Raw genomic sequence first — 46,590 nt, 5'->3', positions numbered from 1 at the left:
GCGGGCTCGGCCTGGCGATCGCCCGGCAGATCGCCGAGGCGTGCGGAGGTACGCTTCGGATCGAAGACAGCGACCGCGGCGCCCGCTTCGTCTTGCGCCTCCCGCGCTACCGGGAGACCGACCCGCACATACAGGATCCAGGCCAGATCTCCATGACGTGGTCGGCGCGGGGTCGGGGAGCCAGTGACTCACGGTCACTCGACACATCCGGTCCAGAGTCAACCCCTGGCCTGCACCCCCCATTTCCGAGTCAGGACGGTAAGATCAGCAACCTATTCTCAAAGCTCACAGCGTGGGTTCACATGAACGGCGCACTGGCCATGCGAGAACTCTCCGGAGGGTCGCAGATGGCGTGCTCGTCACCGCGGCGCGCCGGGAAGGTGCCAGGGCGGCGCGCTGGCCCGTGACGACCACAGGAGAGGGCGGCGGCTGACAGTTCATCGAGTTGTCCAGGAGCGAGGTACAGGTGTACCGGATGTCGTGGACGCGGATGCGCGGGACAGCAGCCCTATGGCAGTGGCCCTCGACGGGCGCGGTTGAAGTTGCGCGGCTCGATGGGCGTGCCCGTCACCTACAACAGCTGTGTGACCATCTGGGCGAACTCCTCAGGTGAAGCGATCCTCACGCCCAGGGCTTCGGCCTTCGCCCGCTTCGACCCGGCCTTCTCGCCCGCCACTAGCAGCGACGTCTTCGCCGACACGTTCGACGACGCCCGACCTCCCGCCCGTTCGATCAACTCGTTCATCTGCGTGCGGGACAGCGTCTCCAGTGGCCCGCTCATCGCGCCCGTGACCACGACCGTCATCCCGGCCAGCGGCAAAGCAACCGGCTCGCCGCTGCCCGACGGCCTCGTACTCGTACCGCCCTCGTCGCCGACCAGCGTTACTCCGGGCTCGACCATGTTCACTCCGGCCTTGATCAGCTTGTCGATGAGGTCGCCCAGCTCGACCAGCTCCGCGACCACCACTGGCGCCTTCTCCGAGCCGATGCCATCCACCTGCTGGAACGCCTCGGCGTCGGCCGCGCGAATGGCCTCCATCGTGCCGAAATGCCTGGCGATGCGACGGCTCATCGACCGGCCGGTCCCACGCACTCCCAGCGCACAGAACACCCGGCTCAGCGGCCTGGTCTTGGCCCGCTCGATGGCCGTCAGGAGGTTGTCGGTGGACACCTCCGCCATCCGCTCCAGGCTCAGCACCTGCTCACGGGTCAGGAAGAACAGGTCGCCGAAGTCGGCGATCAACCTCGCGTCCAGCAGTTGCTGGACGCGGTTGTCTGCCAGCCCCTCGATGTCGAGCTGGTCGCGCCCGACGGCGTAACCGATGGAAGCGATCGCACGGCAGCCTCGGCCGCGCACGCACCTCCACCGCTCCTGGGACGTGTCGATCGCGTCCCCGCAGGCCGGGCAGACCTGCGGGAACCCGATGGGCCGCTCGTCGCCGGTGCGTAGGTGCACCACGGGAGACTCCACCCTCGGGATGACGTCACCGGCCTTGTATACGACCACGCTGTCACCCAACATCAGCCCGCGGCGGGTGATGTCGGCGACGTTGTGCAGCGTCGCGTAGGTGACGACGGAACCGTCGAGCTCGACCGGCTGCAGAACTGCCCGCGGTGCGATCACACCAGTCCGGCCGGTGTTCCATTCCACCTCGAGCAGCTTCGTGATCTTCTCTGTGGCGGGCAGCTTGTAGGCGATCGCCCAGCGCGGCGCCCGCGAGCTGGACCCGGCCTGCGCCTGGTCGGCGGTCAAGTCCGCTTTGATGACGATCCCGTCGATCCCAAACGGCAGCTCCGGCCGAGCGGCGGCGATCCCCTCGATGCGCAGCTGCACCTGCTCGACGCTCGTCGCGACGATCCCGGCGACCGTGGTGCCGGCCGTTGTCTGCGCGCCCTGCCCGGCGACCCAGTCCATCACCTGGCTATGTGGCAGCTCCCGCAGCTGCTGCGCGAGTTCGGACGCGTCATCGGGCAGTGGCAGCGCGCCGTACCCGAAGAACGTCAGCTCGCACACGTACGGGCGGTCCTGCGCGCGCAGCGTGCCAGCGGCGGCGCTGCGCGGGTTGGCGAACGTGGTTCCGTCGTGGGCCTGGCGTTTCGCGCAGGCCGCCGCGAACTGCTCGCTGGTCATCATCGCCTCACCGCGCAGTTCCACGGTGACCGGGTCGGTCAGCCGCCCGGGGAGGCCGACGATCGTGCCGATGGCGTGCGAGACGTCCTCACCGGCCGTCCCATCGCCGCGTGTGACCAGCTGGACTAGGCGCCCACGGCGGTAGCGGGCGGAGATCGCCATCCCGTCCAACTTGGGCTCTACGCTCCAAGCGGTGACCGCACGACCAAGGCGGCGCTCCAACGAGGCGACCCAGTCGGCCAACTGCCCAGGGCTGAACACATTGTCCAGGCTGAGCATGGGCACGGTGTGCGGGACATCACCCACTACCACGCCCCCGGCGACCTTGCCCGTCGGCGAGGCCTCCAGCACGTGATCGGGGTGGGCCTTCTCGTAGGCGGCGATGCCGCGGACGAGTGTGTCATAGGCGTCGTCGTCCAGAGGGGAAGTGCCGTCGGCGTAGTAGGCCGCTGCGGCGTCGGCCGCCAGCTGGACCGCCTCGGCGTAGGCGGTCTCGTCGATGATCGCGGTGAAAGGTGGCGCGTCAGTCATTCGAACATCGTGCCGGTCGCGTCCGACAAATACGTCGCCACAGGCAGCTGCGACACCTTTGTCCGTCCCCTCTTCGTCGGCGTGTGGTTGAGCAGCGAGTACGGAAGTGCCCTCCCCGAGGGTTTTCGGACCCACGTGTACGGTTTGGGGTAGATCTTTCCTTAGGGTAATAACTCTAGGGAGGCTCTCCCATGAGCGATCTCGTCCCCGTCGTCTCCTACGCCCGCATCTCCGCTGACATCAAGGGCGACGAACACGGTGTGCAGGATCAGCACAAGGTCAACGGGGAAACCGCGCGGCGACACGGCTGGACCGTCGTGCACGAGTACACCGACAACGACAAGTCGGCGGCCAAGGCCGGTCGCTACATTCGCGTCGTACGGTTCCGATCCACCGCTCCACGATCGCGTTCGCCCCGCGGAGCCCGAGCCAGGGCGTCGGCGTCTACGCGCCCTCGGCGCCGGCGTCGTCCGGTGTGGCGGCGGGTGCCCCGTGCGCTTTGAGGCGTGCGGCGAGCGCCGCCGCGGCTTCGGAGAGCCCGGACCAGCGCTGGCTGCACAACAGCAGGTTGCGCTTCGCCCAGGAATTCGTCAGGTCCACGACCCGCAGGTCGTAGGTACGCTGCCAACGGACGACCGCGCGCGCGGGAACCACGGCGATGCCGACGCCGACCGCTACCGCGCTGCAGATCGCCTCCGTGGTCGGCAGATGCGCCCGGTAGCGAGGCCGGAGCCCGAGCGGCTGGGCCTGCCCGCTCAGATGCTCCTGCAACGGGTTCCCCTCGGTGAAGCCGACGAACGGGTGGCCGAGGCACTCGCTGAACGCGACATGAGCACGCGCGGCCAGAGCGTGGCCTGGCCGTGTGATGACGACCAGCGGGTCGGGACGCAGCACCGCCCGTTCCAGCCGACCCGAGTCCACGGTATCGGCGATGATCCCCAGTTCCGCCCGGCCGTCGGTGACGGCGGCGACTATCTCGTGGCTCGGCCGCTCCTCCAGTTCCAGGTCGATGTCGGGGTTGTCGGCCATGAAGTCGACTATCACCGACGACACGAGCGTTTCGGTTGCCGAAGTGTTTGCCGAGATCACCAATGTGGAGCGCAGGCCGTCAGAATATCGGGACAATTCTGAACGCATCCGAGCAATCTGCCTAACGACCTCACGGGCATGGGCCACCAGCAGCCACCCTGCCGGTGACGGCACAACGCCACGGCGGTGCCGGATCAGAAGCGGCGCCCCCAGAGCCTTCTCCATCGCCTTGATCCTCGCACTGGCCGAAGCCAGCGACAGGTGTGACCGGTCCGCACCCCGGGTGATGCTGCCCTGGTCGACTACCTGCAGGAATAGCTGAAGATCGGTCAGGTCATACGTCATGGTCGAGACGGTACCCACGTCGGCCCCACTCGAGAAGCCTTCGGCTCAGCCGAAGGCTTACCCCAAAAAAGACTCATTGTGAACTCGGAATCAAACGTCCAGACTTTGTGCTAATACGTCTATTACGACAGGTATCTACCAATTCCGCCTTCGGAGGTATTAATGTCATCTCAGGTCGAGCTAGCCGAAGTCGCCGAGAGCCGCATCGCCACGGACTGGGGCCTGGACCAGTGGGCGGACCGGATTCTCGAGCAGGCCGGCGTCGGAGTCACCATCCTGGACCGCCACGGAACGGTGATGTATTACAACAAGTGGGCTTCGGAGCACCTCGACCGGAAGCCCGAATACATCGGAAACGACGTCCGGAAGCGGCATCGCCGAGCGGTGACCAATCCCCGTTTCGACGCCATGCTCCGGCTTTTCGAGGAGGGCCGCGTCGAGCCGGTGAGCTACGTCGCCAGGCCCTACGGAAAAACCACGATCCTGGTCACGGTCTCACCGATCCGGGTCAATGGCGAACTGGTCGGCTTCTCTCAGATCGTACTTCTCAAGGACGAGGTACAGGAGCTCTGCGCGCGGTTCGACGAGTCGGGACGCGAATCCTTCGAGAGAGAAATGCTGCCTAACGGTCTGCAGACGGCCTGAGGCAATCCGGTGCCGATCGACCCCACTGACGCTTAAGTGTCAAAGAGGGAGATGAGCCCGGCAGTGGGCTCAATCGCTCTCCTCAAGGACCAGGTCCGCCGACAGGGCGGCAGAGTTGAACTCGCGGATCTGCGGCCACGCGCGACGGGCTGCGGCTTCTCCTGGAACCCGCAGCGGAACAACATGCGTCAGCGCGTCACGTCGAGCCCATTTTTCAGCGACGCGTCACCGAGCGATGCCGTCGTTCGCCGGTGTGGACACGGCGAAGATGGCCCTTGTCGGTGTGATGCCTGAGTGGCCGTAACCGTCAGGGCCGGCAGATTCGCCGGACCAGGTCGTGCCAGCCGGGGAGGAGGCGCCGTTCGACCTGGTCCGGGGCCCGATTGAGGTCGGTTGCCGACACGTAGAGCAAAAGAGGTCCGTCGAGGGCGGCGGTGAGCTGGATGGCAAGCAGGTCGAGGTCGGCCGGGCCGAGGTCGATCTGGCCGAGAAGCATCCGTATGTGAGCTTGCGACAAAGGTGACTGGGACCCGGAGGGGATGGGCTGGCGGCCGTCGAGGGCGGCGCGGGCGATCTCCTGATGCTCGACGAGGAAACGGACCCGGGCCTGGCCGTAGGAGATGAGGCGGTCCAGCGGCGGGGCTCCCGGACCGAGCGGTGGCGGGCCGGAGAGCACCTGCTCCTGGAAAGCGCGTTCTCCGTCGTCCAGCAGCGCTTGGAAGATCCCGGCCCGGGTGCCGAAACGACGGAACACAGTGCCCTTGCCGAGCCCCGAGCGTTCAGCCAGGGCGTCCATGGTGAGCCGCTCCTGACCGAGCTCGGCGATCATTTCACGGGCGGTGGCGATCAGGTGCTGCCGGTTGCGTGCCGCGTCCGCGCGCTCAGGGCGTGGCGCTCCCCATGAGACGTCGAACTGGTTCACGCGCCCCACACTACCGCCGAATACGTAAGCGGGGTAAAGTCCGGTTATGCTGCTCGTGGCTCAGCGCTCCTTCGGGCGCCGGGCGTGCAGCACTGACATCCCATGCCCCCACGGGGGTCTGGATTCGAGCACACAACTCGCAGATGGGGAGAAACCATGACCACGGTTGACGCGTCGGAGCGCTTCACGACGTTGCCCGACGAGGCGACGCTTTCGGCGACGGTGGTCGCACTGGAAGAGCACGGCTTCAGCGCCGAGGTCGTAGACGACTTCGACGCCGCCCGCAAAGCCGCGTTGGCGCGGATCCCGCACGGCTCGTCGGTGATGACGAACACGTCGGTGACACTGAAGGAGACCGGCATCGAGGACACGATCAACACCGACGGGCCGTATGAGTCGGCGCGTAACAAGATGCTCGCGCTTGACTACCAGACCCAGGCTCAGCAGATGAAGGTGATCGCGGGCCAGGCCGACTACGCCCTGGGCAGTGTGCACGCCGTCACGCGCGACGGAACGCTCGTCATCGCGTCGGCCTCCGGCAGCCAGCTCGCCGCATACGCGTGGGGCGCCACTAATGTGATCTTCGTCGTGGGCGTCCAGAAGCTGGTCCCCACACTGGAGGCCGCCCGCGAACGGGTCTACCAGCACAGCCTGAAGCTGGAGGACGCGCGGGCGCAGGCCGCGTACGGACAGCACAGCAGCGTCGGCAAGATCCTGGAGATTCATCAGGAACTGCCCGGGCGTATCCACGTCATCCTGGTCCGCCGGCTCGTCGGATTCTGACCGAGGAACCTCGATCATGGTACGCGCAGTCGCGGCGACCGCCTGGAGCGGAGCCGATGCCATCGACGTCATCGACGTGACACCCCGGTCACCTGGGCCGGGCGAGGTAGTCGTCGCTGTTGAAGCGACAGTGATCAGCCCATTCGACCTGAAACGGGCTACGGGGCTCATGGGCCGCGACGACCGCATGCTGCCGTTGCGACTGGGCAACGAGGCCGCGGGCGTCGTCACCGCTGCCGGAACGGGCGCGGTCGGGTTTGACGGCGAGCCGCTGACGGTCGGTGACGAGGCGTTCGGGCATTGGCTGCCCGGAGCACAGGCGGACGAGATCACCGTGCCCGCCAGCATGTTGCTGCACAAACCAGCGGCACTCGGCTTCGCGGAGGCGGCCGCGCTACTCGGCAGCGCCACCACCGCCGTACACACGCTCGAGGCCGCCGCCGTCCGCGACGGCGACGTCGTCCTGGTGCACGGCGCGTCCGGCGCCGTCGGCGGCATGGTGGTTCAGCTCGCCCGACGACGCGGAGCCCACGTCATCGGCACCGCCGCACCCGGCCGCCACAACCAGGTGCGCGCGGCCGGCGCGCAACCGGTCGCCTATGGCGACGGCCTGGCCGAACGCGTCCGGGCACTGGCCCCCGGTGGCGTGACGGCGGCGATCGACACCGCCGGGACCGACGAGGCGATCGCGGCCTCCTTCGCGCTGGTCGCCGACCCCGCGCGCGTGGTCACCATCGCCAACTTCGCCGCGGCCGCCGATGGTGCCCAGGCGCTCGGCCCGGGACCGGACACCGAACGCATCCGCTCCGCGGCCCGGCTCGACCTCGTCCGTCTTGCCGCCGCCGGACACCTGGTCGTCTCCATCGCGGCCGAGTTTCCCATCGACGATGCCCGCTCCGCCTATCGCATGCTCGCGACCGGACACGCGGGCGGAAAGATCATCCTCCGGCCGTGAGTCGAGGGCTACGCCAGAGCAACTTCCTCCCATGTCAGACGTGCATGACATCGGCGGGCCCAACCAGCGGGCAGACATCAACGCCCAGATCATCGACACATTCCGCGCCGACAACGGCGTGAACGGAATTGACGGAACAGATTGGTGCGGGGCTCTGTGGGCTGTGATCAGGTGGGCGCGCTCCCGTCGCCGGCGGCCACCGGCGGCGTGACGCGCTCCCGGCCGGTGATCCGGCCGACATGATGCAGAAGGACGAGACGTCTGCCTTCGAACGGCTCCCCGACCACCCACTTCTCATTGAAAGGTAATCGCATGAACGTCTTCCTATGGATCCTCGCCGGCGTGCTGGCCGCCGTGTTCCTCGCCAGCGGCGCCATGAAGCTCATCCGCACCAAGGAGCAATTGGCCGGCTCCGGACAGGGCTGGGTCGAGCAGTTCCCCGCCGGGACGATCAAGCTCATCGGCATTCTGGAACTCGCTGCGGCCATCGGCCTGATCCTCCCGCCCCTGCTGGACATCGTGCCCGTCCTGGCGCCGATTGCCGCGGTCGGGCTCATCGTGCTCATGGCCGGAGGCGCGATCACTCATGCCAGACGCGGTGAAGTTCCCAACGTCGTGGTCAACGTCGTGCTCGCCGTACTCGCCGCCGTCGTCGCCTGGGAGCGGTTCGGACCGTATTCGTTCTGACCACCATCTTTACCGGGCAGGGAACTGTCGGCCGCTTCACAGTCGCCGTCTCCGTCGGCGGACCATGATCTTGCGCTGAGAAGCGATGGTCCTCACGCGGAAAGCGCCTTCTGATCTGGCACGGACAGGACCCTAGACAAGCCCAATCCTCCCAGCTCAAAGGCACTTCTCCCATATAAACGATCTAGCTCGGTGAAATTGGTCGCGAAAGCCCAAGGTTAGTCCAGCCGGTTCTTCAGCACGGTGCGTCCGTGCTCGTCGACCCATTGGATGAGGCCGTCAATCGCGTCCAACAGCGTCCTGCCCAGCGGCGTCAGCCCGTACTCAACCCGTGGCGGGACCTCCGCGTACACGGTGCGGGCGACGAGACCATCGCGTTCCAGGCCGCGCAGGGTCTTGGTGAGCAGCTGCACGAAGGTGTCGATGTCGTTCAGCTTCTTGCGGATCTTGTCCCCCCGTTGGTCGTGGCGACGATGCCGGTGAAATTCTCGTTTTTGCTCGTCACGGTGCCGCCGGCCTCTTATTTGGAGGTCGAACTCTCATTTCGCCTGCGAATCTTGGGCTTCTGGACCTCGCTAACGAGACGCGCTATGACGATCTCGGCGGGGAAGCTCCCGACGGGGATGGTGGCGATGACGGTGTTGTTCGAGGTGCGGATCACCGAGTCGTTCGCTACGCCAAGGTCACGCACGACATGGGCATCGCCGAGCAGCAGGTCAAGCTCGCGGAGTAACACGGCGTGATGCTCGCGCAGGTGATCCGCCGTACGGCTGACGCGTTGCTTGTCGCGGTGCTGGGCCTGGTCGCCGAACTCGCCGGGCGTGACTCGGCCGCCGAGTAGTTGACCCGCTTCCAGGACGTCGTCGACGCCGGGGTGTGCGCGGCGTGGCCGGGCTGGCTGCAGTCGATCGTGCCGCGTGAGATCGCGGCGGTCGTGGGGGGCGAGAGCTGATGTCGCAGACCGACTGCAGGTGCTCTGAACCGGCAGAAAGACGTTAACGCGTCGATGTGCTCGGGTGCTCCGCGATCAACGAACCGATCGCAGAAAGAGGACCCGATGCAGGCTCACAGCCAAGAGCACCAACACGGGACTCCCTGTGTCGCTACGCCAACCGTGTGCGATGGGTAGGCGTCTAATGGGTGCGAGTTCTCCCCCCAGTCCGTGGAGCACCTCATGGCCGACGAGCCAGCCACCTTCCAAGTGGGTCAACCACCTGAGCCGACCGTGCCGTCGAGGAAGCGACCGCCGTGGTTGGGGATCGCGGTGAGCGCCACGGTGGGCCTGGTGGTGCTGGTCGCGGCAAGCGACTTCGCTGCCGCGAACCGGGAGGACATGCAGTCCCCGTGCGACAGGGCGATGGTCCTTGTCGGTCAGGTGGACGACATCGTCGAGCACCAGGGTACGACGGTCGGATACGTCTCCCCGGACGAGACCACGCCGCTGTGGTCCAACCTGACGCGGATGGCGGATGGGATCGCTGAGGGCTCGTATACGGACGTGGACGGTGCCCCGTCTAAGGAGCTTCAGGCCGCGTTGTTCGAGTTCGCTCGGACGTTGCCGACATTGCCGGGTGGGCTGTCGGACACGGACGGCGATGTTCAGCAGTCGCTCCGCCACATCCGGGCCGCGTGCGCGTAATGCACCGTCGGCTCGATGCCGAACACGGCGACCATCATGCGGATTTCGGTGGCATCCATCCACGATTGCAATCCTTGCCGAAGGGGGTTCGGGTGGGAGAGCCGATCGAGATTCCGCCACCCGTTCTCAATACGTTCGATCTGATCCGGGCCGAGCCGGCGCCGGGGCGGTCGCCCGATCGGTGGCCGAGCGGGCGCCGCGTCCAGACGACAGGATCGCGGTGCCGACGACGGTGCTCTGGCCGGAACATGACCCGCTGTTCCCGCGCGCCTGGTCCGACCGGATCGGCGACTTCTTCGCCGATGCCCGTTTGCGGTACGTCGACGGCTCTGGGCACTTCACGCCGCTGGAGTGCCCACGCGACTTCGCGACGGCCCTGGCCGCCGCGACGGCCTAGTGCCAGGGCGGTGTAGTGAGGGGGTTGTGGCAAGGGTCTGTGGGTCTCAGGATGTCGATACTCACGGTGGCCTTGTAGCTGGTCTGATCGATGACCGCGCCGGGGATGACGTTGGCGGCGTGGATGATCTGGTCACTGGCGGCCCGCCAGGCGATGTTGAAGCCGGCCCGGTCCGGGTTCACGCCGGTTTGGGTGGTCACCGCGTCGGTCATCGCGGTGCGCAGTCTCCATCCGCGTCCCTGGACGGCGCCGGGAACTGGAGGCCACCGCCTTCCTCTACTCCCACTGGGTCATGTACGCCCAGAGCATTCAGCTCGACCGCAGCGAACCGCTTGCGCGCCGGTTGCTCGATCGGGGCAAGGCCTCCACCGACCCGCTCGTATACGCCTACGGCCTGGGAGCCTGGGGCGTCCACCAGTGGGACGTGGGCAACATCGGGGAGGCCTACCGCTTCCTGTCTGAGGCCGACCAGATCATGCGTCATGACCTCTCCCGGCGCGAGGACAACCCGGTCCGCTACGACCTGCAGCTCCTCATTGCCGGAGTGCTGGCGCAGATAGCCATGCTGCACGGTGAGGTCGACACGGCGCGGGTGCTGTTCGACAAGCTGGAGGCCGACGCGGGCGACGAGCCTTATGGGGTCACGATCTGGTCCGCGCTTACCGCGTGGACCGCGGCGATGGTCGGCGACCCGGCCGAGGCGTTGCGCGCGGCGGAGCGGGGGATCGCCGTGGACCCCGAGTTCTCCTTCGTCGTCCTGGCCACCTACCAGCGGCTGGCTCGGTGCTGGGCGCTGGCCGTCACCGGCCACGACCCGGCCGGTGCTGCGGCGGAGGCCGAACGGATCATCAACGCGAACCTCGTCGACCCGCCGCAGTCGTGCGTCTCCACCTGGCACGGGCTGCTCGGCGAGATGCGGCTCGCCGCCGGGGCGCCGGCCGAGGCTGCCGCCGCCATGGATTGGCGCCGGAGGCGGCGATCGGAGAGTTGGTTCTCGAGACGGCCCAGTCGGGCTGGAAGACGGGGGCTGCTCGCGCACGCCACGCAAAATTCCTGCGCCTGGTGGAGGGTTGGCCTGGTGGCTGTACCGTCCCGGCAAGGCAGAGACAGCACCGCCAGGCCTGGGGCCGCATACCCACTCGCTCAGCCCGCAGGTACGTGCTGAGGGTAACTCGCGGCGAAGCTTGCGTCATCTCGCCGGCGCGCTTCTTCCGAAGGCTCCACGCCTGTTTTCGGCGGCTTCTGTTCATCCGCGTGTCTGCCTGAGCGTGGTCGTTTCCGGTCGGGAATGCCTTACTGTCCGAGTCGATCATGCTGAGAGCACGTCATTGAGTCTCGTGGATCGGAATCCAGAACCCCCTGCGCGCCTTGTGCGTCGAACCTCGCCTCGACTCTAATTAGCGACCCATTTGAGTATGCGTCGAAGTGATTGATGAAGGGCGTTCACCTCTCTCCGAGAATTACCATTCGCGCTATTGAGAGGGTGGCGAATATTTCGTTCATTGGAAGGCAGGGCCATGACGACTTTCCTTCATTGAATGAAATTGCCGCAATGTTGTCGTCGTCTGGCATTGTGGCCAATGCCCTGGCGCCTCGAATGGTGACGTGATGTTCGTTTAGCGGTCTGTAGGCGGGCGCCGGGGATGCCCGCAGGCGAACAGGGGGTGATCACGAGGTTCTCGACGCGTCGACGTCGTAGGAGCGGTCAGTCGCCATCTGCCCGGCGGCGGCAGGTCGACTCTGATCCTATGATCCGCATCTGAACAGATTTGAGCTCCAATACGTGGACCCCCACGGTTTTCCTTGATTCTTCCCGCTGTTCGCTTTTTGGGCATTTAGTGCCGATTCAGGTGAATGGCCTTCGGTGGATCGGCAACAACAAGGGTCCCGTAACCGGCCGAGTTGCCCATCCTCCTCGGCATGCCTTTAAAAGGGCGGCCACCGGCAACCTGAAAGGGAGGTCGCCGGCTAAAGCACCCGCAGCAGAAGATCATTCGAGCCGGTCGTGACGCCCCAACCTGCGTTTTCCCTGCGCCGAGCTATATGTCGCCTTCGGGTAAGTGTTCCGGGTCGCACCCGGCACGGAATCATGAAGCGCCGTTCAGCCTGAGTTTGGGGAGACGAGTGATGCAGACGGACGGGTCATCGCCCAGCTATGCGCAGCTGTTCGGAGAATTGAGGTTTCCGGAGGAGGATGACGCCAGGTCCGTCTCGTCGCCGGCCGCGTACTTCGTGGAGCTGCTCGGCCTGCTCGAGGGAACATTCGACCGTCCGGCGCTGCTGGCGCGACGGCCGGATCTGAAGGACATCGTTCTCGACGCGCAGAACACCTTCAATGAGACGGCTTACCTCGACATCGTCAACGAGGTGCTGGAGCGGCTTGTCGGCGACGAGCCGTACGAGAGGCTCCGCGAGCACACCCATCCCTTCGGCCTCCCGTTCGCCCTGGACGATGCGAGGCTGCGCAAATACCTGGAACACCTGCGCGTCACGCCGGAGGAGTTCGCCCGGCTGTTCGCCGGACGGGTCGACCCGGACGCGGTGGCCCGTGCGCACCTGGGCCTGTCGGCCGACGAAAGCACGATCGTGACCTCTGAGGCGGCGGGCGAGGCCGAGCTCAAGGACCGTTACGGCCTGGGGGAGGCCGAGGAGCTCGACGACCTGACCGACGCGGCGAGGTTCGCCGAGGCCACCGGACTGGCCGGAGAGGACTTGCGCGAACTCGTCGGCCTCGGCGCGGACGCGACCCTGAGCCTGGACGAGAAGACCCTGCTGGGCCCGGGTGGCGAGGGAACCCCTTCCTTCGCCTGGTTCGAGCGCGCGAACCGCCTCATCCGCCTGGCCCGCAGGACCGGCCTGACCACCACCGAACTCGATCAGGTCTTGACCACCTACTGCGAGGCCCGGCTCGACCCGGACGCCCTCCGGACAGTCGCCGACGTCGTCCGCCTGAAGCGGGCGCACGGGCTCGAGATCCCGGACGTGTGCGGCCTGGCCGCGCCGTGGAGTCCCCCGGAGGGTACGGAGATCGAGGTCTGTGCCGGAGACATTCTCACCCCGGCCAATCGCGACTACCGCTTCCGCCTGGCGACCCTTCTGACGGTCGGCGAACCGGACATTGTCACGACCGTCCGCCGCTACCGAGCCCGTTACGACGGCAGGGAGCCCAGCCCCTTCGATCGGGGTGAGGTCGGCCTTCCCGAGATCTCCCTGGTCCGCAGGGTCTGCCTGCTCGCCGACGCGCTGGGCATCTCCACGGACGAACTGTTCGACGTTTTGACGGTGCTGGAAAGCGAACCCGTCCGCGACCTCCACAAGATCCTGGAAGGCGGCGATCCGGCGGCGGCGCTGTGGCTCGTCCAGACCCTGTTCGCGCTCGTCACCTGGATGCAGAAGACCGGTTTCGACGGCCGGGAACTGTCGGAGATCCTCGGCGGACGCCCCGCTCCCGAAGAAGACGACCTGTTCGACGCCCTCCGGGAAGCCCTGGAACAGGCCGCTCTGTCTCCGGAGCTGTTCGTCTCCACCCGATTCAGCGAACGCGCCGCCCAGGTCGTCCACGATGTCCTGGCCTCCTACGACGACGGCGTGGTCTCCGTGACGGGCGGCCGGCTCCTGAAGCTGGATGCGGCCGTGGTGGAGAGCGCCGCTTACGACGCCGTCGCCGACCTGGGCGTGATCTTCCCATCGGACTTCCTCGGCCTCGGCCTCGGCGAACGCCTCCAAGAGAAGATCTTCAAGAACCTCGTTCACCGCGGCCACCTCCAGGCCGACGGCACGATCCGCTCGACCGACGCCCTGGCGCTCGCGAGCGATTTCATCCTCTACCGCGAGCTCCTCTTCAAGACCATCGCGGGCCTGGTGAACGGCGTGACGGCCTTCTTCCCCGCGGACCTGGCCGACTTCGCCGACCTCACCGAGGGCCGGCGGGCTGAACTGTACGACAACCTGATCTACAACGGTTACCTGGACGAAGCCGGCGAGCTCACCGACCCGGCGTTCTTCCTCGACGCCGACAACGTCACGACCTTCGCTGTGAACGCCGACCTCGCCGACGCGGAAGCGCCGGTGAAGGCCCTGTTCGACGCCCGCGCGGCCCAGTTCGAAGAAGAGGCGCTCTACCTGGAGCCCGACCTCCTCGCAGAACTCAGGCTGACCGAGGTTCAGACGACGAGGCTGTTCGAGAGCCTCCGCTTCAACGGCCATCTGGACGAGGAGGGTTACTACGCGGACCAGGCCACGCTGGAGTCCCTGAGCAAGGACGACTTCGCCCTTTCCGCCGAGTTCGCCCCGATCGCCGCCGCGCTCCTGAAGATTCTGCAGAGGCAGATCGCGGAATATCACACCGAACTGGCCACCATCACGCTCGACGACCTCGCCGGGCCGGCCGACGAGGTCGCGGCCGAACGGGTCAGCAAGGCCCTGGACGGGCTCTACACCGAGTACGGCCGGGTCCTGGACGAGGCGACCTTCGCCGACCCGAACGGCGCCGTCACCCTGGACGGCTTCACCGAAACCGAGCAAGTCCTGGTCTTCGCCAGGATCGTCCGGGTGCTCGAAGACCAGGATCCCTACCGCCTCTCCCCGTCGGCGGTCACCGAGCTCGGCCTCACCGAGGACCAGCGCGACGACCTCCTGGAGCACCTCGTGGCCTCGGGCCAGTTGGCCGAGGGACTCGTCGTGGCCCACTCCTGGCTGCCCTACTTCGCCGACGCCGGCCACAACCTCGACTTCGCCGTCCCCGGCTTCGAGGACTTCAGCCGCGACGTCTTCTTCCTCCTCCACGAAGCCGCCGGCCAGCTGGCGGAAGCCGTACAGGAGATCACCGACCTGTTGACCGGCCTGGCGGAGCGCCAGGAGGAGGCGCTGCACACCTGCCTGGCCGACGCCTTCGGCGTCCCGGCCGCCACCGCGGCGGCGATCGCGGAGTCCGTGGCCGGAGGAGTTCAGGAATCCCTCGATCTCCTGGCCGCTCCCGCCCTCGGTGCCGAGGAGGAACCGGACGACCCCCGCTTCCGCCTGGCCTGCCGCCGGATCCGCGGGTTCGCCCTGCTCGCGGCCCGGCTCGGTCTCGACCCCACCGAGGTCAAGACGGTCTTCCTCGACCAGGACCTCGTCGGCAAGTTCCCCGAGCCGCTGACGCTCCCGGCCGGGATCGAACGTTTCGACGCCCTCCTGGAGAGCGCCGACGGCCTGACCTACCTGTTCGCCGGCACCGGCTACTGGACGTACGAGGCCTACTCGCTGAAGGGCCCGCGCAAGCCGCTTACCGACCTGTCCCCGAGGTTCGCGGCCCTCGTGGCGGTGGACGCCGCCTTCCGCCACACCGACGGCAAGGAATGGATCGTCGGCCACGACGAGGCCGGGACGAGCCTGGCGTTCACCCGCGAACCGGGCGGCCAGCGCTGGGCCCCGCGCCGGCAGACCTGGGGAACGATCAAGAACAACTTCGCCGACCCCGAACGCATCGACAGCGCGTTCGTCGACAACGACGGCCGCACCTACCTGTTCAGTGGCGACCAGTACATCCGCTACACGGCCGGCACGCTGGACGAAGGCTATCCCCGCCCGATCGAGGAGTGGCGTGAGCGCGAGGGCCTTGCCGCCCCCGGCACTCCCGTCGACGCCTGTTTCCAGGACCGCGACGGCACCGTCCACCTGTTCACCGCCGACCGCTGGATCACCGTGGACGGCGAGCACCCGATCGCCGCGACATGGGGCAGAACCCGCTCCGCCGATCTGGCACACGTCGATGCCGCCTACGCCGACGCGGCCTCCGTCCGCCTGTTGTCCGGCGGCCTGTCCCTCCGCTATTCCGACAACATCGAAAACGACGGCGTCCTGGCCGACGAGGGTGTCCCGCGGCTGCTCGACGACCTCCCGCCCCAGTTCGAGGGGGGCGTCGAGGCCGCGTTCACCGACGCGAACGGCGTGCTCCACCTGTTCAAGGACGGCAAGACCGTCGCGCTCACGGGAGACGCGGAGATCGTCCCGACCGCCGAACGCTGGGGCCTCCTGCCGCCCGCGCTCCCCGGGGTCGACGCCGCCTTCACCGGCCTTGACGGCAAGGCCTACTTGTTCAGCGGCACCACCTATGTGCGCTACTCCACCGCCGACTACACCACGGTCGACTCCGGCTACCCCCGGGCGATCGAGCGTGACTGGGGCGGCCTGAACCAGGTGGACGCCTCCTTCGTCATGGACGGCAGCACCTACCTGTTCGGCGTCGGCGCGCTCCTGTTCGACGTGCCCGAAGAGCACCACGCGGACCTGGACGCGGGCCGCCTCACCCCGGCCCTGCGCAACCTGTTCCAGGAGCACGGGCTCACCCTCACCGGCGTCCAGGCCACGGCCCTCACCACCGCCGAGGGCATCATCCTGAACGTCACCAAGGAGGGCCTGCGCGTCAAGGTGCGCGGCGACGGCTCCCGCTTCTACGTCCGCTACTCCACCAGCGACTACCGGACCCCCGACCCCGGCTATCCCAAGCCGCTGTCGGACAACTGGTGGAACCTGCCCGACGACATGCGCCTCGGCCCGGTCGACGCGATCTTCACCGGCCACGACAACCGCACCTACCTGTTCGCGGGTGACCGTTTCGTCGAGTTCGACGCTCGGCACCGCTGGTGGTCCGAGCCGGCCCCGCTCGGCGACCGGTGGCACGGCATCCCCTTCGAGAAGATCGACGCCGCCTTCGTCGGCCAGGACGGCCGCACCTACCTGTTCTCCGGGCAGAGCTACCTGCGCTACTCGACCGACGACTACACCCGCATCGACGACCGCTACCCCTCGTCGGTCTCCGCCTTCTGGGGCCGCGTCGGCAATAACCTGGCCCGCACCGGCAAGGTCGACGCCGCCCTCGTCCTCGACGTCACCGAGAACGTCGACGGGGTCGACGTGCCCCGCACCCACACCTATCTCTTCTCCGGCGACCAGTACGTCCGCTACTCCGGAAGCGACCTGACCCGAGTCGACGACGGCTACCCGCGCGAACTGCCCACGCTGTCCGAAGAACCCGGCCTGGGCGCCCTGGAGGTCACCCTCGGCGGCGTAGACGCGGCCTTCTCCGACCGCCGCACCGCCTACTTCTTCCGCGACGGCCAGTGTCACGCCGTCTCCACCGAGTCCTACCGCCGTTACGGAGACCTGCCGCTCGGCGAGGTGGCCTGCGCGTTCATCGAGGACGGCTCGATCGTCACCTCCGGCTCCCTCCCGGGCTGGACGAAACGCTCCAACCTGGAGGGCCGCTCGGTCACCGCCACCCCGTTCCGCCCGCGCACCCTGCGCAAGGTCCCCGACCGGTTTCGCACCGGCCTGGACTCCGTCCTGATCGGCGCCGACGGCAACACCTACCTCTTCCAAGGCCCGACCTGTTTCAACGTCCAGCTCGGCCACGCCTACCCCCTGGCCGAGGAATGGGGCCGCCCGCGCAACAACGTCTACGAGACCGGCGCGGTGGACGCCGTGTTCGTCGGACGCGACGGCAAGACGTACCTGTTCGGCGGCGACCAGTTCGTGGCCGAGGGCGAGGAACCCCTGCCGATCGACGCCCACTGGGCCGGGCTGACCAGCGTCGACCTCGCCTACGTCCGAGGCGGGAAGACCTACTTGTACGAAAAGCCTGATGAGGCCGGCCGGCGCCGCTACGTCGTCTACTCGGGAACCGACTACGCGGAACCGGGCGAGACCGGCATCGCCGACGAGGACGTGTTCGACGCCCCCGGCGGCTTCGGTTTCCCCGACGCGGTTTTGTTCGAGGGCGCCACCATGCTCCTGCTCCGCGGCGAGGAGTGCGCCTCCTACAACGAGACGACCGGCCGATGGTCCTTCGCCCGCCCCGTCGAGCGTCTCTTCCCGGGCTTCGGCGACGGCCTGGACGCTCCCGACGGTCTGCGCACCGCCTTCACCGCGCGCGACGGCTCGACCTGGTTCTTCTTCGACGACACCTGCGCCCGCCACGCGGACGGGGTGTTCGGCCCGCTCCTGGAGGTCCGCGACCAGTGGGCCGTGTCAAGCAACCCGTTCGTCGCCGAGGGCGGCACGGTCGACGCCGCCTTCGTCTGGCGCGGCGAATACACCTACCTGTTCTCCGGCGACACCTACGTCCGGTACACCGGCCCCGGCTACCGCTACGTCGACCCCGGCTACCCCAAGAAGATCGCTGGAGAGCTCCGTAAGGAGGAGCCGTTCCAGAACCTCCCCGAGTCCTTCGAGGACGCGCTCGAGCACCGCGTCGACGCGGTGGTCGGCAACGACCGCACGATCCATCTGCTGATCGCCGGCGTCTGCCACACCGTCTCGCCCGAGCTCTCGGCGACGTTCACCTTCGAAGGGCGGGAACGCAACACGCTCGCCGAGACGGGCCTGGTCGACGCGACCCTGGTGGCCGACCGCCGCGTCTACCTGTTCTCCGGCGACCAGTACGTCCGCTATTCCGGCACCGACCGCACCTACGTGGACGACGGTTACCCCAAGCCCCTGTCGGCCCTGGCCGCCGAGCTGGAGCCGGCCCTGCCCCCGCTGCCCGATCGTTTCGAGGACGGCCTCGATGCCGCCTTCCGCGCCCCCGACGGCTCGGTGTTCCTGTTCAAGGACAAGGAGTACGTCGGCGACGGCGGCGTGCACCCCGTCAACCAACGATGGGGCACGATCGGCAACGAGTTCGCGGACGGCCGTCTCGACGCCGCGTTCGTCGCGCCGACGGGCGAGCTGTACGCCTTCCGGGACGGCCAGTACGTCCGGTACAGCGCGGCCGAGCTGGAGCTGGTGGACCAGGGTTTCCCCCGCACCGTCGAGGACGACTGGGGCGATCTGCCCGCCGGTTTCGAGACCGGCCCCGACGGCGCGTTCACCTTCGAGGGCCGCACCTATCTCACCAAGGGCGGCCAGTACGTCCGGTACTCGGGCACGAAGGCCGCGTACCCGCAGGAGTTCGCGCAGCGCTGGTCGGGCGCGGCCGACTACCGGTTGGGCGACGTCCAGACGATCGTCGGCTTCATCGACCTGTGCCGCTCCCACCCGGACGGCCTGGCCGGTTTCTTCCTGACCGGCGCCGAAGATCCGTACAAGTATCTGAGCGACCTGTTCGGCTGGGACCTCGAAGAACTCCGCTGGGCCAGGCGCAACAGCGCCCTGCTGACCCCGCACGTCCGCGACGAGCACCTCTTCGAGATCGAGTTCCTGCTCGCCCTCGCCGACCTGTTCACCGCGGCGGGACGGTTCGGCGCGGGTCCGTCCGAGATCTACCGGGAGGTCTGGCAGAAGGTCTTCGGCTCCACGCGGGACCTGGAGGCCGCGGCGACCGCCCTTTACGGAATGCTCGAACGCCAGACCGACCAGCAGGCCTGGCCCGCCCTGTCCAAGACGCTCCACGACGAGCTGAACGTGCTCAAGCGTGACGCGCTGGTCGCCTACCTCGCCCCGGCGTACGGCACGCCCCGCGACCTGTTCAACCGCTACCTGATCGACGTCGAGATGGGCGCCGAGGGCACCACCTCACGGGTCCGTGAGGCCATCGGCGCGACCCAGCTCTACCTCCACCGCTACCTCCTCGACCTGGAGACGGTCGAGCTGCCGGACGACGTGGATCCCGACGAGGTCAAGTCGCGCCTGCGCCTGTGGTGGTCCTGGATGCGGAACTACCGGACCTGGGAGGCCAACCGCAAGGTCTTCCTCTACCCGGAGAACTACCTCCGCCCCGAACTGCGGTCCCGTAAGACTCCCGCGTTCGCCGCGCTGGAAAGCGACCTGCTCCAGGGCGAGATCACCGCGCAGAGCGTACAGACCGCCTACAAGCGTTACCTCGACGAATACACCGAGGTCTCCCGCCTGGCCATCGCGGGCGGCTACGTCTACACCGCCGACGGAGCGGCCGCGGGCGAGCGGAGGCTGGTCCTGTTCGGCCGTACCCGCACCGAGCCGCGGCGCTACTACTTCCGTACGGCGGAGTTCCGCGACGGCCAGAAGCTCTCGGCCACCTGGGAGCCCTGGGCCAAGGTCGACGTCCAGATCGACGCCGAGCGGGTCGATCCGGTGCACGCCTTCGGCCGGGTGTTCGTCTTCTGGCCGGTGGTCGAGGCGGTCACCGCGGACGACCCGTCCACGACCACGATCGTGACCACGCAGTCGGGCGGCGGGCAGCAGGTCGCCGCGCCGCCACCGCGTTACCGGGTCAAGATCTGCTACTCCTTCCGCAACCTGACCGGGGAATGGGTCGCGGCGCAGGTCCTGGCGGTCGACGCGGAGCAGGCCGGGCCGATCACGGACGTGAGCCTGTACGTGCAGGCGTCGCGGCTGGTCCCCGGCGTGAGCGAGCACGACTCGATCGTCGTGCGGTGCACGTACACCGTCGGCACGACGCCGGGCACGACGGCGGTCACCTCGGCCTTCTCGCTCACGCCCGAGCTGTACGGGCTCCCCGCGAAGACCACGGTCGACCCGGCCCGTCCGGCCGACCTGAGCCGGATCTTCATGGAGCCCACGACCACCCCGATCAACGACGTCGTGCGCTTCAACGCACCCGCGGACACGCAGGACGGCGCCTGGTTCAGCGTGGACCACAAGGGCGGCAGCTTCCTGTGCCGCCCGGTCGCCGCGCCCGACGAACCGGCGGCGCTGCTGCCGCTCAAGGGCAACCAGGACCGCCTGCCCACCACCTGGGACGGCATCGACGCCGCCTTCCAGCTCGCCGACGGCACCCTGTACTTCTTCGACAACGTCGGCGGCAACTTCGTCGCGGTGCCTCCGGGCAAGGTCACCTCGCGCCAGACCAGACAGGCGACCGCGGAACGGTTCGGCGTGGTCGGCACGAACCTGCTGCGCACCGGCGTGGTCGACGCCGCCCTGGTCCGCGGTGATCGGATCTTCCTGTTCTCCGGGGACGAGTACTACCGCTATCCGAAACTGGGCTTCGGCACCCTCGATCCCGGTTATCCGAAGAAGACCGCGTCCAACACGGAGAACCTGCCGCCGTGGACGAAGGTCGACGCGGCGTTCACCGGCCCGGGCGGTGTGGAGATCTTCTACTCGAAGGCCCGGGAGGGGTACGCGGTCTCCGGCGCGTTCGGGACCATCAGGCAGTGGCAGATTCCCGGCAAGCCCTCCCTGGACGCCGTGGTCGCCAAGGACGGCTACACCTACCTGATCTTCGGCGACCAGTACGTACGGCTCGGGCCCGATCTGCTGCCGGACAAGGGTTATCCGCGTCCGCTGGCCAAGAATCCCGACGGGGTCGCAGCCGGGCCCGGGCCGTCCTTCACGCTCGTTGGGGGCGTCATCACGGTCGACAACGCCCGGCGCGTCTACTGGGCGAACGCGCACGGGATCGACGAGCCGCCGCGTCCGACCAGCGAGCTCGGCCGGGTTCAGACCGCGATCACCCGCACGGGCGAGGTCGACGCCGCCTACGTCGCCGACGGGAAGCTGTTCCTGGTCAGCGGCGGCGAGTTCGTCCGGTACACGCTGAGCGGCGGCGCCGCGCAGCCGACGATCCCCGACTACATCGACGCGGGCTACCCCAAGCCGGCGGCGCAGCGCATCGACGCGGTCTTCCGGCGCGGCGACCTGCGCTACGTCTTCAGCGGCGGCGGCTACGGCACGCTCCCCGCCGGGCAGGAACCCGACGCCAGGCTGGCCCTCCTTCCGATCCAAGGAAACTGGCGCTGCCTGCCCGAGGGTTTCCCGCAGGGCTTCACCGGGGTCCTGGACGCAGACTCCGCGCTCTACTTCTTCGTGGGCACGCAGTACGCCGCCTACCCGGCCGCCGAGGCCGTCAAGCGGCCGTACGAGATCGCCTCGCTGCCGTACGACATCGTCCGGCTGACCTCCAGCACGGCCGCCGAGCTGAACCGTCGGCTGCTGACCGGGGGAGTGGACGCGCTGCTCGACCCGTCCACCCAGGAGCTGGACGAGCTTCCGGCGTTCAGCGGCACGCGCTCCGACGCCACGACCGTCCGCGTCCGTCCGGAGCTCGCGGCGGCCAGCGTGCCGGTCAGCTCGCATCTGGACTTCGACAGCTCGGGCGGCCTCTATTACTGGGAGATCTTCTTCCACGCGCCGCTGCTGATCGCCCAGGCGCTCAACGCCGCCCAGCGCTTCGAGGACGCCCGGCGCTGGTACGAGTACGTCTTCGACCCCACCGAGCGCACACGATATTGGCGGTTCCTGCCGTTCCTCGCGGTGGACGTTCAGGCGCTCGTCGACGACTGCCGGGAGGATCTGCGGGCGCTGAACGACGCCCAGGTGTCGGCCAGGCTGACCCCGATCCTCGACTCGGTCGAAGCGCTGGCCCCGGCGTTCCGGCAGAGCCGCGACCTCACCACGGACGAGCTGGAGTTCCTGAAGGGCCTCGCGGGCCTTGACGCGGGCCTCACGGGCGCGCTGGGGGAACGCACCGCGATGCTCGGGCAGTTGCGCCGCCAGTACGACCTGATGGGCGATCGGCGCTCCCTGCTCCAGACCTACCTGGACGACCCGTTCGACCCGCACGCCATCGCCGAACTCCGCCCCGAGGCGTACCGGCGGGCCGTCGTCATGGCCTACATCGACAATCTCCTCGACTGGGGCGACCTGCTCTTCCGCCAGTACACGGCGGAGAGCGTCGACGAGGCGCGGATGCTCTACATCTTCGCCTACGACCTCCTGGGTGAACGTCCGTACAGCGCCGGACCCCGGGCGCTGCCGCCCGCCTCCCCCTACGAGCTGCCTGACGGCGAGGGCCCGGGGGAGACCGGCCACCTGACGGCCGACGGGACCCTGCTGGAGGAGGAGGGGGCCGTCCACGCGGGCGTCGCCAACCCGTATTTCTACGTCCCGGAGAACGGCCAGTTCCTGGAGTACTGGAACCGGGTCGAGGACCGGCTGACCAAGATCCGCCAGTCGCTGGACATCATGGGCGTCAGCCGGCCGATCCCGCTGTTCGAACCGCCGGCCGACGTGATGGCCCTGGTGCGCGGCGTCGCGACCGGCGCGACGCTCGACCAGCTCACGGCCGCCGCGACGGCCGCGGTGCCGCCGTACCGGTTCGACTTCCTGTACCAGCGCGCCAAGGAGCTGGCCGACCGGCTGCGCCAGCTCGGCGATGAGCTGCTGAACGCCTTCGAGCAGCGGGACGGCGAGGAACTGGCTCTGCTGCGGAACCGGCAGGAGGCCGAGATCCTGGCGCTGACCCGGCAGATCAAGGAGAACCAGGTCCGCATCGCCGAGGAGGGGCTGGCCGAGGCGCGAGACTCCAAGGTCGCGGCCGAGGCCCGGGTCACGCACTACGAGACGCTGGTCGCCGAAGGGCTCTCGCCGCTCCAGGAGGCCCAGATCGCGATGATGGGGCTGGGCGCTGCGGCCCACTTCGTCGCGGGCGGGCTCAAGATCGGCGCGGCGATCGCCTCAGGGGTGCCGCAGGCGCTGATCGGCCCGTTCATCATGGGCACGTCCGTCGGCGGCGACCAGGTCGGCGACGCCCTGGACATCGGCTCCGAGGTCTCCTCGACGCTGGGCGAGGGGTTCTCGATGCTGGGCGAGCTGCTGGGCGTACGGGCCGACCAGGAACGCCAGGAGCAGGACTGGAACCTCCAGGTGGCCATCTCGCGCAGCGACGTGGTGCAGCTCGGCCACCAGGTCGCGTCCGCGGAACTCCAGCTCGCGCTGGCGCGGCGCGAGCTGGAGATCCACAACCGGCAGGTGGCGCACCTCGACGCGGAGACCGCGTTCATGACGGGCAAGTTCGCCGGGGCGCAGCTGTACGGCTGGATGGTCGAGCGGCTCTCCGGGCTGTACTTCCAGACGTACAACCTGACGTACGAGATGGCGCGAGCGGCCGAACGGGCCTACGCCTTCGAGCGGGACGGCTCCCCGGGGTTCATCCAGCCGACGTACTGGGAGAGCCGGCGCAACGGGCTGCTCGCCGGGCACGGGCTCGCACTGGACCTCGACCGGCTCGGGCAGGCGTACGTGCTGTCCGATGAGCGGGGGCTGGAGATCACCAAACGGGTGTCGCTGCTCCAGATCGACCCGCTCGGCCTGCTGACGCTGAAGAACGAGGGACGGGGTGAGTTCGCGCTGACCGAGGCGCTGTTCGACCGCGACTTCCCCGGACACTTCCGCCGTCAGATCAAGACGGTCAGCGTCACGTTCGAGGGCCCCGACGGGCCGCTGAGCGTGAACGCGACGCTGACCCAGCTCGACAGCAAGACGGTGCTCACGGCCGATCCGAAGGCGGTGAAGTATCTCCTCGATCCGAAGGGTTCCGCGCCGGAGAGCCTGCGCGGCGACTGGCGCCCGAGCCAGCAGATCGCACTCTCGGACGTCGAGTACGGGCGCGACGGCAACGGGCTGTTCGAGCTGCGCTTCGACGACCAGCGGTACCTGCCGTTCGAGGGCACGGGAGCCGTTTCGCGCTGGCGGCTGGAGGCGCGGCGCGTTCTGGCCGACCTCGTGGACGTCACGATCACCGTCAAATACACCGCCGACCAGGGCGGCGAGACCTTCGCCACCGCGGTCAGGGGGATGCTCAAGCCGTACCCGGCGGCGCGGTACCTCGACGTCGCGGCCTCGTTCCCGGACGAGTGGGAGGCGTTCCTGTCGGGCGACGACGACGCGCTGGTGCTGCCGATCACCGCGGACCTGCTCCCCGGGTTGTCCGGCCGCCAGATCACCGGGGTCTACGCCCACTACGAGGCGGACTCGGCGGTGCGGTTCCTGCTGAACGGCGACAGCAGGCTGCCGCTCACCGAGGGGCGGGTTCTGCGCACGCCGGGGCTCACCGTACGGGACTGGAGCCTCGTCCTGGACGGCGACAAGTCCGGACTTTCCGGGTTTGCCCTGATTCTTTCTTACCGAGCCCTTCCCTGACGGAGCGTCCCCATGGGCAGAAGCAAGCAGACCATCAACAGGAAGACCAAAGGCGTCAAGAAGCCGACGCCGACGGCGGACCGGAAGGCGACCTCGACCACGATAAAAAAGCCGACCGCGGCCGACGTCAAGACGGTCGTCGACACCGACACCGACTCTGGTTCGGACGTCTCGTCCTCCGAGTCCTCGGAGGACGAGACGAAGACCACGGTGTCCGCCTCGCGGACCGCGACCGCCAAGCGGAAACGGGAGCAGCCCGATCTGGCGGCCCGGCCGGCGAAGGCGCCGCGGACGACGAAGAACAGCGGTCGGCCGACCCTGCGCGACCTGCGCGACACGATCGGTTCCGGATTCATCGACCTCAACACCACCGGCACGGCCGTGACGACCACACGGACGGCGCCCGCGTTCACGGTGCAGCGGCGCGACGACCTGCCCGCCGGGGCGACGGTGCAGCTCTACCCGCAGATCGTCGCCAAGAACGGGCAGATCAGCGGCCTGTCGTTCGGCCGCCTGCGCACGCCTTCGCCCTTCGGGAGCCGGATGGGCGACCACACCGGGGCCTGGGCGACCATCGTCGACCGCGTGCACGCGCGGATGCACGGACTCAGCCTCGCCGACGCGGTGACGACGCTGCGGACACTCCAGGGCGAGGCGCAGGAGTGGATGACCTCGGGCGACCCCGACTCGATCGGCATGCGGTTGTTCAACACGCTGGACGACGAGGAAGCCGACCATCGCCGTCCGTACCTCGAGCACTACGCGTTCGTGGTGGAGGAGACGCTTCAGCAGATCGAGAGCGGGAACCAGCCCGAGCTGACGCCGGCGAGGATCGGCAAGGCGATAGCCCACCACCTGGCGTATCTCAACTTCCTGCCGTACGCCACGGTGCTCCCGGACACCGACCGCGGATCGCACGGGTCGGGCGAGGGCGCCGCGCGTGCCGCCATCCTCAAGATCGAGCTCGCGGAGGAAAGCAAACTGCAGCGGGACGAGCGGATCGCGGCCGAGACGCCCGAGGAGCGTAAGAAGCGTCTGGAGGAGGAGGCCGCGGAAGACAAGCGGCTGCGGGACGAGGAGGACGCGAAGGCGGAGGGGGAGTCGGCGCAGCAGACGGAGAAAAGGCACAAGGAGGAGGCGGAGCAGAAGAAGGCCGAGGAACAGATGATCCTCGACGACGCGTACGAAGGCCTGTGGGACACGTTCGCCTTCGAAGCCGCGCAGCGCGGTGCGGGCGTGCAGTTCGCGGTCGCCCCCGAGGCCGTACGGGTGGAGCGCGGGAAGATCCGGCTGGCCGTCCAGCTCGCCGACGAACTGCAGCCGATCCTCGACCCCTACATCATCCCGCTCGTGCCGGGAGGAAAGAGGTCGGCCGTCGCCCCTTCGCATGGGAAGCCCATCGAGGACGTGCGCATGGAGCTTGAGGCGATCGCCCAGGAGGCCGACGGCGTCGCCGGCGAGGACCTCGGATATCCCGCGGTCCATGACCTGGCCGACGAGGTCGCCCAGACTGCGAGGCTGGCCAAGGACCTGGCGCACCTGGTGAGCGCCAAGGAGAGCGACGGCTTCAAGGAGGCCAAGCGGAAGCTGACGGCCAAGGGCGCGGAGGCCGCGAAGGTGCTGGCCGCGCTGAGCGTCCCCAACGACCAGGCGCTCGCCGACAGCTCGCTCATCTTGGGCAGCCTGCTGTACGAGCACCAGAAGACCATGGCCGAGTCATATCCGAACGCCGTCAAGCAGACGGACTTCCTGACCGGCGACCCGGAAGAGGCTCTCATCACCAAGCTGGAGGAGTCTCTCACCGAGAGCGTCACCGGGGTCGAGCCGGACAAGGTCCAGGAGCTCCTTGAGAAGGTCCGCGAATATTACCCGGAGTTCGGCGATGTGCCGGAGCCCGCCAAGGACAGTCGCTGGGTCATCCACGCCAAGACCGAGGACCTGGTCGTCACCATCGACGACCGGAACAAGCTCGCCATCCAGGGCCGGGCCCCCGCACCCTACGGAATCTCCGGAATGGGCTCGCACTCCACCGCGTGGGCGACGGAGACCGCGGCCGTCGAGAAGCTGTACGCCACGCACAAACGCACGGGCATCGCCGCGGCACTGCAGAAAGAGGTGGCCAGGGACCTCAAGAGCGAGCTGCTGACCAAGCTCGACTGCGCGATCCCGTCCGACCAGCTCGTCGGCGGCCAGTTGAACGACATCTTCAACTACGCGGTCGACGTCTACCTCGCTGAGGGGCCGGAGGGCGCGGAGGACGCCATCAGGTCGTTCCTCTGCTTCCGTAACTCCCTGCCCTTCGCCACCGTCAACGACGGCAGCCGGGACGGGCACAACGAACGGAAGACCGCGAAGAAGGCCACGTCCAACTTCGACGAGGAGGCACTGCAGTACGCAGCAGACCAGAAGGGCACCGAGTTCGAGCCGATCCGCCTGGCCAAGACCATCGAGTCGCTGGAGATCGCCGCCGAGTCCCTGACCCTGGCCCTGGCCGAGGTGACCCCCGACTCCAAGAAACCTGCCCAACCCGGCCCCGTCCCTAAGAACTGGTTCACCATCGCCGAGATCAAGAAGGCAGTGGACGACTCCGTCAAACGCCTGAGCGACAGGGCGGTCCTCCTGAAAGCCAACAAGGCCAAGGCCGACTGGCTCTCCTCCCAAGCCACCTCCACCACCGCCACCATCATGGCCGTCCGCGAGAAGGAACACAGGCGAGTCATCAGACAGGCGAACTAGGCAGCGTGGGGCTGTAAGACACGAACGTTCAATAATGGACAGACCCGCCTGGCCAAGGTGAGATGCCCGCGACCTGAATGAACTCGGGATGGCGCAGCCCGTCATCGGCGGGTCGGCGGGCCGTGCCCGGCGGCCCAGCGCGTGGACGCGGGCGAGGAATCATGCTGGGCTACGACACCGCGCAGCTCTCAGAGCGAGCCGGCGACCGCTCGGCGCCGTAGGCAGTGGATCCGCGAACCAGTGCTGAAGTCCCGTGCCCTGACTACCGGCTCAAATAATGAAGTCGACTTTAAATATGGAGTCCGATTAAAGTTTCTCGCATGACCGAAGGGCTGCGGGAACGCAAGAAGCGCCAGACACGGCGGCACATCTCAGATACGGCCATCGGGCTGTTCGTCGAGCGGGGCTTCGAGCACGTCACGATCACCGAGGTCGCCGCCGCAGCCGGAGTCTCGGCCAACACCGTCTACAACTACTTCGAGACCAAGGAGAACCTCGTCCTACCGCCCGACCAAGCGTCCCCGCAACGGCTCGCCGACATGGTGCGCGACCGCAGGCCCGGCGAAGGCGCCGTACCAGCCGTATTGCGAACGCTGCGTGAGGAGGTACGCCGCCGCGACCGCAGGCTCGGCCTGACCGACGGGTTCGGCCGCGTCTTCGTGATGATGCGGGCCGCACCCACGCTGACAGCCCGGCTTGAGGATCTCGGCCGACAGATGACCGACGCGCTCGCCGCCGTACTCGCGGAGGAGACCGACACCACCCCCGCCGACCCGCTGCCCCACGTGGTGGCCTGGCAGGTCGGCGCCCTGCACGAGCTCGTCTACACCGAGATCGGCAGGCGCACCGCCGCCGGAGAGGACCCCGGCACCATCGCCGCGGCCGTCCTCGACATCCTCGACGCCGCCGAGGACCTGCTCGGCGGACGCATCCTCACCTACGCCATCCGAGAGGAATCACAGTGTTCAGAGTGATCATCTCCGGCCGGTTCGGCGATCTCGACGAGACCGGCCGCGCCTCCGTGCTCGCCGCGTCCGGACTCGCCTTCAGCACGCAAGGCGCCTTCACCCACGACGGCACCCTGTCGGCGTTCACCTTCCGCTGCCAGGTGCCGGCCACGCCCGACGACGACGAGCAGGACGCCACCCGACGGGCCCTCGCGGCGCTCGACGCCTACGGCCAGCCGTACGACGTGCTGCGCGTCGCGGTGACCGACATGCGCACCATCAAGATCCGCCGGCGTGCCCGGGAATGATTCAGTCAGCTGCTCGGACGTGATCGGCTCGCTCTGGGACGCCATACTCGGAGCGCCCTATGCCTGCGGGCGGGCGGGGGACGAACCGCCTCGCAGCTCGGAAGGGCCGTCAGGGCCGGGGGCGGCGGGGCCTATCGGCAGTCTCAGGACGAAACGCGCTCCTCGTTCGCTGTCCTTGATGGTCAAGGTGCCCCCGTGCGCCTCGGCGATCTCCCGTGCGATCGCCAGCCCCAGCCCCGTTCCGCCCGCGTCCCGGTCGCGTGAGGCCTCCAGCCGGGTGAAGCGGTCGAAGACGATCTCGCGGTGCTCGGGGGCGATTCCCGCGCCGTCGTCGACGACCTCCAGGACGGCCATCGGCCCGTCGGCTCGCACGACGACGGTGATCCGGGAGTTCGCGTGACGTTCGGCGTTGTCGAGCAGGTTCACCAGCACCCGGGCGATCCGCAGCCGGTCGCAGTTGATGACGACGTCCCCCTGCAAGTCTCTGACGATCTCCTTGCGGTAGGCCCGGCGGTCGAGTTCGGCCTCGACCAACTGGCCCAGATCGGTCGGCTGGCGGTTGAGCGGAGCACGCGCGTCCAGGCGGGCGAGGGTCAGCAGGTCGGTCACGATCGCCTGAAGCCGCTCCACCTGGACGAGCACCTCCCCAGCCACCGCCGGCCAGTCGACGTCGTCCGGGTGCATGAGCGCCTCCTCCATCTGCGCCCGCATGCCGGTGATCGGGCTGCGCAGGTCGTGGGAGGCGTCCGAGGTGAAACGCCGTAACCGCTCATAGGCGCTTTCGAGGCGGTCGAGGGTGTCGTTCACCGTTTCGGCCAGAGACTTGATCTCCATGTACCTGCTGGAGACGGGAACCCGGCGGTCGAGACCGGTGGCCGTGATCTCCGCCAGTTCCACCCGGATGGCGTTCACCGGAGCCATGGCCTTCGTGAGATCACGGAACACCCAGGCGCTCATCATCGTGATCACCACCACGGACACGCCGATCGCCACCAACAGCATCGTGGCGCTTCCGTACCAGGGGACCACCGGCACCGCTATGTAGAGCAGCCAGAACCCACTCGGCTGATAGACCTTGTACGAGACGACGGTCAGGCAGCCGTTCAGGCCCACCGGAGGGCACAGCACCCGGGTGGCGCGCACGTCGGTGGTGGTCGAATGAAAGGTCGCCATCGGGGGCTTGCCGACGAGTTGCGGGGTCGACGCGACGGCCTGCCCGTGTTCGTCGACGACCTGTATGGCCGCGACCCTGCCGTACGGCAGGACCGACGGGAGCGGCCCCTGCCGGATCAAGGGCACCACACGGTCCCAGGCCCCGGTGATCCGAGACTGGACGCCGTCGGCCTCCTGGTTGCCCGCGAACAGGAGAAAGAGCACGCTGACGCCGACGCAAACCAAGGCCGCGACGACGCCTGTCGCCGCGGTCCGACGAGCCCGAAACGACGTTCGGGACCCGTTCGGCATCCGACCTCCCCCGACACGAAATAGTCACCCTTCGTAAACAGAACTCTGAAATATCGCCATAACGTCCCGGAATTGGGCAAAGTTTTGACCCTGCCAACATTGGCCACTCTCACAGCGAAGTCGCTTCCCGGCGTCATGAAGCCCGGAAAGCCCACGCCGACCGGCGTCGTGGCCATCTAATCAGCGAGGTTGCGGCAATCGACCGTGCGGTAGCCAGAGAAAGAGTTCCCAACAAGCATGCAGGCATTTCCCCATGCATGGGAAATCACCCAATTCAGGCCAGAAACATCCCTTTCATTCGGCAGCTCACGAATCTGGTGTCACATGATGCCCAGCCTGGATCGATTTGACGTGAAGAGTGTGACCGAGGTGCCCTCTGCGCTGGGATGAGTTGGAGTTCTCAACGCTTCAACCAGCCCACTGCACAGGACAAACACGGCGAGCGAGCGGTGAACGAGCTGTCCCGCCGAGTGCTGGTCCGCTGCCTGTCCCCGATCACCGGCGGCTGGGCCGTACCTCGCGCCGCTGCCCTTGGCAGCCGAGGCGGCGCGAACGCGCGGGTCGCGTTGAAGGCGCCGAAGACGATGGCGTTGAGGTAAAGCACGATGTCGGCGAGGTCACCGCCGATCGGAGTGGCGATATAGGAGATTCCGGCGTCGCCGGTCCGCGTTCGGGCCTACCAGCGGTTAGACGGTGGCGAAGTCGGTGTTGGTGAACGCTCCACAGCTCCGAGCCAAGCTGGTGGTCACGGGCGGCACGACCCGGCGCAAGATCGGACTACATCCCGGGCAGCTTGCTACCGCGATGCCCCGCGTCTAGAAACATCGACCGCACTGGTCTCGATGAAGCTGCATGCGGTCGCCCGCGAAAGGCTGCGCCGCATCGCCTCTCCTGGTCGGATGAGCGCTCCCCGGCCACCCGGCGGCCGGACGATGTCAGGCGAGCGACGGTGACAGGACCCGGTCGGAGCCGATGATGTCGGCGACGCTCGACATGTGGTGGTCGTAGGTGTCGATCCGCCAGCGGGCTCGCAGGAGGTCCTCGACCGCCGGATGAGGGCCGGGCAGGCAGACCCGTACCGTCGGGGCGTCGAAGACGGTGAGGGCGCTCCGCAGGGCGGCGGCAGGGTCGTGGCCGCTGGCGGTGGTCAGGTGGATCAGGTTGTCGGGCCCGGCCACTCCCGCGGCGGCGACCGCGCCGTCGTCGTACACGAGCACTCCGGTCGTCCCCGGCGTGACGGCCCAGTAGGCGTAGTCGGCCGTGCGGTCCACGCCGGTGAGCAGCGACTCTGCGGCGCCCGCGTCGACGACGTCGACTCTGGTCGCGGACGGCTCCGCGTCTCGGCCGGGCGGGCCGCTGAGATAGAGCAGTGGCCATCGCGGCCGCATGCCGTGACGCAGGTACAGGGGCATTGCCCGAGGGTCCTGCGAGGCGAAGGTGAACCTTGCTTCTGAGCCCGGGAACGCCGCTTCGAGCAGTCGGCGGCCCACGCCGCCGCCGTGCCGGACGGGGTCGACGAACAGGTCGCACAACATCGTCGCCCCGGCGAACCGGCGGATGGCGCAGTATCCGGCCACCTCCCGCCCGGTCACCGCGACCAGGAACCCGCCGTTGCCGCGGAGATGGGCGACATACCGCGGATTCGCGCCGTCGCCGTCCCCGTTGGCGGTCGCGATGCGGGCGATTTCGGCGATGTCACCGTCACCGGCCGGGCGTATCTCCATCCTCGAGACGCTATCGCGGGCCCACGTTGTCATCCTCCGCCGGGCCGAACGTGCGCAACCCTGTGGCGGGCGAGAGCAGGCTGGGACGTTGGGGGCCGTCATGCGCCCACCAATCACAGCCCGAGGGCCCACGAGGGTGATGCAGTAGGCCTTGGCGAGATCCGGGAAGCGCTGCTCGAACCACAGATAGTCAGCAATGGCAGCCGTCATGGCCGGCATCCTTGCTGACGGGGCCGACAAGCTTGGCAGGGGAGTTCCGGCTCACTGCGCTCGCGAGAAGGCACGACCGAGGCCCACGTCGTGCATCTCCAGATCGCCTCGGACTGGGTGACTATCTGGGTGACCATTGCCGTGGACGGCCGCATACGCCCGTGGACGGCTGAGGATCGTTTCCGCAGGTGGCTGCGGGTATCGCGGCTGATCCCGCCCCTCTCTGGGTTGCCTGAGGTCAAGGGGTCGCAGGTTCTGTGCACGGTGGCAGGATTGCGTCGGCACTGCTGTCGTAGGGGTGTACGGCCAGCGGAGGTTCAAGGCTGCCACCACGCGTCCTCCTCACCGCAGATGTCAGCGGGTCGCGAGTTCCACCACGCTGAGTGGGACGGCCCGGAAGCCCCACTCCGCGGCGCGTTTGTAGGAGTCGCTGCCGGGGATTTCGGCCAGGGGCCCGCTGAACGGTGTTGTGGGCGTGCCCTCGGCGCTCCACCTCCAGCATCCGGCTGTGCTGAGGATGAGTTGCCCCTTGACCACCGGAGCCACCCGCATGGTCGGGCCTACTGGTTCACCGGTGGCGGACTGGGGCCAAATGATTCCGAAGAGGCTTCCGTCGGGGGCCCAGAGCGACCCACTGGGCGTGCCGGGAATGGGACCGGTAGGGCCGTGGTCACTCGATATCCAGGCGTGGCTTCCCGAGGGGATGGCCGGGCCGCTCAGTGTGCGGACGTCCGTGAGTCGCATCTCGGCATACACCTCGGGATAGAACTCGGGATCGTGCGGACCCCTGCGGCCCGTCAGGGTTCCCTTCGCGAGGATGACCGAGGCGCCTCCCTCCCGGGCTTCCGCGAACTGCCTCTGTAGGGACACCGTCGCGCATGCGCTCGCACCCTCCGGGGCACCGGCCGTGGTGGGTGCGGAGCCGTGTGCGGCGGACGAGTCGGGGGCGGGGGCGCCAAGGCCCGCGGTCCACAGCAGGATCGCGGGCACGGCGACCGCGACCGCGCCGCCTGCGGCCGCGAGTACGCGTCGGTGGGCTCGCTTGCCGCGTTTGGTCTGCAGGGCGACGAGCACGGATTGCGGGTCGGGTGTGTGCGCGGTGAGCGCGTCGGTGAGGTCGTCGACGTCCATGAAGGTCAGCTCCTGTCGGTCAGGGTGTCAGCGGACAGCCGCAGCGCGGCACGGGCCTGGGACAGGTGGGAGCGCACCGTGGCGCTGCTGCAGCCGAGCGCCTGGGCGATCTGCTGGTCGTCCTGGTCGAGCAGGTAGCGCAGGACGACGGCCACCCGCTGTTGCGGCGTCAGGCGAGCGAGCAGGCGATCGACTTCGTCCCGAGTCACCACGGTGTCGCTCGCGTCCGGATCCGCCCGGTCGAACACCTCGTGGTCCCCGATGGGATCGGTTCGCCGCCGCTTGGCCTTGCGCCGGTCGGAGAGGTGGGCGTTGATCACGACCTGGCGTACGTAGGCGTCGGGCCGCTCCATTGCGGAGATCTTGCGCCAGCGGGGGACGACTACCAGGAGCGCGTCGGACAGGATGTCCTCGGCCAGGTGCACATCCCCGGTCAGCGCGCCCGCGAAGCGGCTGAGCCCTGGAAGCTCTGCGCTGAGGAACTCCTCAAGCGTCACGATGTCGGCTACCTCCTCGGCCGGGCCGCTCGGCGACGGCGTCCCAGTACAAGAACGTCATGTCCCCGCTGGATTGTGCAGTCCGCTACCAGCGGATCTCACTCCGCCGTTCTGCCGGCGGGGAACAGCACTGCCGATGACGTGGGGTTGCCTGTCTGGCACCAACTGGGAAACCGGCGCGAAACGAGAACGGAGCGCAGGACGGATAGGTCGAGGAGTAATTGATCTACATCGTAAAGGCGGCCGGCCGGAAGGGTTAATCGAGGGCTCTCCATGCGGCTGCTGCTTTCGCAGGCCTTTCAGAAGCGGTGCACGTCGAGACCGCCCTGGCGAACGCCTCCGGAGCCTCCTGCGGGACGTTGTGGCCGACCCCGTGGAGGGTCCGATGCTCGTACGCCCCGGTGAAGTGGTCGCGGTACGAAGAGCCGTTTCCCGCGGGGGTGAAAGGGTCGAGTTCGGCGTCGAGTGTGATCGTGGGCACGGCGATCTTCGGGACCGCGGCGAGCCGCTTCTCGATGGGTTCGTAGCGGGACTCGCCTTGGGCCAGGCTCAGTCGCCATCGGTAGTTGTGGATGACGATGGGCACCCAGTCGGGATTGGTGAACGCCGCCGCGGTGCGCTCGAACGTGGCGTCGTCGAAGGCCCACGTCGGCGAGACGGTCTTCCAGAGGAGCCGGACGAATTCCTCGCGATGCTGTTCGAGGCCGAGCCGGCCTCGTTCTGTGGCGAAATAGTACTGGTACCACCACGCGTATCGGCGCTCGGTATCAGCGGCTCCAGGTTCGCCTTCCGATTCGTGATCAGGTAGCCGGACACCGACACGAGGGCCGTGCAGCGCTCCGGCCAGAGCGCGGTGATGATGTCGGCCGTCCGAGACCCCCAGTCGAAGCCCCCGATGATCGCCTTTTTGATCCTCAGCGCGTCCATCAGCGCGATGATGTCGCGGGCGATCGCGGCCTGCTGAGCGTTGCGGAACGTTCGGCTCGACAGGAAGAGCGTCGAGCCGTGCCCGCGCAGGTAGGGGACGATCACACGGTAGCCGCGTGCCGCCAGTAGGGGCGCCACGTCGCCGTAGCTGTAGATGTCGTACGGGAACCCGTGGGGAGAGCCGCCGCGGTGGCTCCACCGACCACCAATTTGGAGAACGTACGCCTGTTCACTTCATCGAACTTCCGTGTGAGAAGAAACCGCGCCTCGGCTGCACCGCGGCGCGCACTATGACGAGTCGGTTCGTCGTTGACCTGGCTCTTCGGCCCATCGGGAATGATTCTTTCTGGCCCACGCGGTCGTCACCGAGCCCGTGCGCATCCCGCGCCTCGCCTCGGGGTCTCGGTACGCCAGTCGCATGTGCCCGAAGACAACGACGGCGATGGCCAGCGCCGTCACGTCGTGCACGAAGATCGCGCTCGCGCGGGAGATCGCCGGCAGAGCCCCGGTGAACCACATCAGCAAACCGGTGAACGTCATGAGCGGTACTGCTCCGGCGATCCAGCCTGCGTAGATCTTCTGCCCGGCGTTGAACTTGCCGGCCGGGCGCGGTCCCGGCGCGCCCTTGCGTACCGCGCGCAGCCACTGCCCGTCGTACGGCGCCAGCCGGTTGAGCCTGCGCAGGTCGGCGCGGAACGCGCGCGAGGCGAGACCGAGGAGGACCGGCGCGGGCAGCAGGAGCCCCGACCACTCGTGGACGACGACCACCAGATGACGACGGCCGACGAGTTGAGCCAGCGGCGAGAAGTACAAGCAGGCCGCCGTCCCCGCGCACAGCAGCATGAGAGCGGCAGCGGAGCGGTGGACCAGGCGCTCGCCACGGCTGAACCGCCGGCGCAACGGCTCAGGCCTCCTGGTCGAGCCAGCCGTCGACGTCATAGCCGTACTCCTCCCAATAACCCGGGATGACCTTGTCGGTGACGGAGATGCCGGACAGCCATTTGGCGGACTTGTAGAAGTACATCGGGGCCACGTAGAGCCGTACGGGACCGCCGTGCTCGTGGGTGAGCGGCTCGTCCAGCATGTCCAGGGCGATCAGCACGTCGGCCCGGCGGGCCTGCTCGAGTGTGAGGCTCTCGGTGTAGACACCGTCGAAGCAGGTGAAGCGGACCGCCCTGCCCCCGGCGCGCACCCCGGCCGCGTCGAGCAGGTCCGAGAGCAGCACCCCGGCGAAGGGGACGTCCGGCACCCGCCAGCCGTCGGTGCACCTCGCCTCGCCGACGATTCGGGTCTGGGGCAGCGCGCGCAGCTCGCCCAGCGTGTACGTCCCGGGCCGCTCGACCAGACCGCCGATCTCCAGCCGGTAGTCGGCCGCGGTCTTCCTGGGCACCGAGGCCGCCACGCTGTAGTAGCGAAAGCCGCCCGGGTTGGGCAGCAGTCCGCTGAGCCCGGTGGGGTCGTGCTGGGAGACGGCCCCGAGGACCCGCTCCCAGCCGTTCTGTACGAAAGGCGCGGCGACGATACCGGCGGCGCCCAGGCCCAACATCGAGAGCATCACCCGGCGCGCGATCGGCGGGCCGCTCTCCGGCTCACTCACAGTCGTGTTTCCAGCAGCCGCGGCGCCCTGCCGCGGTGGACGGAGGGGTCTGGGAGGCCTTCCGGTCTCGCCCACGACTCGCCGTGCCTTCGCACCCTCCGGCGCCGTACGCCTTGGTGGTCTGGGGGACATGCCGCTCGGCAAGAGCCGCGCTAATGGGCGGATGTTTCATCAACTCGGTACTCCTCATATGTTCGGGTCCGTCTCAGGACGAGCGCGGTCGGCGACGGTCAACTGCGCGCGCCGATCAGCGGATACGCGATGAGCAGGGCGGCCGTCACGGCGGAGGGCTCGGGTATTCGAAATCAACTCTCCTGGGACGGGCCGCCCGGGGACCCAGGGAGGACACTGGCCGGAGCCCTGGTTCTGTTGTGTTCCGGTGGGCCGTCCGGGTGGTTGACGGCGGTCCCGGAATCGCTAGGGGCGTTCCATCAATCGCTACGCCGCCGAATAACGAGCCGATTGCACTATGCCTGGTTGCGCCGCTTCTCCCCGTTCGGCCTGGGGTCTTTTCCTCGGAGACAGCAGGAGGAAAGTCCATGCTCAGGACAAGCGACGCACTCGGTTACGCAGTCATCGACGTGGAAACGACCGGCCTCCGGCCCTTTTGGCATGACCGAGTCGTCGAGGTGGGGATCGTCCATCTCGATCCCGCGGGCGAGTGGACCACCCTGGTTGATCCTGAACGTGATCTGGGCCCTCAGCACATCTACGGCATCACCGCGGCTGACATCCGTCACGCTCCCACGTTCGGTGAGATCGCCGGAGCCCCGGGGCCGGGGGAGTGCATGTCAAGCCGCAGGCAGGGCCAGGCAGTGGGTTCGCCCCAGATTGGTAGCGTGATTCTGTTCCGGAAGGGGGTCCGCGATAAGGGGGGTCCGCGATGCCCGATGTCATCGATCGGTTGATGAGCGCGATCAACGCCCATGATCAGGGCGCGCTAATGGAGTGTTACGTCCCAGAGGCCGTCATCGTGGCGCCCGAGATGCAGGCAGAAGGTTGGGACGAGATCATCGCTTTCCGCGGGCACATCGTTGAAGGCTTCCCGGACTTACGGGTGACGGTGTGGGACAAGTTGGTGTGCGACGACAGCGTGGTGGTCGAGGGAACGGTCACAGGTACTCACACCGGACCATTCCTGCTGGCCGAGGGCGAGGTGCTCCACGCAACCGGTCGGAGCGTCAGTGTGCGTTGCTGCTGGGTCTTCACGGTGGAGCATGACCTCATCGTCAGCCAGCGCGGCTACTACGACCAGCTGGAGTGTTACAGTCAGCTCGGCTTGAAGCTTCCTGCGCCGGAGTGATGTTCGCCCGGCTCTCGCGGATGAACGTGGACGACCGGTGGAAGTAGGCGCGATCTCGTCTTCCTGCCTATCGGCGGTGGCACACCACGAGCTCGTTGTTCGGCACCGATTTCGGGCAGTTGAAGTTCGCCTTGATCTCCGCGGTCAGCTTCTTGTCGACCTGCGCCAGCGGGAACCATGAACGCTGCAGTACGGCGTAGTCGGCGGGGTTGCCCGTGACGCACAGGGCGTTCTCCTTGGTCGACGTGAGGTTCTTCACGTCGGGAAGGAACTGCTCGCGCTGCAGGAAGGTGGGGATCGGGTATCGGCACTGCACCGGATGCTGGACGAAGTACGCCATGTCCCCGAAGGCCAGGTACAACACCGGAGCACCTTGGGGGATCTCGCGGTTGACTTCGGCCGCGTCCCCGTTCTTGTCCTCGGTCAGTTTCCAGTAGTCCGCGTTGGTGGTGATCACGTGCCCGCGGCCCATCTGGTTCGGGGAGCCGGGCCAGATCGGCGCGGCGAGGCAGATGATCCCGGCCAGGGCTAACAGGGGCACGGCTGCCATGGGCACGGCCGCCTGGGGTCGCGCCCCGGCGTGGCGGGGAGCCCGGCGGCGGGCGAGGCGCAGGTCCGCCAGGCCCGCGAGGACTGCGACAGCGGCCGCCAGCCAGACCGTGCCCACAGTCAGCAGCGGCTTGAGCGCGGTGTCCGTGAACGGGACCAGGGCGCCCAGCAGCACCGTGATTCCGATGAAGAGCAGCGGCGGCCTGCCGAATACGCCGTACCACCGTGCCACTGCCAGTGCCCAGACTGCAGCGGCGCAGACGGGTAGTGCCGCGCTGTGGTACGGGAACCAGTTGCCCTGGAACGCCACAGCGGCGATGCATCCGAGGGTGATCAGTACGGCCAGAGCCGCCCACTCGACGCGCCGCCGCCGGCTGACCTCCCGGGCCAGCATCAGCACCATCACCAGCGCGGCGGGGAACAGAGCGAGCATGGGGCTGAGGACCGCCCGGTCGGCCAGGTAGTCGATGCTCCGGTGAAGCAGGAAGCCGGGGTCGATCGCCTGCCGCGTCAGGGCCTGACGATTGATCTTCGGCATGTCCTGCGCCCACTGCCACTCGTGCGAGCCCGCCCAGAAGCTCAAGCCGAGGAGCGCCACTCCGGAGACCGCCGTGGCGACCGCGAGGAGGATCGCCCGCCTGCGGTCGACGGCGAAGACCACCAGCAGGGCGATCATGGCAGTGGCTGCGGTGGAGTACTTCATCATCACCGTCAGCCCGAGAGGCAGGGAGGCCACTGCCGCGGCGACCCAGGGGCGGTCGAACATGAGGACCAGGGCGACCGCCACTACTGAGAGCAGCGTGGCCGTCCACTCGGGCTGCAGGTAGTCGATGCGGGGGGCGAACGCCAGGCTCAACGCGACCACGACGGCCGTGAGGGTCGCGTCCCGAGTGGAGAGGTGCCGCTGCAACGCGGCGCGCAGCAACAAGCCGGCGGCCACACACAGCGCGACGCCGGCTAACCGGACGATCATCTCTCCCACGGGGATCGAGGACGGAGTCAGCGAGTTCAGACCGGCGACGAACCAGCGGTAGAAGAACGGCCGGTGGGTGAAGGTTTCGGACGGTGAGAAACCGGCGACCCCACCGGTGCGCAGACACGCCAGGACATACCTGATGTCTGAGTGCAGTTGCGCCGTGGCCACGGAAATCCCGAGCAGGACGCAGGTGACAAGGGCGGTCCCCACCTGGGTCAGCCTGAGAGGATTCCTGAGGGCGAGGAAACCCGAGTTTTTCACAGACGGTGACCCTAGCAAGCCGGTTCGCTCAGGCCGGCGAGCGTCCTGGCACACGAGTGGACGTCTCCGACGGCGCCGGCGCTGTCCGCGGCTCTCCTGGCGGCGGCTCTGTACGGCATGCGCGCTCCGCTGTGCGATTCACGGGTGGAGTGACGCGGATTTCCGCGACGACAGAGGGGGTTTCCATGAGTGGTCTGAGGACTCGGCTCGCCGGCGGGGAGGGGTGGCTGCCGCCGGGCGCACGGCTCACCGGCAGGGAGGAGACGACGATCATCGAGGTCTCCATGGCGCGTACGCCGGAGGAGGCGCACGCCTACGCGAGGGGGTGGTTCGCCCGGGCCTTCCAGCCGCGGCGGTGGTGCTTCGTCCTCGCCCAGGAGGCCGAGCTCGATCCGGTGGAGGACGCGGATCTTCTCAGGGAGCTCGGGGAGCGCGACGGATGGGTGGCGCACGGAGTGGAGTGGATCGGGGAGGGGGACCCCCGGCCGGCCGGCTCGTGACCCGGATCGCCCTGCTCAGCGGTCGCCTCTCGGTCGCTTGCCCACTCGGCGGACGGAGCCGCGGCCTACGTGGACTGCTTGACCTGCTTGGCCCTGTTCACGCAGTCAACCGGGCGCTCGAGATCGTCAACACGACGTCATGCTCAACTCGTGCCGCCCTGGGCGTCGGGATCGCGGCCGGGCTCACCCGGCTTCGTACGCGGGCCTCGTAGCCGGGCCCCAAAACCCGGCTTCCGGCGCCCAGAAACCCGGCTTTCGGCCGGTGGGCGACCGGCGGCGGAAGGTTCGGTGAATTGGGTCGTCTCGAGTTGTCGAGTGTGGAGCGAGCACTGCAGGGTTGGGGAACGACCGCCGTTCCCCCCCTACGACGGAAGTGCTCGCTGTGCGTCTCTTGGCGTTCCTCGCCGCCCTTGCCGCCGTGCTCCTCGTCGCCGCTCCGGCGCAGGCGCACGTCCGCGCGACCTCGGTCTCGGTCGACCTGCGCAGCCAGGGCGACGACGTCGCCGCTGTCGTCGACGTGGAGTACGACGTCCTTGCCCGGCTGCTGAGTCTCGACGGTGCCCTGAGCCCGGACGCGGTCGGCGTGGACGGCGCGGCCGCCGAGGTGCCGACCGAGGTGCGGCGCAGCTCGCTGGACGCGCACGCGAGCGACGTGGCGGCGTACGTCGGCGGGCGGCTGCGGTTGAGCCGCGGCTCGATCGGGTGTACCGCTGAGGACGACGCCCGCGTCGAACTCGCCGACTCCGGCGCGGTGCGGGTCGCGCTCGCCTACGACTGCCCGGCGTCCGGCGCGCTCACTGTCCGCAGCGACATCTTCCGCGCCTCCGACGGCGTCGTCGACGAAACCACCACGTTGGCGGCCTACGACGTCGATGGCCGCCGCGGTTCGACGTTGCTCGACGCCGCCCACACCAGCCTCACGGTGGGGCGCACCGACCTGCTCACCGAGATCCCGCAGTTCATCCGGCTCGGGGCAGAGCACCTGCTCTTCGGGCTCGACCACGTGCTCTTCCTGCTGGCGCTGCTGCTGGGCGCGAAGCGGCTGCGCGACGTCGTCGAGGTCGCCACGGCCTTCACGGTCGCACACTCGGTGACCCTGGTGCTGGCCGCGATCGGCTGGGTCAGCGTGCCCGGGTGGATCGTCGAGCCGCTCATCGCGCTGTCGATCGCGTTCGTCGCGGTCGACAACCTGCTCTCGCCGAAGACGAGCCACCGGCTGCCCGTGGTCTTCGGCTTCGGGCTGCTGCACGGGCTCGGCTTCGCGGGCGCGCTCAGCGTCGACGGGCCGCTGTCGCTCTCGACGCTGGCCGACCTGGTCTCCTTCAACGTCGGCATCGAACTCGTCCAGTTGACGATCATCGCGCTCGCCTTCCCGGCGCTGCTGTTCCTGCGCAGGGCCGCGACCACGCCGGTCGCCGTCCGCGCCCTCACGCTCGGCACCGTCGCGGCGACCCTCGCCGTCGCCGGTGCCGGTCTGGTCTGGTTCGTCGAACGCTCGCCGCTCCTGACCTGAGCACGCCCTCTCCCCACCCCGAAGGATCCCGATGTCCGCGTTAACCTGGACACGCGCGCGCCTGCGCGTCGTCCTGTACGCCACCACGCTGGCGCTCGCCGCCAGCGTCGTGGCGGGCCCGCTCACGTCGTACGCGGCGGCCGCCATCGACCCGCCGGAGGCCACCGTCAGCGGTGTCGTGTACGTCGACGCCAACGGCGACGGCCAGCGCAACCCCGACGAGGCCGGCCTGGCCGGCGTGCGCGTCTCCGACGGCAAGGTCGCCACCACGACCGCCGCCGACGGCTCCTACTCGCTGACGATCTCCACCGACCGTCGCAAGACGGACATCGTGTGGGCCGGCCAGCCGCGGGGCTACCGGTTCGGCCTGGACCAGTACAAGGAGCCGAAGTTCTGGGCCGACCTCGGCCAGCTCGCCGACGACGCCACGCCGACCGCGGACTTCGCGCTCGTGCGTGACGACATCTCAAACGGCGACACCTTCTCCTGGGCCAACATCGCCGACCCGCACGTCAACGCACAGCTGCCCGACCAGATCCGCGAGATCAACTCCACCGGCACCGACCTGCGCTTCATCGCAGTCAGCGGCGACCTCACCAACGACGCCAGCCAGGGGCAGTTCGACACGTATCGTCGCGGCACCCAGCAGTCGGCCGTCGGTGTGTGGCCGGCCGTCGGCAACCACGAGTACGCGAGCGGGTCGGCGTACGCGGACAAGATCGACAACTATCGCAAGAACGTCGGTCCGGAGTGGTACTCGTTCAACTACGGCAACCGGCACTTCGTGGTGCTCGAGAACAACGGCTCGGCGCCGTTCGACGAGGAGCTTGACTGGCTCAAGGACGACCTCGCCGCGAGCGTCCCGCTCGACGACAACCCGGGAAACGACATCGAGCTCGTCGTCCTCACCCACCAGCCGATGAACGTCCCGTTCGGTTCGCCGTCGGAGTACGACGCCTTCGGTGACGTGCTCGAGAAATACAAGGCGCAGCTGATCCTGGTCGGCCACGAGCACTCCAACCACGTCGAGAACAACTCGGCGTTCGCCTCGACCGCCAAGCACATCCAGACCGTGTCGAGCTCGTACACGATCGACAACGCGCCTCGCGGCTTCCGCTACATCCACATGGCGGGCCCGGGCTTCGACAACCCGTTCCGGATGTACGGCGAGAACGAGCACCTCACCATCGTCAGCCCCGCGCCCGGCTCGAAGGTGCCGGCCGTGAAGTTCCCGGGCATCCAGATCAACGCGTACGACACCGGCGACGAGGTCGTCTCGGCGCGCTACCGGATCGACGGCGACAAGAACTGGATGCCGCTGCACCCCAGCGGCGAGTTCACCTGGCAGGGCGACCTGCCCCACAACCGGCAGAAGGCCGGTGAGCACAGCGTCGACGTGCAGGTGGTCGACGCGGCGGGCAAGACCTGGACCAAGTCGGCGGACTTCACCCTCACCCACGGGCCGGCGCTCAAGCCGGTCGCCGGGGGTGACTGGGACCAGCACCACGGCAACGTGACCCACTCCGGTGTCGCGCCGGCGCAGGAGGCCGGCCGCCGCCTGGCCTGGAGCTTCCGCACCGAGGGCACCTTCCTCACCGGGTCGCCGGTCATCCACGACGGCGTCGTCTACGCGGGCACCCGCGACGAGAACGGCGACGGCAACAGCCGGATCTACGCCGTCCGGCTGAAGGACGGCAAGGAGCTGTGGAACGTCAAGGTGCCGCAGTCGATCCACGGCAGCCTTGCCTACGGTGACGGCCTGGTCTTCGCGCCGACCCTCGGCTCGGAGCTCTACGCCGTCGACGCGAAGAGCGGCGAGCTGCGCTGGAAGGCCGTGCCCGAGCAGGCGCCGACCCCGAACAACCAGCGCACCTACGGCTACTACTCGCCGGCCGTCTCCGGCCACACGGTGCTCTGGCCCTACCAGACCCGCTTCGGCATCGGCAGTCAGGGCGTCCTCAAGGCGCTCGACACTCGCACCGGACGGCAGATCTGGGCCTCCCCGATGTCCGGCGCGACCATGAGCGACGGCACGCCCGCCGTCATGGACGGCACCGTGTACGTCGGCAACGAGACCGCCGACCGCGTGCTCGCCTACGACCTGGCCACCGGCGCCCGCAAGTGGACCGGAACCGAGTCGCTCGGCAGTTGGCAGGACGGCGTGCCGACCGCGGCCGAGGGGAAGGTCTTCATCGGCGCCAACAACGGCATCGTCGCGCGTGACGCCAAGACCGGCGCGACGCTGTGGACGTACAACAGCTCGCGCTCCTCGCTCGTCTCGAGTGGCTCGACCCCGAGCGCCGCGGCCGTCAAGGACGGCGTCGTCTACATGGGCTTCCCGAGTGGCGCCGTCGTCGCCCTCGACGCCCAGACCGGCAACGTCTTCTGGGAGCGGGCGCTGCCCGGCGACATCTACCACGGTGGCGTCATGTCCAGCCCGGTCGTGGCCGGTGACACGCTCTTCGTCGGCGCCAACAACGGCAAGTTCTACGCGCTGGCCTCCGACACCGGCCAGATCTTGTGGAGCCACGAGATCGGCACCTGGGTGGGCGCCGGCCCGGCCGTCAGCGGCAACACCGTCGTGGCGGGCGCCTGGGACGGCAACCTCTACGCCTACGTGCCCGGCGGCGAGTCCGCACAGCGCTGGGCGACCGTGACCGGGACGGTCAGCGACCCGGAGACGGGCGCTCCGATCGCCGGCGCGAAGGTCACCGCCGTCGCCGACGGTCAGGACACCGCGGTAACTAGCACCGACGCCCGGGGCCACTACCGGATCGGCCTGCCGGCGTCGACCTGGACCGTCACGGCGGCCAAGCGCGGCCTGATCGCCGACGGCCGCTCAACCGCCGGCGTCACGGTCCGCACCACCGGCAACACGACGGCCGACCTGAAGCTGATCAAGGTGGTCCACCCGGTCGCCGGCAAGTCGACGTACGCGCCGGACTACGGCAACGGCAGCACACGCACGGACGTCGTCACCGGCAAGGAGTACTACTACCTGGCCAACGACAAGATCCGGGCGTCCGTGACGCCGTACGCAGCCGGCAACAACGGCGTCGGCGGCAACAACCTCGCCGGTGGTCTGGGCCAGGGCGCGCTGTCGGACCTCATGCTCAACGACGCCAACGGCGCCGAGACCCTCGACTGGGGCGAGATGCTGCTGCGTCCGAGCCTCACGCCGCCCGACTCGTGGGACCGGCCGAACGACCAGCTCGACCTGCCCGACCTCGCGGTCGACGGCGCTGCCGTGGTCGGCAACGGTCAGTACCGGGCAAACCCGGCCATCAAGGCGCAGGTCCGCTACGAGACCCTGCCCGATTCTCCGATCGTGAAGATGACGGTCAAGCTGACCAACACCGGCACGACGGGCTACCAGGGCTACTTCAACTACATGATCGACCCCGACAGCTCGGCCGACAACGGCCGGATCCCCGGGTTCAGCGGCGTCAACCCGGGTCTGAAGACCTCGGGCTGGACCGGGAACTACGTCTACGTCGGTGCTGACGCGGCCACCACGAACGGCCAGGCCGCCCACGGTCTCGCGTGGGCACTGGACACGCCGACCGCGGTCGGTGCGTACGGCTACATCGAGGGTCTCTACTACGACGCCACGATGGCGCCCGGTGCCACCAAGCAGTTCAGCTTCTACCACCTGACCGACTACGCGACCGCCGGCGGCGACCCCACCGGCAACATCGCGAAGTGGGCCGACGAGATCGACCTGCACGACGCGGCCGTCCCGGACGCCGCTCGCGCGGCCGGCACGATCACCGCGGGCGGCGCCGCCGTCTCCGGTGCCCGGGTCGCCCTCGAGCAGGCCGGCACGGCGGTCGCGACCACGAGCACCGACGCCCAGGGCAAGTACCTCGTCAAGGCCCCGGCCGGTCGGTACGACGTCCGGGTGTCCAAGCTGGGCTACCAGACGGCCACCGGCACGGTCACCGTGCCGGCGGCGGGCAGCGGCGTCGCCGACGTCGCGCTAGGCCCGGTCACGGTCGAGGCGGGCTACGGCAAGCAGATCGGCTCGGGTCTGGTCGAGGCGGGCTACGGCGACGTCATGCTCGAGAACGACAAGCTCTCGATGGCGATCGCCGACGCCTACAACGACTCGCAGATCTCCGGTGGCACCCGCGGCAAGCCGGTCGACGTCGCCGTCCGCGGCATGGCCGACCAGTTCGACTGGATCAACCTGCCCTACGTCTCGGCGACCCAGCCGACCGGCGGTAGCGCGTGGGACATCCGGTCGGTGGCGGCGACCGACGTCCAGATCGTCCAGGCGACCGGCGACAAGGCCGTCGTCCGGGTATCCGGGCCGGTCAAGGGCTTCACGGGTCTGACGGCGACGACGACGTACACGCTGAAGCCGGGCGACGACTTCGCCACGGTCTCGACGGAGCTGAGCAACTCCGGCTCGGCTCCACTCAGCGTGTGGACCGGTGACGCGATGGACCACGACGCGGCCGGCCAGGCCAGTGTCATCCCGGGCGCCGGCATCGTGACGCCGGGTGCGACGGCGGCGTACGCCCCGGCCAAGCCGTACATCGGCATGACCGGGACCGACCCGCAGGTCTTCGGTCTCGTCTACGGCACGCCGGCCAGCGCCTTCGACGTCTACGCCGCGGGCAACTGGGTGATGAGCCGGTTCAACGTCGACGTGCCGGCGGGCGGCTCCTACACCCTCACCCGCAAGCTCGTCGCCACCCCGGGCACCGACGCGGTGGGCATCCTCGACCGCATCTCCGCGCCGTAACGCAACCCACCCCACCACACGGGGCCGGCCCGGACTCCAACCGGGCCGGCCCCGTGTGCCGAGCCGCCAGAACAACGCGGCGGACCGCGTCATCCACCAACCACAGGTAGAGAAGCAGTGAGTCTCTGCGCTCAGCAACCGACCGGCCCGTCCAGCGATCACGCGAGAGAGGCCTCCTGGTAGCGCGGGAGGCGCAAGACGAAGCGGGCGCCGCGGTCGCTGTCTTCGATCCGAAGGGTGCCACCGTGTGTCTCGGCGGTCTGCCGGGCGATCGCCAGGCCGAGCCCGG

At 68.4% G+C, this 46,590-nt stretch carries 34 protein-coding genes; 17 read left to right on the top strand and 17 right to left on the bottom strand.

Annotation, left to right across the window (positions count from 1 at the left end):
- Positions 1-571: 571 nt before the first annotated feature.
- Positions 572-2,662 (bottom strand): NAD-dependent DNA ligase LigA, encoded by a 2,091-nt coding sequence (gene ligA, locus Pth03_RS37910; RefSeq protein WP_203949330.1) that lies wholly within the window; start codon positions 2,660-2,662, stop codon positions 572-574.
- A 191-nt stretch (positions 2,663-2,853) separates the two neighbouring features.
- On the opposite strand from ligA, the gene Pth03_RS37905 reads away from it, so the two are divergent.
- A complete protein-coding gene (locus Pth03_RS37905; protein WP_203949329.1) occupies positions 2,854-3,165 on the top strand; it encodes a recombinase family protein in 312 nt (103 codons plus the stop codon).
- Here Pth03_RS37905 and Pth03_RS37900 read toward each other — a convergent pair.
- Positions 3,107-4,036, bottom strand: coding sequence for a LysR family transcriptional regulator (locus tag Pth03_RS37900; protein ID WP_203949328.1), 930 nt, complete (start codon positions 4,034-4,036; stop codon positions 3,107-3,109). The genes Pth03_RS37905 and Pth03_RS37900 overlap by 59 nt on opposite strands.
- A gap of 162 nt (positions 4,037-4,198) precedes the next feature.
- Between Pth03_RS37900 and Pth03_RS37895 the strand changes: the two genes are divergently transcribed.
- Positions 4,199-4,681: a PAS domain-containing protein gene (locus Pth03_RS37895; RefSeq protein WP_203949327.1), complete on the top strand. Its 483-nt coding sequence runs from the start codon at positions 4,199-4,201 to the stop codon at positions 4,679-4,681.
- A 307-nt stretch (positions 4,682-4,988) separates the two neighbouring features.
- On the opposite strand, the gene Pth03_RS37890 is transcribed toward Pth03_RS37895, so the two are convergent.
- Complete coding sequence (locus tag Pth03_RS37890; protein ID WP_239119688.1) at positions 4,989-5,603, bottom strand: TetR/AcrR family transcriptional regulator; 615 nt, start codon at positions 5,601-5,603, stop codon at positions 4,989-4,991.
- Between the two features lie 156 nt (positions 5,604-5,759).
- Here Pth03_RS37890 and Pth03_RS37885 point away from each other — a divergent pair, with 156 nt between their 5' ends.
- Together Pth03_RS37885 and Pth03_RS37880 are read left to right on the top strand one after the other, a co-directional pair.
- Positions 5,760-6,386 (top strand): LUD domain-containing protein, encoded by a 627-nt coding sequence (locus Pth03_RS37885; protein WP_203949326.1) that lies wholly within the window; start codon positions 5,760-5,762, stop codon positions 6,384-6,386.
- A 16-nt stretch (positions 6,387-6,402) separates the two neighbouring features.
- Positions 6,403-7,341, top strand: a complete 939-nt coding sequence (locus Pth03_RS37880; protein ID WP_203949325.1) for an NADP-dependent oxidoreductase — start codon at positions 6,403-6,405, stop codon at positions 7,339-7,341.
- A gap of 167 nt (positions 7,342-7,508) precedes the next feature.
- On the opposite strand, the gene Pth03_RS37875 is transcribed toward Pth03_RS37880, so the two are convergent.
- Positions 7,509-7,655, bottom strand: coding sequence for a hypothetical protein (locus Pth03_RS37875; RefSeq protein ID WP_203949324.1), 147 nt, complete (start codon positions 7,653-7,655; stop codon positions 7,509-7,511).
- On the opposite strand from Pth03_RS37875, the gene Pth03_RS37870 reads away from it, so the two are divergent.
- A complete protein-coding gene (locus Pth03_RS37870) occupies positions 7,654-8,028 on the top strand; it encodes a DoxX family protein (RefSeq protein WP_203949323.1) in 375 nt (124 codons plus the stop codon). The genes Pth03_RS37875 and Pth03_RS37870 overlap by 2 nt on opposite strands.
- Positions 8,029-8,246: 218 nt before the next feature.
- On the opposite strand, the gene Pth03_RS42275 is transcribed toward Pth03_RS37870, so the two are convergent.
- Together Pth03_RS42275 and Pth03_RS37860 are read right to left on the bottom strand one after the other, a co-directional pair.
- Positions 8,247-8,552: a winged helix-turn-helix transcriptional regulator gene (locus tag Pth03_RS42275; RefSeq protein WP_203949332.1), complete on the bottom strand. Its 306-nt coding sequence runs from the start codon at positions 8,550-8,552 to the stop codon at positions 8,247-8,249.
- Entirely contained in the window at positions 8,549-8,764 is a 216-nt protein-coding gene (locus Pth03_RS37860) for a hypothetical protein (protein ID WP_203949322.1), read from the bottom strand. Before Pth03_RS37860 ends, Pth03_RS42275 begins: the two co-directional genes overlap by 4 nt.
- Before the next feature lie 438 nt (positions 8,765-9,202).
- Between Pth03_RS37860 and Pth03_RS37855 the strand changes: the two genes are divergently transcribed.
- Both Pth03_RS37855 and Pth03_RS37850 read left to right on the top strand, forming a co-directional pair.
- The gene (locus tag Pth03_RS37855) at positions 9,203-9,667 is read left to right on the top strand and encodes a hypothetical protein (RefSeq protein ID WP_203949321.1); all 465 of its coding nucleotides are present in this window, start codon (positions 9,203-9,205) and stop codon (positions 9,665-9,667) included.
- A gap of 220 nt (positions 9,668-9,887) precedes the next feature.
- The gene (locus Pth03_RS37850; RefSeq protein WP_203949320.1) at positions 9,888-10,064 is read left to right on the top strand and encodes an alpha/beta fold hydrolase; all 177 of its coding nucleotides are present in this window, start codon (positions 9,888-9,890) and stop codon (positions 10,062-10,064) included.
- On the opposite strand, the gene Pth03_RS37845 is transcribed toward Pth03_RS37850, so the two are convergent.
- Positions 10,061-10,276 (bottom strand): hypothetical protein, encoded by a 216-nt coding sequence (locus tag Pth03_RS37845; protein ID WP_203949319.1) that lies wholly within the window; start codon positions 10,274-10,276, stop codon positions 10,061-10,063. The two genes, Pth03_RS37850 and Pth03_RS37845, sit on opposite strands and share 4 nt — an antisense overlap.
- Before the next feature lie 80 nt (positions 10,277-10,356).
- On the opposite strand from Pth03_RS37845, the gene Pth03_RS37840 reads away from it, so the two are divergent.
- The 5 genes from Pth03_RS37840 (at position 10,357) to Pth03_RS37820 (ending at position 28,899) form a co-directional block, all read left to right on the top strand.
- Positions 10,357-11,229 carry a tetratricopeptide repeat protein gene (locus tag Pth03_RS37840; RefSeq protein ID WP_203949318.1) on the top strand — a complete coding sequence of 291 codons (873 nt, stop codon included), beginning with the start codon at positions 10,357-10,359 and terminating at the stop codon, positions 11,227-11,229.
- 962 nt (positions 11,230-12,191) lie between these two features.
- On the top strand, positions 12,192-24,908 hold the full coding sequence (locus Pth03_RS37835) for a hemopexin repeat-containing protein (protein ID WP_203949317.1): 12,717 nt from the start codon (positions 12,192-12,194) through the stop codon (positions 24,906-24,908).
- Between the two features lie 12 nt (positions 24,909-24,920).
- On the top strand, positions 24,921-27,644 hold the full coding sequence (locus Pth03_RS37830) for a hypothetical protein (protein ID WP_203949316.1): 2,724 nt from the start codon (positions 24,921-24,923) through the stop codon (positions 27,642-27,644).
- Positions 27,645-27,964: 320 nt separating this feature from the next.
- Positions 27,965-28,618 (top strand): TetR/AcrR family transcriptional regulator, encoded by a 654-nt coding sequence (locus Pth03_RS37825; RefSeq protein WP_203949315.1) that lies wholly within the window; start codon positions 27,965-27,967, stop codon positions 28,616-28,618.
- Complete coding sequence (locus tag Pth03_RS37820) at positions 28,606-28,899, top strand: DUF6204 family protein (protein ID WP_239119687.1); 294 nt, start codon at positions 28,606-28,608, stop codon at positions 28,897-28,899. The genes Pth03_RS37825 and Pth03_RS37820 overlap by 13 nt, the downstream gene beginning before the upstream one ends.
- Before the next feature lie 57 nt (positions 28,900-28,956).
- Here Pth03_RS37820 and Pth03_RS37815 read toward each other — a convergent pair whose 3' ends face one another.
- A complete protein-coding gene (locus Pth03_RS37815; RefSeq protein ID WP_239119686.1) occupies positions 28,957-30,276 on the bottom strand; it encodes a sensor histidine kinase in 1,320 nt (439 codons plus the stop codon).
- 473 nt (positions 30,277-30,749) lie between these two features.
- Here Pth03_RS37815 and Pth03_RS37810 point away from each other — a divergent pair, with 473 nt between their 5' ends.
- The gene (locus Pth03_RS37810) at positions 30,750-30,962 is read left to right on the top strand and encodes a hypothetical protein (RefSeq protein WP_203949313.1); all 213 of its coding nucleotides are present in this window, start codon (positions 30,750-30,752) and stop codon (positions 30,960-30,962) included.
- Positions 30,963-31,298: 336 nt separating this feature from the next.
- On the opposite strand, the gene Pth03_RS37805 is transcribed toward Pth03_RS37810, so the two are convergent.
- The 7 genes from Pth03_RS37805 to Pth03_RS37775 all read right to left on the bottom strand — a co-directional run bounded on the left by Pth03_RS37805 (position 31,299) and on the right by Pth03_RS37775 (position 36,449).
- Complete coding sequence (locus Pth03_RS37805; RefSeq protein WP_203949312.1) at positions 31,299-32,087, bottom strand: GNAT family N-acetyltransferase; 789 nt, start codon at positions 32,085-32,087, stop codon at positions 31,299-31,301.
- A gap of 564 nt (positions 32,088-32,651) precedes the next feature.
- Positions 32,652-33,428 (bottom strand): hypothetical protein, encoded by a 777-nt coding sequence (locus Pth03_RS37800; protein WP_203949311.1) that lies wholly within the window; start codon positions 33,426-33,428, stop codon positions 32,652-32,654.
- Positions 33,429-33,433: 5 nt separating this feature from the next.
- Positions 33,434-33,925, bottom strand: a complete 492-nt coding sequence (locus tag Pth03_RS37795; protein WP_203949310.1) for a SigE family RNA polymerase sigma factor — start codon at positions 33,923-33,925, stop codon at positions 33,434-33,436.
- 256 nt (positions 33,926-34,181) lie between these two features.
- Positions 34,182-34,511 (bottom strand): alpha/beta fold hydrolase, encoded by a 330-nt coding sequence (locus Pth03_RS37790; protein WP_203949309.1) that lies wholly within the window; start codon positions 34,509-34,511, stop codon positions 34,182-34,184.
- Complete coding sequence (locus tag Pth03_RS37785) at positions 34,475-35,062, bottom strand: alpha/beta fold hydrolase (RefSeq protein ID WP_275413278.1); 588 nt, start codon at positions 35,060-35,062, stop codon at positions 34,475-34,477. Before Pth03_RS37785 ends, Pth03_RS37790 begins: the two co-directional genes overlap by 37 nt.
- Before the next feature lie 78 nt (positions 35,063-35,140).
- Complete coding sequence (locus tag Pth03_RS37780; protein WP_203949307.1) at positions 35,141-35,791, bottom strand: cytochrome b/b6 domain-containing protein; 651 nt, start codon at positions 35,789-35,791, stop codon at positions 35,141-35,143.
- Positions 35,757-36,449: a molybdopterin-dependent oxidoreductase gene (locus Pth03_RS37775; protein WP_203949306.1), complete on the bottom strand. Its 693-nt coding sequence runs from the start codon at positions 36,447-36,449 to the stop codon at positions 35,757-35,759. The genes Pth03_RS37780 and Pth03_RS37775 overlap by 35 nt, the downstream gene beginning before the upstream one ends.
- 883 nt (positions 36,450-37,332) lie before the next feature.
- Between Pth03_RS37775 and Pth03_RS37770 the strand changes: the two genes are divergently transcribed.
- Entirely contained in the window at positions 37,333-37,752 is a 420-nt protein-coding gene (locus Pth03_RS37770; RefSeq protein WP_203949305.1) for a nuclear transport factor 2 family protein, read from the top strand.
- A gap of 67 nt (positions 37,753-37,819) precedes the next feature.
- Here the strand turns inward: Pth03_RS37770 and Pth03_RS37765 are convergent, their stop codons facing one another.
- Positions 37,820-39,487 (bottom strand): hypothetical protein, encoded by a 1,668-nt coding sequence (locus Pth03_RS37765; RefSeq protein WP_203949304.1) that lies wholly within the window; start codon positions 39,485-39,487, stop codon positions 37,820-37,822.
- A gap of 236 nt (positions 39,488-39,723) precedes the next feature.
- Here Pth03_RS37765 and Pth03_RS37760 point away from each other — a divergent pair, with 236 nt between their 5' ends.
- From Pth03_RS37760 to Pth03_RS37750, 3 genes are all read left to right on the top strand, one after another.
- Entirely contained in the window at positions 39,724-40,038 is a 315-nt protein-coding gene (locus tag Pth03_RS37760) for a hypothetical protein (protein ID WP_203949303.1), read from the top strand.
- A gap of 382 nt (positions 40,039-40,420) precedes the next feature.
- Positions 40,421-41,551, top strand: a complete 1,131-nt coding sequence (locus Pth03_RS37755) for a HupE/UreJ family protein (protein WP_203949302.1) — start codon at positions 40,421-40,423, stop codon at positions 41,549-41,551.
- Between the two features lie 31 nt (positions 41,552-41,582).
- Positions 41,583-46,301, top strand: coding sequence for an outer membrane protein assembly factor BamB family protein (locus Pth03_RS37750; RefSeq protein WP_203949301.1), 4,719 nt, complete (start codon positions 41,583-41,585; stop codon positions 46,299-46,301).
- Between the two features lie 158 nt (positions 46,302-46,459).
- Here the strand turns inward: Pth03_RS37750 and Pth03_RS42715 are convergent.
- A partial coding sequence (locus Pth03_RS42715; RefSeq protein ID WP_239119689.1) for an ATP-binding protein occupies positions 46,460-46,590 on the bottom strand: 131 nt, incomplete at its 5' end.

It is taken from the genome of Planotetraspora thailandica, assembly GCF_016863335.1.
GTDB classification, from domain to species: Bacteria; Actinomycetota; Actinomycetes; order Streptosporangiales; family Streptosporangiaceae; genus Planotetraspora; species Planotetraspora thailandica.
Note: the sequence above shows the minus strand (reverse complement) of the source record. Positions and strands in the feature narration are given on the sequence as shown.

Coding starts and splice junctions, on each gene's coding strand:
- ligA (WP_203949330.1), bottom strand. CDS start 2,662: ATGACTGACGCGCCACCTTTCACCGCGATCATCGACGAGACCGCCTAC.
- Pth03_RS37905 (WP_203949329.1), top strand. CDS start 2,854: ATGAGCGATCTCGTCCCCGTCGTCTCCTACGCCCGCATCTCCGCTGAC.
- Pth03_RS37900 (WP_203949328.1), bottom strand. CDS start 4,036: ATGACGTATGACCTGACCGATCTTCAGCTATTCCTGCAGGTAGTCGAC.
- Pth03_RS37895 (WP_203949327.1), top strand. CDS start 4,199: ATGTCATCTCAGGTCGAGCTAGCCGAAGTCGCCGAGAGCCGCATCGCC.
- Pth03_RS37885 (WP_203949326.1), top strand. CDS start 5,760: ATGACCACGGTTGACGCGTCGGAGCGCTTCACGACGTTGCCCGACGAG.
- Pth03_RS37880 (WP_203949325.1), top strand. CDS start 6,403: ATGGTACGCGCAGTCGCGGCGACCGCCTGGAGCGGAGCCGATGCCATC.
- Pth03_RS37870 (WP_203949323.1), top strand. CDS start 7,654: ATGAACGTCTTCCTATGGATCCTCGCCGGCGTGCTGGCCGCCGTGTTC.
- Pth03_RS37875 (WP_203949324.1), bottom strand. CDS start 7,655: ATGCGATTACCTTTCAATGAGAAGTGGGTGGTCGGGGAGCCGTTCGAA.
- Pth03_RS37855 (WP_203949321.1), top strand. CDS start 9,203: ATGGCCGACGAGCCAGCCACCTTCCAAGTGGGTCAACCACCTGAGCCG.
- Pth03_RS37845 (WP_203949319.1), bottom strand. CDS start 10,276: ATGACCGACGCGGTGACCACCCAAACCGGCGTGAACCCGGACCGGGCC.
- Pth03_RS37840 (WP_203949318.1), top strand. CDS start 10,357: ATGTACGCCCAGAGCATTCAGCTCGACCGCAGCGAACCGCTTGCGCGC.
- Pth03_RS37835 (WP_203949317.1), top strand. CDS start 12,192: ATGCAGACGGACGGGTCATCGCCCAGCTATGCGCAGCTGTTCGGAGAA.
- Pth03_RS37830 (WP_203949316.1), top strand. CDS start 24,921: ATGGGCAGAAGCAAGCAGACCATCAACAGGAAGACCAAAGGCGTCAAG.
- Pth03_RS37825 (WP_203949315.1), top strand. CDS start 27,965: ATGACCGAAGGGCTGCGGGAACGCAAGAAGCGCCAGACACGGCGGCAC.
- Pth03_RS37810 (WP_203949313.1), top strand. CDS start 30,750: ATGAGTTGGAGTTCTCAACGCTTCAACCAGCCCACTGCACAGGACAAA.
- Pth03_RS37805 (WP_203949312.1), bottom strand. CDS start 32,087: ATGGAGATACGCCCGGCCGGTGACGGTGACATCGCCGAAATCGCCCGC.
- Pth03_RS37800 (WP_203949311.1), bottom strand. CDS start 33,428: ATGGACGTCGACGACCTCACCGACGCGCTCACCGCGCACACACCCGAC.
- Pth03_RS37780 (WP_203949307.1), bottom strand. CDS start 35,791: ATGACGTCGACGGCTGGCTCGACCAGGAGGCCTGAGCCGTTGCGCCGG.
- Pth03_RS37770 (WP_203949305.1), top strand. CDS start 37,333: ATGCCCGATGTCATCGATCGGTTGATGAGCGCGATCAACGCCCATGAT.
- Pth03_RS37760 (WP_203949303.1), top strand. CDS start 39,724: ATGAGTGGTCTGAGGACTCGGCTCGCCGGCGGGGAGGGGTGGCTGCCG.
- Pth03_RS37750 (WP_203949301.1), top strand. CDS start 41,583: ATGTCCGCGTTAACCTGGACACGCGCGCGCCTGCGCGTCGTCCTGTAC.